The following is a 56,434-nucleotide window of genomic DNA, read 5'->3' on the forward strand; positions in this document are numbered from 1 at the left end:
ATCCCCGGCCCACAACGTCCACAGCGCCGGCCAAAGCCTGCGCCCGGCGGCCGCGGCCAGGAACAGCGCGGCCAGCAGGCCGGTCACGCCGGCGGCGTCACGCCAGCCGGTGCCGCGCGCCCCCTGCAGGCCGCGGCTGATCCGGGCCAGGAAGCCGGACCACAGCAGGTCGGCGGCCTCCCCCGGCGACGGGCGTTGCTGACCGAGACGAGCGCCCTCCATCAGCACCGCGAGCATTTCTTCCTCGTAGGCCCGCCGATGGTCGCGCGGGTACACGGCGAGCAGGCGCCGGTAGCGCAGTTCCAAGGTCACGGCGAACACCATATACCGATGATAGGTATATACGCGAGACGGTTCGTGCCGTCGGCCACGGGTACCGGAAGAGCATGAGTCTGCCGTACGTCCTCGCCGCGGAGACCGATCTCGGCAACCTCGGCGGCCTGACCGGCTGGGTCGCCTCCGTGATCGAGTCCCTCGGCGCCACGGGCGTGGGCCTGCTCGTCGCCCTGGAGAATCTGATCCCGCCGATCCCGAGCGAGATCGTGCTGTCCATGGCCGGCTATCTCGCGAGCGAGGGCCGGGTCGATCTCGTCCTGGTCACGGTCGCGGCGACCGCCGGCTCGGTGGTGGGCGCCCTGGTGCTCTACTGGCTGGGGTACGCGCTCGGCGAGGCTCGCCTGCGGCGCTGGCTCGACCGCATCCCGCTGGTGGACGCCGACGATCTGGACACCGCGGACCGGTGGTTCGAGCGGCACGAGCGGGCCGCGGTCCTCTTCGGCCGCATGGCGCCGGTGGTCCGCAGCCTGATCTCCGTCCCGGCCGGGGCCAACCACATGCCGCTCGGGCAGTTCACCCTCTTCACCGCCCTGGGCAGCGGCGTCTGGAACTGCATCTTCGTCGGCGCCGGGTACGCGCTCGGCTCCCGCTGGCAGAACGTCGAGCAGTACAGCAACTGGATCAACTACGGGGTCTGGGCGCTGATCGTCCTGGCCGTCGCGAACTGGGTTTTCAAGAAGGTCCGCAAACGCCGCCGCGCGGCCGCGGATCGCTGAGATCCACGGCCGCGCGCGTCCCTGAGGAGGGGTCAGAAGCCGGCGCTGATCCGGGTGAACTCCCAGTCGGACTGGGCGATGCCGGAGCAGTTGGAGACCACGCCGCCGCCCGGGCACGGCCGGTCACGGTTGACCGCCCAGAAGGTGAAGCGGGCGAAGCCCTTGCTCTTCGCGTAGTCGCGGATCTGCGTCCACGTCTGCGGGCTGGTCAGCTCCTGCTGGTCGGACAGGCCGTTCATGCCGGAGATGCCCATGTGCGAGTACGCCTGCGCGTCGTTGTAGCCGAAGGTGGTCTTGAGCAGGTTCTTCAGGCCCTCGGACGCGTTCACCGTGCTCTGGTACATGTCCGAGCCGCCGCCGAAGTCGAACGGCATCTGGGTGAAGATGTCGATGTTCGCGCCGAGCGCCTTGGCCTGCTGGACGAGCCGGGTGCCGTAGTAGTTCGGGCCGGACGTCGTCGTACCGAAGGTGAGGATCGTCTTCACGGACGAGTTCCGCTGCTTGACGATCTTCAGCGCGTTCAGGATGCGGTCCTGCACGACGGTGTTCTCGAACTCGTCGGTGTTCTCGATGTCGATGTCGATCGCCTTGAGCCCGAAGGTGTCGATGACCTTCTGGTACGCGCCGGCGAGCGCCTCCGGCGTCGAGCAGTTCGGGCCCAGCTTGTTGCCCTGCCATCCACCGACCGAGGGGACGACGCTGCCGCCGGCCGACTTGATCGCGTTGATGGTGCTCTCGTGCGAGCCGCCGGTCAGGCCGCCCTCGCCGTCCCAGACCGGGTTGCAGCCGTTGGCGAGCACGAAGGCGATCGTGAAGGCCTTGATGCCGGTGGCGTTCATGACCGTCGACGGTGCGGGCGGGTTACCCCAGCCGGGGTAGATGTAGGGCGCCGACGCCATCTTGGTGCCGGTGGAGGGCGGCGGGTCGGTCGGGTCGGTGGGCGGCGGGGTGGTGCCGCCACAGGTCCCGTTGTCGGCCCACACGTCCCACTGACCGCTGTGGGTGGCCGGGCTCTCGTTCTGCGTCCACCACTTCGCGGTGTAGTTGTGGCCGGACTGCGAGGCGGTCATGCCGTTGGTGTAGACCGCGGTCGGACTCCAGGCGGCGGCGCAGGCCGCGGCGGCGTTGGACGCGGTCATGGGGATGATCGCGGCCGCGGTTCCGGTCAGGGCCACGGCGAGGGCGGCCAGGTATCTCATCTTCAGTCGCATGGGGATTCTCCGGTCAGGGCAGGGCGTGGACGTGGGGGGAGACGGCGTTGGCCCATCCGTTGCCGGCGGTGACGTCCCAGTTGATGGACCAGGTCATCGCGCCACGGAGGCCGGGATAGGTGTGCGGCGGCCGGAAGGAGCCGCAGTTGGTGCCACGGGCCAGGCAGTCGAGCGCCTGGTTGACGACGGACGGTGAGACGTAGCCCCCACCGGCCGCGCTGCTGGTCGCCGGCAGGCCGATCGCCACCTGGTCGGGGCGCAGGCCGGCCTCGAGCTGGATGCAGGCCAGGGCGACGATGAAGTTGACCGAGCCCTGCCCGTACGCGGCGTTGTTGTCGCAGCCGAGCATCGCGCCCGAGTTGTAGAACTGGGTGTGGACGACCGTCAGGATGTCCTTGATGTCGAGCGCGAGCTTGAAGTACGAGCCCGCCGGGTTCTGCATGTCGATGGTCTGCGGCGCCATCGTGATGATCAGGCTCGCGCCCACCTTGGCGCGCAGGCCGCGCAGGGCCTGAGCCATGTAGGTCGGGTTGAGCCCGTTCTCGAGGTCGATGTCGACGCCGTCGAAGCCGTACGCCTGGATCAGCGACTGGACCGAGTTGGCGAAGTTGGTCGCGGCCGCCGAGTCACCGACGGACACCGAGCCCTTCTCGCCGCCGACCGAGATGACGACCTTCTTGCCGCGGGAGTGCAGCGTCGCGATGTCGGCCTTGAACTGGGCGTCGGTGTAGCCGCCGACGCTGGTGGAGAGGCCCGGGTCGACCTTGAAGGACACGGCGCCGGGGGTGCTGGTCGCGTCGGCGAACGCCACCGCGATCAGGTCGTACGTGTCGGGGACGGCGGCGAGCTTGATCTCGTTGGCCGGGTTGTCGAAGTTCTGCCAGTAGCCGGTGACGAAGTGCCCGGGCAGCGGGCCGGTGGGCGGCGGGCTGGTCGGCGGCGTGGTGGGCGGTGTGGTCGGGGGCGTGGTGGGAGGGGTCGTCGGGGGCGTCGTGGGCGGAGTGGTCGGGGGCGTGGTGCCTCCGCACGTGCCGTTGTCGGCCCAGACGTCCCACTGACCGCTGTGGGTCGCCGGGCTCTCATTCTGGGTCCACCACTTCGCGGTGTAGTTGTGACCGGACTGCGAAGCGGCCATTCCGTTCGTGTAAACCGCCGTTGAACTCCAGGCGGGGGCGCAGGCGGCCGCGGCACTGGCCGACGAGCCTATGTAGACGGCGGAGCCGGCGGCGACCAGGACGGCTGCCGTGGCGAGGAGGAAGGTACGGCGCATGGGGGTGGGCCTTCCACGTGTACCGAGGTGGGTGCGCCAATTATTAGGAGTGTTAACAGAGGAAGTAAAGGCATCCGTGAACTTAACTTTCCATTAAGAGCTAGGGCCGGAAGTGCTGGTAGCGCTCCCGGCCCTTATGCCTACGTATTGAAGAAAGTCGCTACCTGCGGAACTGGAACCAGTTGACGTTCACAAAGTCCGCCGGCTGCCCGCTGGCGAAAGTCAGGAACACGGTGTGCCGCCCGGAGACGTTGGCCGCGCTGCCCGGCACCGAGCGCCAGGACTGCCAGCCTCCGGTGTTGGCGAGTGCGAAGGATCCGATCGGCGCGTTGCCCCGGCTGTCGATCCGCACCTCGACCAGGCCACTGACTCCCCCGGCCGCGCCGGACGCCACGCGGGCCTGGAAGTCTCGGACTCCGCCCGTACCGAAATCGACGTCGTTGTATTGCAGCCAGTCGCCGTTGCTCAGCCAGCCGACGTCCTCGCCACCCTCGGAGCAGGCCTCCTTGCCCACGGCGGACGCGGCGTCGTAGGACTCTGCCTGGATCGTGCCGTAGGCGTCCCGCGAACCACCGGTCGGCGGCGGGTCGGTGGGCGGCGGCGTGGTGCCACCTCCGCGGCTGTAGACGGCGACGTAGTCCACGAGCATCGGACGGCCCGAGGCGGTCGAGCCGGTCGGAGTGGCGGAGCCGGCGACGCCGTTCGGGAAGGCGCCGCCCATCGCGACGTTGAGCAGGATGAAGTAGCCGGCGTGCCCGGTCATGTTCGTCCAGTGCGGCTCGCCGACCTGGCTCTGGCTGACCGAGTGGTACTGCTGGCCGTCGACGTACCAGCGCATCTGATTGGGGCTGACGCTGCGGTCCCACTCGAAGGCGTACGTGTGGAACGCGGACTGGCAGCTGGAGCCGGGACAGGCCCGGTTGGCGCCGATGCCGAGCGTCTCGTTGCAGGGCCCGCCGGGGTTGACGCCACAGTGCAGCACGCCCCAGACGGCGTTGATCCCGTTGACGTTCTCCATGATGTCGAACTCGCCGACCGACGGCCAGTTCTGGTAGTTGCCCCGGTACGGCGCACCGAGCGCCCAGAACGCGGGCCAGTAGCCGGCGGCCTCGGCACCGGTCACGTTGGGCATCTGGATCCGGCCCTCGATGCGCAGCACCCCACCGTCCGGCGGCTTGAAGTTGCTGCGCTGGGTCTCGATCCGCGCCGACGTCCACTGACCGGAGCCGTTGCGCAGTGGCGTGATGCGCAGGTTGCCGGCGCCGTCCTGCGCGAGGTTGCTGGTGCTGTTCGTGTACGTCTGGATCTCTCCGGTGCCCCACTGCGCGGGGCCGCCGGGATAGCTGGTGCCGGTGTCGATGATCCAGTTGGCGGAGCTGGGCAGGGTGTTGGCGGGTCCGGTGAAGTCGTCCGCCCAGACCTGGGTCCATCCGGAGGGGACCGGTGGCAGGGCGGCCTGGGCGGAGACGGCGACGGCGGCGGATGCGGTCAGGGCGGCGGCGACGGCCGCGGCGGCGGCGAAACGGCGACGAATTCTCATGACGACGGCTCCCAGGGCAGTCGTGACAGGCGAGAGAGCGCTCTCAGAAAGTTTCCTTCTTGTTTCGCCAAGTTGTCAACATTAAGAACTTTCAATCTCTGGGCGGCGCATGACCAGCTGTTCCAGCGCCGCCCAAGCGGCGAATGTTACGAGACGAGGGCGTTCATGCTTCCGCGCAGCGGGTGTCCACGGGCGGGGCCCCGCGGCCTCCACCACGCCGTTCAGGCCGGTGAGCCGCGCAGCGTCGCGAAGACGGGCAGGCCGGGCGAGATGAGCGGCCGGCGGCACGCCGAGCGGCCGACCCGCTCCCAAGCATCGGGGCCGGAAGCGCTGGTGACGCTTCCGGCCCCGAATGCGTACCGGTGGGAATGCCGCTAGGTGAGGAACTGGAACCAGTCGACGTTCACGAAGTCGGCCGGCTGGCCGCTGATGAAGGTCAAGAAGACGGTGTGCCGCCCGACCACGTCGGCCGCATCAGCCGGTACCGTACGCCAGGACTGCCAGCCGCCGGTGCCGGCGAGCGCGAACGAGCCGATCGGCGCGTTGCTCCGGCTGTCGATGCGTACCTCGACCAGGCCGCTCACGTCCCCGCCGGCGCCGGACGCCACCCGCGCCGCGAAGGCGTGGACTCCGCCCGTACCGAAGTCGACGTTGTCGTACCGCAGCCAGTCGCCGTCGCTCAGCCAGCCGACGTCCTCTCCACCCTCGGAGCAGGCCTCTTTGCCCACGGTGGACGCGGCGTCGTACGACTCGGCCTGGATCGTGCCGTACGCGTCCCGCGGGCCACCCAGCGGCGCGCCGGCTCCTCCGGAGGTGTACACGGCCACGTAGTCCACGAGCATCGGACTACCCGGGGCGGTCAGGCCCGTCGGGGTCGCCGAGCCGGCCACACCATCCGGGAAGGCGCCCCCGATCGCGACGTTGAGCAGGATGAAGTAGCCGGGGTGCTCGGTCATGTCCGTCCAGTACGAGTCGCCCACCTCGCTCTGGCTGACCGAGTGGTACCGCTCGCCGTCGACGTACCAGCGCAACTGGTTGGGGCTGACGCTGCGGTCCCACTCGAAGGCGTACATGTGGAAGGCGGACTGGCAACTGGATCCGGGGCAGGGCCGGTTGGCGCCGTTGCCGAGCGTCTCGTCGCACGGACCACCCGGATTAACGCCGCAGTGCAGCGAGCCCCACACGGCGTCGGCGCCGTTGACGTTCTCCATGACGTCGAACTCGCCGGCCGACGGCCAGCTCTGGTAGTTGCCCCGGTAGGGCTCGCCGAGCGCCCAGAACGCGGGCCAGTAACCGGCCGCTTCAGCACCGGTCACGTTCGGCATCTGGATCCGGCCCTCGATCCGTAACACCCCGCCGTCCGGCGGTTTGAAATCGGTGCGCCGGGTCTCGATCCGCGCGGACGTCCACCGGCCGGAGTCATCACGCAGCGGCGTGATGCGCAGATTGCCGGCACCGTCCTGCGCGAGATTGCTGGTGCTGTCGGTGTACGCCTGAACCTCGCCGGTGCCCCACCGCGCCGGCCCACCGGGATAGCTCGTCCCGGTGTCGATGATCCAGTCGGCGGAGCTGGGCAGGGTGCCGGCAGGTCCGGTGAAGTCCTCCGCCCAGACCTGCGTCCACCCGGAGGGGGCCGGCGCCAGGGCGGCCCGGGCGGGGACTGCGGCGGACAGGGGGAGAGTGGTGGATACGGCGACGGCCGCTATGAACGCAATATGGCATCGAATTCTCATGACAGCGCTTTCCGGGCAGGCGTAATAGGTGAGAGAGCGCTCTCACGGAAGCCTCCTAGCGCTTTCCGCCCATTGTCAACGGTGAGCCGTAAATCCGTCAGCGGCGCAGGACAAGCTGCTCCAAAGCGGTCCAGGCGGCAGATGTTACGAGATAAAGCCCGCCCGCGAGCGGTAGGCAGGCCACCGCCGCGACCGTGAGGTACGGCAGCCGGGTCAGGATCCCGCCGAGCGGGTTGTCCGCCGGCATCGACCGCCGCGCCCGTCGCGACGACCACCACGCCAGCAGCCCGGCGAGGCCGAGCAGCACCGAGAAGACGGGCAGGCCCGTCGCGAGGTGCGCGGTCAGCGGCACCCCGAGCAGGTGTCCCGCGAGGACTCCCGTCGGTGCACCGGCGCCCGGCCGGACCACGTGGTACATGAGCATGAAGAACGGCGCCTGCGCGAGAGCGGGCAGGACAGCGGCGAACGGACTCGCGCCGTTCGCGCGCTGCAGGGCGAGCGTCTCGCCGGCGAGGCGGACGGGATCGTCTCGGTGTCTCTCGCGCAGGATCGCGATCTGCGGCGCCAGGGCGGCGCCCCGTTTCGCGGAACGTGCCTGCAGCCAGGCGAGCGGGCTGATCAGCAGGCGGACGGCGACGGTGAACACGACGATGGCCAGGGCGGCGGCGAGCGTACCGGTGGCCGGGGTGAGGAGGGTGGCGAGACCCTCGAGGGCGGACTGCGCGACACCGATGACGGCGTCCAGCGCGGCGGAAACGGACATGGGCGTACCCCTGCGATCCTCAAGGCGGACGGGACGCGGAGGTGGCCGGGCCTAGGAAAGCGCGACCACCGACGGGGTCGCGGGCGCTCGGGGGCGCGGACGTCCGGCCGCATCGGGATCGAGAAGGCGAGGCAGGCGCCGGATCCGGGACCGCCGGCCGGCGGCGGAGACCCGGCCCGGGGCCGGCGGCGGAAGTGCCGGCAGGCCGGCCGCCGCGACCACCACGAGGAGGGCCGCCGCGACCACGGCGAGCCCGAGCAGGAGATGCGGGGACGAAGTCGCGGGGCCCGGCAGGGCGACAAACGCCCAGAACCCCAGCAGCAGCACGGATATCACGCTACGCCTGAGAGGCAACATCCGTTTTCCGGCACGGACTGGAGGGTACGTTGCGGCGCATGGCGATACCGGAGACTGCGGCGGAGGCGACCACGATCTCCGAGGAGCTGGCCGAGGCGGCGCAAGCCCAAGGGCTGCTGACCCTCGGCGTGGAAGAGGAATACCTGCTCGTCGACGCGGTGGAACCCCGCGCGGTCGAGGCCGTCGAGGAGGTCTTCGACCGGCTCGGCGACGACATCCGCGACTCGGTGCAGCACGAGTACATGCGCAGCCAGATCGAGACCGCCAGCCCGCCGCAACTGGAGCTGGGCAGCCTGTTCGACGCGATGAAGCGGCTGCGCGCCGGCATCGCCACGGCGGCGGAGGCGGCCGGCGTGCGGGTGGTGGCGGTCGGCGCGGCTCCGGGCTCCGGCCCGAACACCCGGGTGGTGGACAAGCCGCGCTACCACCGGATGCGGGAACGCTTCGGCGACCTGTCCCCCGGCGCCGGCCTCAACGGCATGCACGTGCACGTCAGCGTCCCCGACCCGGAGACCGGCGTGCAGGTCCTCAACCATCTGCGCCCCTGGCTGCCGATCTTCCAGGCCGCGACGGCCAACTCGCCGTACTTCGCGGGCCACGACACCGGGTATGCCAGCTGGCGCTCGATGCTCTGGGAACGCTGGCCGACCGTGGGCCCGACGCCGTACCTGGAGTCGCACGAGCACTACCTGACGCTCATCTCCGATCTGCAGGCGAGCGGCGCGATGCTCGACGAGGGGATGCTCTACTGGTACGCCCGGCTGTCGGCGAACTACCCCACGGTCGAGATCCGGATGGGCGACGTCTGCCCGTCGCTGGACGACACCGTGCTCCTGGCCGCGCTGGCCCGGGCGCTCGTCGGGACGGTCCTGGGCGAGATCCACGACGGCAAGCGGGCCCCCGACGTCGCGCACCCGCTGCTGCGGGCCGCGCACTGGCGGGCCGCGCACGACGGCCTCGAGGGTCTCAACATCGACATGGCCACCCGGGAGCCGCGCCCGGCGTGGCGGCTCATGCGTCAGCTCTTCGACTACGTACGCCCGGAGCTCGAGCGCCACGGCGACCTGGAGCTGGCCACCGTGCTGATGGGCCGGCTGCGCGCGCACGGCACCGGGGCGGCCAGGCAGCGCGCGCTCATGGCGCAGAACGCCACGATCTCCGACGTGGTGGACTGGCTCGCCGGCGCCACCGCGGGCGCGCGGTGAAACTGGTCGTCATCGGCGGGGATGCGGCGGGGATGTCCGCGGCCTCCCAAGCGCGCAAGCGCAAGGGCCCGGACGAGCTCGAGATCGTCGCGTTCGAACGGGGCCATTTCACGTCGTACTCGGCCTGTGGGATCCCGTACTGGATCGGCGGCGCGGTGACCGACCGGGACGCCCTGATCGCCCGCGAACCCGCCGCCTTCGCGGAGGCGGGCATCGCCGTACGGCTGCGGCACGAGGTCGTGGCGATCGACCTGGACCGGCGTGAGGTGATCGCCAAGGACCTGGACGGCGGCGGCGAGTGCCGCGAGGGCTTCGACGAGCTGGTGTACGCGGCCGGCGCCGTCCCGGTCACCCCGCAATGGGCGCGCATCGACGCGGGCGGCGTCTTCGGCGTGCAGACCCTCGACGACGGCGAGGCCATCCACGCCTGGCTCGACCGGGAGCCACAGCCCCGCCGGGCCGTGGTGATCGGCGGCGGCTACGTGGGCGTCGAGATGGCCGAGGCGATGGTCCGGCGGGGGCTGGAGGTGACCCTGCTGGAGAAGTCGCCGCAGCCGATGTCCACCGTGGATCCGGACATGGGCGAGCGAGTTCGGCGCGCCATCTGCGGGCTCGGCATCGAGGTGCGCACCAACGCCCACGTCCAGGGCCTGGAAAGCGAGAACGGCCGGGTCTCGGCGGTGGTCACCCCTGATGAAACGCTGCCGGCCGACATCGTGGTGCTCGGTCTGGGCGTACGCCCGAACACGGCGCTGGCCCAGGAGTCCGGCATCCCGGTCGGCGTCACCGGCGGCCTGCGGACCGACCTGCAGATGCGGGTGGTGGGCCCGGACGGGCGCGTCGACGGGCTCTGGGCGGCCGGGGACTGCGTGCAGACCGTGCACCGGATCAGCGGCCAGCCGGTGCACGTCCCGCTGGGCACCCACGCCAACAAGCAGGGCCGGGTGGCGGGCATCAACATCGGCGGCGGCTACGCGACGTTCCCGGGAGTCATCGGTACGGCGGTGACGAAGGTCTGCGAGCTCGAGGTGGCGCGCACCGGCCTGGCGGAGAAGGAGGCGACCGCGGCCGGCTTCGACTACGTCACCGCCTCGGTGGAGTCGACGAGCCGCGCGGGGTACTACCCGGGTGCCAGCCCGATGGTCGTCAAGCTCATCGCGGAACGGCGTACGGGCATGCTTCTCGGCGCCCAGATCGTCGGCCGGGAGGAGGCCGCCAAGCGCATCGACTCCCTGGCGATAGCGGTCTGGAACCGGATGACCGTGGAGGAGATGACGGCGCTGGACCTCAGCTACGCCCCGCCGTTCTCCCCCGTCTGGGACCCGGTGCTCATCGCCGCCCGCAAGGCGACGGACGAGGTCCACGCCTCGCGCTGACCCGTTCGGGACGCACCGTCCGAACTGTCTTCACCATTCGCCGTCGACCACACGGCATTGACCTGCGGTGATTACTTTCAGCCACGCGATGATCACGAATGCGGTATCGTCTTTGATCTTGCGGCAGGGTAGGCATGACGAATGCCGCCGCAACCCCCCGAACGTACGGCGCCGGAGAAGGGCCCCCGACACGCGGCCGGACCGGCGAGGTCCCTGCGTTTCGGCGCGCTGACCGGCGGCACCGGCGGCTTCCCGCACGTCTCCGTCCTGGAGGGCGAGACGTCCCTGGGCCGGCACCGTCGCCCGGAGTCGCTCGCCGACCCGACAGTCCTGCGTCCACCCGGGACGGACCGCGTCGCGGGCGGCCGCCGCCCGGCGCTGGACCTCGCGCCTCGCTCATCCGCTCCTGCTGGCCGCACCCTTCCCGCCCGCTCTCCTGCCGCCCGCTCTCCTGCCGCCCGCCCTCTTTCCGCCCGGCGGGCCCGGGGCCGGCACGCCAAGGCCGCGGATCAGCTGGCGATCACCGTGCGGCCCCTCCCGGTGGTGCGCGAGGCGGCGGGCGCGGTGCGCGACTGGGCGCTGGCCGACAACGGCAAGCGACCGGCCACCGGCGCCCACCGGGCCCCCGGCACCCTGCCCATCGAGTCGTGGCTGCTCATCGGCCGGCACCGCCAGCAGGCGCTGCTCGCCGGGCTCGTCGCCGTCGGCCTCATGCTCGTCGTCCTGCCGATGCGGCAGAACGACACCACCGGCGTGAACCCGGTCAACGCCGCCGACCACTCGATCGCCACCGCGGCCAAGGCGCCGGCCAAGAAGCCCGCCAAGAACCCGCCCGCCGTCCCGGCCAAGCAGGGAACGGCGCCGCAGGCCACCCCGGCGTCCGCGCCGCCGTCCGGCCGACCGGCCGAGCCCGAGCCACCGGCGGCCGCCGCCACGCCGCCCACCTCGGCCACCGAGCCGGCGCCGGCCGTCGCGGTCCCGGAGGGCAACGGACCGGCCAAGTCGCTGCGCACGACGGGTTCCGACACGGTGGCCCTGACCTTCGACGACGGTCCCGACCCGGTGCAGACGCCGAAGATCCTCGAACTCCTGCGCGAGAACCACGTCAAGGCGACGTTCTGCCTGGTCGGCACCCAGGTCCGCCGGCACCCGGACATGGTCCGCCAGATCGTCGCCGAGGGCCACACGCTCTGCAACCACACCTGGAACCACAGCCTGACGATCGGCAAGGACAAGCCGGAGAAGATCGCGGCGGATCTGGCCCGCACCAACGAGGCCATCCGTGCGGCCGTGCCGGACGCGAAGATCCCCTTCTTCCGCGCCCCGGGCGGCAACTTCACCGACCGCCTGGTCCAGACGGCGTACGCCGACGGCATGACCTCCCTCTACTGGGAGGTCGACCCGCGCGACTGGGAGCACACCGAGGGCGAGGACGACGCCGCGCACGTGGAGAAGGTCGTCAAGGGCGTGCAGGACCACGTACGGCCCGGGTCGATCGTGCTGTCCCACGACTTCAACCAGCCGGACACGGTGGAGGCGTACGAGACGCTGCTGCCCTGGCTGCAGGAGAACTTCCAGCTCGGCCTGCCGTCGGAACCGGAGCCGCCCGTCGCACCGCCTCCCGCCTCGGCCCCCGCCTCCGCCGGTCAGTGACGGCTCAGGGCTGGCAGGCCGGGCACCAGTAGAGGTTGCGCCCGGCCATCGGCCCGCGCTGCACCGCCGTCCCGCACACCAGGCAGGGCTGACCCGGACGGCGGTAGACGTACACCTCGCCGCCGTGCCGGTCCACCCGCGGCGCGCGTTGCATGGCCTCCGGCGTGTGCGCGGTGTGCACCGTGTCGATACGGCCGCGCGCCACACCCTCCTTCATCAGCGCCCGCAGGTCGTCCCAGATCTCCTGCCAGCACGCCGCCGAGATCCTGCTGCCCTCGGTCGTCGGGGCGAGCCCGGCCCGGAACAGCACCTCGTTCGCGTAGATCAACCCACACCCGGCCACCACCGTCTGGTCCAGCAGGAGGGCGAACACCGGCTTCGTGCTGGCACGAACCCGGGCGTACGCAACGAGCGGGTCGGCGTCGTCGCGCAGCGGATCCTGCCCCAGCCGCGCGCGCAGCACCGCCACCTGGCCGGGATCGAGCACCTCGCAAGCGGTGGGGCCACGCAGCTCCAGCCAGTGCCCGCCACCCACCATCCGCATCCGCAGCTGGCCGACCGGCTCGGGCACGGGCGGCACCCCGTCGGCGAACTTGCCGTACAGACCGAGGTGGACGTGCAGGCTCCGCTCGCCGTCGAAGTGGTGGAACAGGTGCTTCCCGTACGCCTCGGTGTCGGCCAGCCGGCGCCCGGTGATCAGGGCCGCACCGGCGGCGAAGCGCCCCTGCGGGCTGTCGACGGTGACGACGTGGCCGGCGAAAAGCTCGCGATGGCGGGCGGCGAGCCGGTGAATGGTGTGTCCCTCTGGCACGGTCCGCAACGGTAGCCGATGCATCGATCGCCCGGCTTACCCCATGCCCGGCCGCCGCATGGCCTGCGGCACGGCGAAGGCCCCCGCCGGGGAGAGCGGGGGCCCGGAGAGCCGGAGCGGTCGTGCCGCGGATCAACCGCCCAGGCTGGTGTAAAGGCTGTCCGGCGCCTCGGTGAGCTGCGAGGCCGGCGGACGCTGCGCGTCGACCGTGGTGCCGTAGTCCGTGTACAGCACCTCGAGCGGCTGGGGCTGCTGCCCCTTCACGGCCGGGAGCTGGATGGTGAGGGCGGAGAGCCGGCCCTGCTCGTCGAGGCCCGCGGTGAACGGCACGTCCTGCGCCTGCGCTCCCCACGTACTGATCATCTTCTGGTCGACTCCCGCGACGCCGGCGGCCTTGGTGAGGTCGAGCGTGCCGCGGTAGCTGCGGGGGTCGACCTGCTGGACGTCGGTGGTGGAGTTGAGCAGCTGGGCGGTGTTGGCCGGGTCGATCTGGCCGGGCCGCAGGCCGACGTTCGCGCCCTCGGGCAGGCGGGACACGTCCACGTGGGTCCAGGTGCCGGGCTTGGTGACGCCCGGGACCTGCAGGTAGAGGTCCTTGTCCACCAGCAGCGTCTTGACCTGGATCTCGGTGTTCGGGCCGCTGGCCGTCAACGTCGCGGTGCCGACGCCGTGCGGCGCGTCCATGAGCCCGTTGAGCTTGAGGCCGGGTCCGGACGTCATGGTCACCTTGAAGCTGTTCTCGCCGAGCTTGGCCGCCGCATCGGCGAGCGCGGCGGCAGCGGCGGGATCGGCCGCCCCCACGCTGGCGGAAGCGCTGGGTACGCCGCTCGCTGGGGTGCCGGCACCGGGGGTGGCGTCCCCGTTGTCGGAGCAGCCCGCGACGGCGAGCGCCACCGCAGCCAAAGAAGCCAGGCCCAGCCCACGAACTCGAGCCGTCCGCATGTCGTTCCTCCCTGCATCGCCGCCATGACGAAGGCTCACCCAATGCCCGATCGCCCGGAGAACGAAACAGCGATGGCCGGGCGGACGAGTCCACCCGGCCACCATCGACAGCCGCGGATCAGGCGTTGAGGATGCCCGAGAGCTGGCTCGGCGCCTCCTGCACCTGCGACGCCGGCGGCGCCTGCACCGAGACCGGCGTACCGAAGTCGTAGTACTTGGTCTCCACCTTGCCGGCGCCCGCACCGAGGCTGCTCATGTCGAGCGTCAGCTCGGTGAGACGGCCCTCGCCGTCCTTCTTCGCGGTGAAGGGCACCTTCGTGGCCTTGGCACCCAGCGCCTCGATGCTCTTGTTCTTGTTGTAGCGGGGCGACTTGGTCAGGTCCAGCGTGCCCTTGTAGCCCTTGTCGCCGACCCGCTCGACCTGCGTCATGGCCGAGATCATGGCCTTGGTGCCGGCCGGGTCGTCCTTCGGCATCACGTTGAAGCTGCTGCCCTCGCTCAGCTTGGACGCGTCGACGTGCATCCAGGCCTTGGTCTTGTCGGCGCCGCCGAGCATCGCGCCGATCGAGCCGCCGAACTTCATGTAGAGGTCGTCGCCGATCTTGCGCATCTCGATCGCGGTGCCGTCGCCGAGGGCGCCCATCTCCATCGACATCTTCACGTTGCCCGACTTGGGGTCGGCCACGCCGCTCATGCTCATGGCACCGGCCATGTTCATGTCGATCTTCATGCTCTGCTCGCCGAGCTTCTGCGCCGCGGCGGCCAGATCGGCGGCCGGGTCCTGCTTGTCGGCCGCCTGCTGAGCCGCGACGCCGGAACCCTTGCCGCCGGTCGGCGCCGCCTTGTCCTCGTCCGGCCCGCAGCCGGTCAGGCCGAGCGCCGCGACGAGTGCCAGTCCGGCGATCGCCAGCCGTCGATTGCTCATGTGGGTTTCCTCCCCGTGTTGCCGCATGTCGGCGCCCACCGTAGCGGAACCGTGCGACATTCCGGCCGCGGCCGCCGACGGGAGGGCACCGGCGGCGACTAAGCTCAGGTCATGGCTGACCTGCTCGACGCCGATTCGGTACGCAACGCCGTCGCCGTCCTGGACGGCTGGGAGGGCGGCCCGGACGCGATCGTGCGCACGGTGGGCCTACGCAGCTTCCCCGCGGCGATCGCGGTGGTCGACCGGGTGGCGAAGGTGGCCGAGGAGATGGACCACCACCCCGACATCGACATCCGCTGGCGCACCCTGACGTTCCGCTGCAGCACCCATTCCGCGGGCGGCGTGACGACCCGGGACATCGCCCTGGCGAACCGCATCGACCGCATTCTGGCCGACGACGCCTGACCCGCGACGCCTTTCCGACCGGAAGATCACGTCACCCTGATTGGCCGCAGCCCGCCTCCGGACGGCATGATGGCCGGGGCAGCCGCACGCGTATCCACCGGGAGGCCATGTGAGATTCGAGGTCAGCAAGGTCCTCGACGCCATCGAGGCGCGTCTCACCACCGACCCCGCGCTCGCCCGGGCGGTGGTCGATCTTTCCGAGATCGTCCGGTACGCGGACCTCGACGGCGGCCGGCCCGCCAGCATGCTGCGGCTGGGCCTGGTCATCGACGCGCTCGGCCGGCATGTCGCCGAGGAGAACGTCCCGGTGTACGCGGTGGTTCCCCGCGGCCTGCTCTCCGACGCCGACCTCACCTCGAACGAGCGCATGGTGGTCCGCCGCTGGGCCGACGACGGCGTGGTCGAGGTCGTGCCCCAGCTGGACGACCGGGTGTACGAGGTCGCCGAGCTCCTGGGCCTGCCCGTGCTCACGCGCGGCCGGGCGGAGCAGTTCCGCGATCGCCGCCCCTGGATCGAGGAGCCCGGCCGGTTGCTCGCGGCTGTGCCCGGCGCCGGCGGTCCGGTGCTGGTAGCCAGGGTCGGGCGCGGCGAGGTGCCGCCGGTGGCCGAGCCCTCCCCGACGGGTCAGAAGCTGCTGTCGCGCGTCTGGGGCTGTCCCGAGTCCAACTGCAGCGCGTACGGCTCTGGCGGCGACCCGGACAGCCCGTTCGCCGACATGCGCAAGACCACCAGCCCGGTCTCCCAGCCGCCGCCGTCGTTGCGGGGCGGTGTGCCCACCTGTCCCCGGCACGGCACCCGGTTGCGCGATGCGGGTCCGCGCCCGGCCGTCGAGGTTCTTTCGGTACGCATCGACGGCGTCGTCCGTCAGCGTTTCGTGGTCTCGACCGAGAAGCCGGTCGTGGTGGGCCGGGCGCCGGAGGGTGGCGGCGTCATGCTGGGCCAGTGGCTGAGCGACGACGCCCGGAAGTGGATCAGCCGCGGGCATGTCCGGCTGGCCCTGCGCAGCGGCGAGCTGAGCGCCCAGGACGTGAGCACCAACGGCACGGGCATCCGGCCGAACGGCTCCTTCGACGACGACCAGCGGATCACCCTCAACCGCGACGAGACGCGGGCGCTCGCGCCGAACGACGTGGTCGAGCTCTACGCGAACGTGCACGTGGGCCGGGCGAAGCTGTGGCACTCCGGCGGGGTGGCTCAGCCGCACTCGGTGATGGCCGAGGCCCCGACCATGGCGATCCGCAAGTTCGAACGGTAAGAGCGGCGGCCGTTGCCGGCCGCCGCCCCACCGCCCCCTCTCACAGGATTGCGGCCAGCTGAGCCAGCGCGTGATCGATGTCGGCGGGCGTGACCACCAGCGGCGGCGCGAGCCGGATCGTCGATCCGTGGGTGTCCTTGGCGAGCACGCCGCGGGCGGCGAGCCGCTCGACGGCCTGGCGGCCGGTCATCAGCGCCGGGTCGATGTCGACGCCGGCCCAGAGCCCGCGTCCCCGCACGGCGAGCACGCCGCGGCCGATGAGCGCGTTCAGGCCCTCGTGCAGCCGGGCGCCGAGCTCGGCCGAACGCTGCTGGAACTCGCCGGTCTCGAGAAGCTTGACGACCTCGGTGCCGACCGCGCAGGCGAGCGGGTTGCCACCGAACGTGGAGCCGTGCTCGCCGGGCTTGAGCACCCCGAGCACGTCCCGGTTCGCCGCGACGGCCGAGACGGGGATGATGCCGCCGCCCAGGGCCTTGCCGAGCAGGTACATGTCCGGGACGACACCCTCGTGCTCGATCGCGAAGGTCTTGCCCGTACGCCCGAGCCCGGACTGGATCTCGTCCGCGATGAACAGCACGTTGTTGTCGGTGCACACCCGCCGCACGCCGGCCAGGTAGCCCGCCGGCGGGACCAGCACACCGGCCTCGCCCTGGATGGGCTCGAGCAGCACGGCCACGGTGTTCGGCGTGATCGCCGCGGCGAGGGCCTCGCTGTCGCCGTACGGAACGACCTTGAAGCCCGGGGTGTACGGGCCGAAATCGTTCCGCGCGTCCGGGTCCGTCGAGAAGCTGATGATCGTCGTGGTCCGGCCGTGGAAGTTGTCCGCGGCGACGATGATCTCCGCCTGCCCGTCCGGCACGCCCTTGACCTGGTAGCCCCACTTGCGGGCGACCTTGATGCCGGTCTCGACGGCCTCGGCCCCGGTGTTCATCGGGAGCACGAGCTCCTTGCCGCACAGGTCGGCGAGGCGGCGGCAGAACTCGGCGAACTGGTCGTGCACGAACGCGCGGCTGGTCAGCGTGAGCCGGTCGAGCTGCGCGTGGGCGGCGGCGATCAGGCCGGGGTGCCGGTGCCCGAAGTTCAGCGCCGAGTAGCCGGCGAGGAAGTCCAGGTAGCGGCGGCCGTCGACGTCGGTGACCCAGGCGCCCTCGGCGTCGGAGATCACGACGGGCAGCGGGTGGTAGTTGTGCGCGGTCCAGCGCTCGGCGTCCGCGAGCGCCGCGGGCGTACGCATGTCCAAGTCCGTCACGATCGAACCTCCAGGGTGCAGCACTTCGGGCCGCCGCCGGCCTTGCGCAGCTCGCTCACGTCGACCCCGACGGTCTGGTATCCGGCGGCCTGCAGGGCCGCCGTCAGCGCGGTGGCCTGGACCGGCAGCACCACAGTACGGCCATCGCTGACCGCGTTGAGGCCCAGCACCTCGGCGTCGGCCGCGGTGGCGATGACGGCGTTGGGGAACATGCGGCGCAGCACGGCCTGCGAGCCCGGCGAGAACGCGGACGGCAGGTAGGCGATGTTCTTCTCGTCCAGCACGCACAGCGCGGTGTCGAGGTGGTAGTACGCCGGGTCGACCAGCTGCAGGGTGATGACCGGGCGGCCGAAGACCTCCTGGGTCTGGGCGTGCGCGGCGTGGGCGGTGCGGAAGCCCGTACCGGCGAGCAGCACGTCACCGGCGAGCAGGATGTCGCCCTCGCCCTCGTTGGTGTGCTTCGAGTCGAAGGTCTGGAACCCGGCGTTGTCGAACCACGCCTTGTACGCCGGAGCCTCGTCGGCCCGCTCGGCGTCGCGGAACTGCACGGCGAGCACCTTGCCGTCGACGACGGTGGCGCCGTTCGCGGCGAAGACCATGTCGGGCAGGCCGGGCAGCGGGTCGATCAGGTCGACGGTGTGGCCCAGGTCGAGGAACGTCTGCCGCAGGTTCTCCCACTGGCTGACGGCCAAGGCGTTGTCGTACGGCGCCGTCGGGTCCATCCAGGGATTGATCCGGTACGTGACGGCGAAGTAGGTAGGCCGGCACATCAAGTAGCGGCGGGGGGCAGCAGTCGTCATGAAAGAAACGCTAAGGGCGAAGTGCCTGCGTACGCCCCTGATCACCGTTGCGCACGGCGGTGAATCGTTGCGTCATCCGCGGCCGCCGCGACGATTCGTTGCACATGCGTCGGGGGCGGCGAACCGCCGCCCCCGCACAACGTTGCGGTCCCGTCCCGAGTCGGTCGACGGTGATCGCCGATCGGCCCGTTCCCGCTCTTTCCGGCGCACCGCCGGATGATTCGGGGCGGGACGGTTGATGACCGCCCCGGTTCCGAGGAGTTCCCGGAGGCTCATCGCCGCCGGTGAATGTCAGATACCCGTCAGAAGCGGTTCGCAAACTGTGTGTCAAGCCACTCTCGCAGGCTGGTGACCGGATGCATGTCGGTGCCGAGCCAGGAGAGCGAGCCGGTGAGCGCCAGCACGCCCACGACGATGGCCGCCAGAGCCAGCACCAACCCGATCAAAGCGTCGGTCTTCCCGGCGACGTGCCGCTTCCCCGTGGCACGGATGCCGGCGATCGACAGGATCAGGGCGAGCCCGGCGACGCCGATGCCGTAGCCGAGCAGCGGGCCGGAGAGCACGAGCAGGGCGCCGGCCACGCCGGTGATCAGGGCAAGGGTGGCGAGCAGGCTGGCGCGCGGCTTGGGACCGGCGAGCGGCTCGGGGGTGCGGTCGGTCCGGGCGTCCTCGATCCGGTCGCGGTCGGCGTGCCGGGTTTTGTCGCGGTCGACGACCGCCATGGGGACGGTGCTGTCCCGGTCGTCGGCGGCGGCGCGTTCCGCGCGGCGCTCGTCGGTCCGGGCATCGTGCCGATAGGTGCCGGCGGCGGCGGCGGTCCGGTCGGTGGCCGCGCGGTCCGCGGCATGGTCGGCGCCGGCGCGGCCGGTGGTCGCGCGCTCCGCGGCCCGGTCGGCGGCGGCACGGTCGGTCGTTGCGCGCTCCGCGGCCCGGTCGGCGGCGACGCGCTCGGTGGCCGCCCGATCGGCGGCGCGTTCGGTGGCCGCGCGGTCGGCGGCCGCCAGGTCCTCGGGGCGGCCGGCCTGGACCGCTCCGGACTGCGTGGGGGCATCGGTACGCGCGGAGACAGGCGCTCGGTCTTCGGTCTCAGTAGTGGCGTCGGAGTGGCGGGAGAACGTCGGGAGTCTCACGTCAGCACCTCCTTCAAACCTTCGGGGATGCCCTCGCTATACCCCTGCGGCCCGTGAGGCACACAAACGGGCGCACGGTCACCCCGTACGCCCGTTCGAGTAGACGCGTCAGACCAGCGCGGACGTCGCCGAGACGTCGGCCGCCTTGGAGATCACGTGGTCGACGATGCCGTAGTCCTTGGCCTCTTGCGCCGTGAACCAGCGGTCGCGGTCGGAGTCGATCTCGATCTCCTCCGGGGTGTGCCCGGTGTGGAAGGCGATCCGCTCGTTCATCACCTTCTTGATGTGCAGCATGCTCTCGGCCTGGATGGCGATGTCGGCCGCGGTGCCACCGATGCCGCCGGAGAGCTGGTGCATCATCACCCTCGCGTGGGGCAGCGCGTACCGCTTGCCGGGGGTGCCGGCGCAGAGCAGGAACTGGCCCATCGAGGCGGCCATGCCCATGGCGATCGTGGCCACGTCGTTCTTGATGTACTGCATGGTGTCGTACACGGCCATGCCGGCGCTGATCGAGCCGCCCGGCGAGTTGATGTACAGGGCGATGTCCTTCTCGCTGTCGGCGGAGGCGAGCAGCAGCATCTGGGCGCAGATGCGGTTCGTCACCTCGTCGTTGACCTCGCTGCCGAGGAAGATGATGCGCTCCCGGAGCAGTCGCTCGAAGACCTGGTCGTCAAAGGATGCGCCACCAGACCGCATCACGAAGTCGTCAACACTCATGGACCCACCCTCTCGCACCAGCCGGAGGGGTGCGGCACCCACCCGGCATCAGACTCTCCTACCTTCCCCGGTAACGACCGCCACGCCCAGCGATTCCCCTGAGGGCGAAAGGCGAACGCTCAGCGGGACGGCACTGCGGCGCGACGGGCCGTCCAGTCCGTACCCAGCGGGCGGGGCTCCGGGCGGTGCTCGTCGATCCACTTGTCGATGCGGGCCCACCAGTCGTAGAGCCAGGCCACCCGCTCCTCCTCGCCCGCCGGGATCTCCTCCGGGGGCACGCTCCAGAACCGCATGATGAGCCGCTTGTCCATCGGCAACTCCCGCCAGACGTCCCCGACGGTGATCATCTTGTCGAGGCCGGTGTGGGCCACGAAGATCACGCCGGCGTCCGGGGCCGCGTCGATGGCCGCCAGCAACCCGCCCGGCTTCGGCGGGAGAAGGTTACGCAGGCGCTCCGCGCGTTCGGCCATGTCTTCCAAACCGCGAGCGCGCAGCCCCGCGATCGCCCGGACCCGGCGGTGCGGGGTGAAGTTGCCACCCTCCGGGAAGATGACGAACGCGTCGTTGTGGTCGAGGCCGCTCGCCAGCGCCCCGACGTGCTGCTCGAGGTCGGTGACGCCGGGACGGCCCGGGCTGATGAACCGGTTGGGCAGGCGGTTGAGCAGGACGTCGACCGCCGGGTCCCACTGCAGGGTGGCCTTGAGCACGATGCGTGGTTCCCGCTCGAACCAGTTGACCAGCGCGTGGATCAGCACGAACGAGTCACCCGGCCCGGCGTGCCGGCTGACCACGATCTCGGGGCGCCCCGGCATGCCCGTGTCGGGGTCGGTGCCGACGACGTCGATGCTCAGGTGCAGCGACCACCTCGCCACCCAGAACAGCGCGCGCAGGAACAAGCCGGTCAGTACGTAGTGAGCGCGCTGGAACGCCGGCGTCCTGATCTTCCACCCGAAGCCGGACGCCACCCAGAGGCCGGCCAGGCTGACGAGGGCGGCCGCGTCCCAGACGACGTACACGATGCCCAGGAACACCAGGCGCGGCAACCGCAGATGGCCGGGGGCGAACGGCGACGCGGCGAGCGTGAGCAGCAACCACACCGGCAGCGTCGTCAGCAGCACGACCGCCAGGATCACCACCAGCGGGGCGATGACCAGGCGGCGGGCCCAGGGCGGCGCGAGCATCAGGCGCCGTCGAGGTTCGCGGCCAGGTAGCGGCGGGACGCCGTGTAGGCCCGGCTGATGCGGCGTCCGGCGGCGGCCATGTCGCGGTAGGCCCACGGCGAATCGTCGCGGCTCTCGCCGCCACCGGTCGGTAAGACGTGCACCTGCACATCGTCGGGCAGCGATGCAAGCTCCCGCGCGAACCGGTGCCGCCGCGCGATCTCGAACGCCACCTGCGCGACCTCCCACGGCCGCTTCGGCACGGAGAGGGGCCGCTCGACGCGTCCTACCTGGAGCACGAAGATCAGTTTCGCGCCGACCCGGACCGCCTCCCCGATCGGGATCGAGTTGACGATGCCGCCGTCGACGAAGTGCTCGCCGCCGACCTCCATCGGGGGCAGCAGCCCCGGCACCGAGGACGAGGCGAGCACCGCGTCGACCAGCGGACCGCTGTCGAACCAGTGCTCGGCGGCGCGCTCGATGCTGGCGGCGCAGCACCGGAACGGCACCTTGAGATCGGCGAAATCGGCGTGCTCGCCCAGCTCGGCGCCGAGCAGGCGGCGCAGCGGCAACGGCGAGTGCAGGTGGGTGCGCGCGGCGAACCGGCGGAGCTGCCGGGCGAGCGAGTCCCCGTAGACCTCCGCGGCCTCGGGCGACGACCAGAGCCGCACCAGCCGGTCGGTGACGGCCTCGGTCGGGTCCGCGGCGACGAGCGCCCCGTTGACCGCACCGATCGAGGTGCCCACGACCACGTCGGGCCGATAGCCGGCCCGGAACAGCGCCCGGAGCATGCCGACCTGCACGGCCCCGAGGACGCCACCCCCGCCCAGCACGAACGCGACCGGCTTCTCGACCATGCAGCCATCGTTTCACGTCGTGGCGCCGCGGAACCCGTTGTCCACAGGCGCCGGCTACGAGCGGCAGGTTCCGTCGGAGTAGGTGTTGCCGCCCAGGTCAACGATCTGCGCCCACACGGCCCGGCAGTTCTCGGCACCGTGGCTGGTCGTGTTGCCGCTGACCTCGGTGCGCTGCAGGGTGACCCGCCCGGGGCCGTACGGGTTCTCCGGCCCCGGTACGTACCCGAGCGTGATGTTGATGCCCCCACCGCCGTCCTCGGCGTAGTTGCCGGTCACCGCCGAGTCCACGACGGCCACGGTCTCCGTGCCCCGTACGTCGATGCCGCCGCCCAGCCCCGCGAGTTCCCCGGGTCGGGTGGGGTCGTACGGGTTGGTCACCCGGTTACCGGTGATCGTCGACCGCTCGATCCGGCCACGCCAGTCGAAGCGCAGGCCCCCGGCCTCCCCCGCCTCGTTGCCGTCCACGAGGCTGTCGCGCAGCGTCATCGAGGTGAACGGGATGTTCTGCACCGCGCCGCCGAAGCGAGCCGTGTTGCCGGTCAGCCGCACGCGCTCCATGGTCAGGTCGGAGGAGTTCAGCACGCCCCCGCCGCCGTAGTAGTTGTACAGCGAGGCGACCGGCGCGGAGACACCACCGGTGATCGTCATGTCGGTGATCGTGGCGGGGCCGAGGGTCGTGAACACCCGGTCGAGGTGGGCGCCGTCGATGACCGTACGGTCGCGCCCCGCGCCGACCACGGTGGTGGGCTTGAAGATCTTCAGGTTGCCGTGCGCGGCGTCGGCCAGGGTGTAGTCGGTGAAGGCCCTGCCGAGCAGCGGCGGGATGGAGAGCGCGAACCGCCCCTCCGGGACGACGATGGTCGACCCGGGTGCGGCGTTCGCCTCCATGACCGCGGCGCGAAGTGTGCACGCGCCGCCGTCGGTGGCACAGCGACCGTCGCCGGGGTGGCTGTCGGGTGCGTCCGCGGTGCTGTCCACGTGCAGCTGCAGCGCACCGTCCCGGGTCGCGGCGGCGGCCGGCGACGCCACCGCGACGGTGAGGATGGTGGCAAGGAGTATCGATGTCCTCATGACCCGGCAAGTTACTGGGGAGTAAGGAGGTAATCCCGAACAATGCCGGATTTGCTCAGATGGTGCCAGCTCGATGATCAAAGCTTGCGACGTTCAATATCGACGACGCCGGCGCCGGCCCGCACGGGCAGGCCGGCGCCGGAGATCCACAGTCGTCAGAGAGCGTTCAGGAACGGCTCGTGGCTGTTCTTGAACTCCCACCCGTAGAACTTGTCCCAGTTGATCGACCAGGTCATCAGCCCGCGGAAGTTGGGGTTCGTGCCGCTGCGCGGCGTGTACCCACCACAGTCGGTGTTCTTGACCAGGCAATTGACCGCCTGCTGCACGCCCGCCGGGGCGACGTACCCGTTCCCGGCGCTCACCGAGGACGGCGCCCCGAACGCCACCTGGTCCTCGCGCAGGGCCGGGAACATGGTGGCCGTGTTACCCGCGACCGGGAAGCCGGCGAGCAGCATGTCCGTCATGGCGATGTGGAAATCCGCCCCGCCCATGCTGTGGTACTGATTGTCCAGACCCATGATCGACCCGCTGTTGTAGTCCTGGACGTGCAGCACCGTCAGGTCGTTACGCATCGCATAGATCACCGGCAGGTACGAGCCCGCCCGCGGGTCCTGGCCGCCCCACGGGCCGGAGCCGTAGTACTGGTAGCCGAGCTGGACGAAGAACGTCTCCGGCGCCATGGTCAGCACGAAGCCCGCGCCGTACCGGCTCTTGAGCGACTTCAGGGCCGCGATCAGGTTGACGATCACCGGGGTGGTGGGGTTCTTGAAATCGGTGTCGCCGGTGTTCAGCGACAGCGAGTGCCCCTCGAAGTCGACGTCCACGCCGTCGAGGCCGTACTTGTCGATGATGGCGCTGACCGAGCTGACGAACTTGTCGCGGGCCGCGGTCGTGGTGAGCTGAACCTGGCCGTTGGCTCCGCCGATCGAGAGCAGGACCTTCTTGCCGGCCGCGCGCTTGGCCTTGATGGCGCTGATGAACTCGGCCTCGCTCTCGACGCCCGGGCATTCGGTCGCCGGGCACAGCGTGAAGCGGATGTCGCCGGACGTGGCCGAGGTGGGCTCGCCGAAGGCCAGGTTGATGATGTCCCAGTCGCCGGGTACGTCGGCCATCCGCAGATAGCCGGAGCCGTTGGCGAAGCTGGCGTGGAGATAGCCGATGAGCGCGTGCTTCGGCAGACCCGTCGCCGGCGGCTGGGTCGGCGGTGTCGTGGGCGGGGTGGTCGGCGGCGTGGTGGGCGGAGTTGTCGGCGGTGTGGTGGGCGAGGTCGTCGGCGGGGTCGTGGGTGGAGTCGTCGGCGGCGTGGTGCCACCACAGGCGCCGTTGTCGGCCCAGACGTCCCACTGGCCGCTGTGCGTCGCCGGGCTCTCGTTCTGGGTCCACCACTTGGCGGTGAAGTTGTGACCGGATTGCGAAGCGGTCATGTCCTTGGTGTAGACGGCGGTGGCGCTCCAGGCCGGCGCGCAGGCCGTGGCGGCTTCGGCGGACGAGGCTATGTAGACGGCGGAGCCGGACGCCGTGAGCAGGGCGGTGGCGGCGAGGAGCAGGGATCGGCGCATGGGGGATGGCCTCCACGTCGGTATATCGACAGTTGGCCAATTATTAGGACTGTTAACTGATTCTGTCCAGAGCCGGCGCCGGGAATCTGATCCGCCGGCCCGAGCGGTCGAACAGCAGCAGGTCCTCCACGCGTACGCCGACGGTCAGCGCCGAGCCCGGCTCGATCCGTCCCGGCGCCGGGACACGCACCATCACCTCGCCCAGCGGCGGCGGCTCCGTGAGGTCGTGTGCCGGCTGCAGGCCGTACGGCGACCGGTCCTGCGGCGCCCCCGTCCGCGGCCGGGGCACGACCGGCGTCTCCAGGTGCGACGTCGCCGCCGGCGTCGGTACGCCGCCCACGTCGAGGTGCACGAGCAGTTCATGCCCCACGTTCTCGACCGCACGCACCGTGCCGCTCAGCGTCATCGGGCCCGGCCCGTCCGCCCGCAACGCCCGGATGGCGACCGTGACCCGCGCGGTGTCGTGCCGGGCCAGCGCCGCCGTCCTCGGATCGTCGGCCGGGAACTCGAGCACCTGCGAGCCGAGGTCGAGCAGCACCCGCCCCTCCGTGGCGTACACGGCGGCCTCGAGGAGGCTGGTACGGGGCTTGCCCAGGAACGCCGCGACGAAGACGGTGTCCGGGTCGGCGTACACCTGGGCCGGGGGCCCGATCTGCTGGAGCACGCCGCGGCGCAGCACGGCGAGGCGGTCGGCCATGCTCATCGCCTCGACCTGGTCGTGCGTCACGTAGATCGTGGTGACCCCCAGTTTGCGGGACAGCGCGACGATCTCGCCGCGCAGCGCGGCCCGTGCGCCGGCGTCCACCTGCGACAGCGGCTCGTCCAGCAGGAACACCGACGGCCGCCGGACCAGCGCCCGGGCCATCGCCACCCGCTGCCGCTGGCCGCCCGACAGATGCTCGGGATAGCGGCTGAGCAGGTCGTCCACCCCGGCGTGCCGGGCGACCTCGGCGACCCGCGTGGCGATGTCCGCCGACGGCAACGGCACGGCCCGCAGCGGGAAGCCGATGTTCTGCGCCACCGTCAGGTGCGGATAGAGCGCGTACGACTGGAAGATCACGGCGATACCCCGGTCGCGCGGGGCGATCTCCGTCACCGCCACGCCGTCGTAGCGCACCTCGCCGGCGGTGGGCTGCTCGACGCCCGCCAGCAGCCGCAACAGGGTCGACTTGCCGCAGCCGGTGGGGCCCAGCAGCACCAGGAACTCGCCCGGAGCCACATCGAGATCCACGCCGTCCACGGCCACCGCGCCGTCGTCGAAGACCTTCGTGAGTGCCCGGGCCGCGATAGCGACCATGCCTCCCATAGTGGGGGCCGCGGGGTCCTAGTGCCAGACGGAGCGGTCCAGGAAGCCGTCGCCGTCGTCGTCGAACATGCGCTTCTCGAACGTACCGTCGTGATCCTTGTCGTAATCGGCGAAGTCCACGCGGTTGTCGAGGTCCTTGTCGACCCCGATGAAGTCTGTCCGGCCGTCGTGGTTCAGGTCGACGAGGATCTCCGCGCCGCCGCCGTGGTGCCCGCGGTAGGTGGAGGCGTCGAGCCTGCCGTCCCCGTCCGCGTCGACCCGGTTGTGGTAGCCCTTCGGCGCCGGCAGCTCCGCATGACCGTGGCCGGCGTGCGCCTCGCCCAACCCGCTTCGCGGAGCGTTGCCGAAGCCGGACACCGCCGGCAGACCGTCCAGATCCGGGCCCTCCGAGAGACCGGGTGCGGACCCCAGACCCGAATGCGCCGGTACGCCCCCGCCGCCGGCCCCCCAGGCTCCGGGCGCGTCGCCGAGGCCCTGCGCCGCGGGGTGCTCGACGGCTGCGTTGGCGGCGAGGCCGGCCGCCGTACCGAATTCGGACCACTCCCCGAGCCCGGACCGGCCCGCGGTGCCCGGGCCGATCCCCGCCGCGCCGTCCGCGGGCACCAGCGAGCCGGCAGTCGGCGCACCGGACTGCGCACCGATGCCGTCGGTGAGCGCGCCCATGCCGCCGCTGAAGGAGCTGAACAGCCCGAAGGTGCTCGACTTGCTGACCCGGTCCTCGACGGTGGCCAGCGTGGCTCCCGCGTCGGAGGCGACCTGCTGGTGCAGGATGTCGACCTCGGCGGCGTCGAGGGCATAGCCGGCCAGCGCCGTGCTCGGGTCGCGCGCCAGCTGCGCCTGGAAGGCGGGGTCGGTGAGCAACCGCTCGAGGACGGCGTCGAAATCGCTCATGCCATCACCGTAGGCGGCGGCGTCCAGCCCCCGGTATCCCTCGGTCAGGCCGGATCAGTCCAGCTCGGGCATGGCCACCGGCTGCGGCCGGGGCCGGCAGGTGCCGCACTGGACCGCATCCTCGACCACCAGCGCCTCGGCCCGGTCCCGGCTCGCCGACCGGCTGACCTGCAACAGGTACGGTCCGAAGCGGGCGTGGTCCTCGCACACGCCGCGACCGCAGAACCGGCAGCTGCCACGCGCCGCCTTGGCGCAGAAGAAACAGAGCACGGCTCATCCAATCACGGGCGGCGTCGAGGTCGACGTCGAAGGTTCAGGGTCGTCGGACGGCGGGTCGCTCGGCGTGGACGGGTCGTCCGTCGGCGGGGTGGACGTCGAGGCCGAGGCCGAGGGCGAAGGCGGCCGGGTGGAGGGCCGGATCGTGGTGGGCGGCGCCGTGGGCCTCGTCGTCGGCCGGACGGTGGTCGGGTCCGGCCGGTCTGGCGTCGCCGGGCGGGCCGGGCCGGTGGTCGGGTCCGGCACCGTGGTCGCCTCGGTGGGCGCCGGGGAGCCCAGCGACGGCGGCACCGTGCTCGGCAGGTCGGAGGGTTCCTCGCTGGGCGAGTCGCTGGGCGAACCGGCGGGCGGGGCCACGGGTACGCCGTCACCGCAGTTGAGCGTGGTCGCGTCGGCCATGGCGGGGGTTCCGGCCACGTACACGCGCCCGGTGGCGACGCCGACCGCGACGGGATCCACCGCGAACCAGGCCGCGCCGTTGTTGGTCACCTCGCCGCCGGCCGTCCGGGCAACGGCCAGGTTGAGCGGCTGGTACGCCCCGCTCGTGCTGCCCGTGTCGGCCAGGACGCGACCGAGGCGCAGGGTGAGCGCCCCGTGCGGCACCCGCCGGCGTCCCGCGTCGGTGTAGAGCGGGCCGACCTCGGCTTCGGCGCCGGCGCAGAGCAGCGTCGCCGAACCGCCCTGGAAGGTGAGCCGGCCGGTGGCCTTGGCGCCCACCCGGATGACGGCGCCGCGGTCGACGTACCGGCGGTCGCCCTCGGCGAGGCGCACGGTCCGGCCGTCGATGGTGGCGGTCACCGTGCCCCGGTCGGAGGTCAGCAGGGCCCGGTCGGTGGGCATCTCGGCCCAGGCGGGGCCGGGCGTGAAGTTCATGCCGGTCAGCAGCAGTGCCAGCAGGAGCAGGAGCAGCACCAGCCACCACATGCGCCGCTCGAAACGACGGTCCACCTCGGGGTCCTCGGTGCCGTCCGGCGGCCCGGGCGGCACCGCGAGCGGCGGGTAGACCCCGGCCGAGTGCACGCCCGTGGCGGCCGGGCCCCGCCCCGCCTCGGCGGGACCGGTGAGCCGGCCGGTCGGGCCGACCAGCGGCGGCAGGTCGGCGGCGTCGGGGATGATCCAGAGCCGGGTGGGCGTACGCGTCTGCGCCACCTCGCCCGGGACGCCGTCACCGACCGGCCCGATGAGCGTGCCGCGGCGCAGCTCCACCCCGTCGGGCATGGCGATCACGCCGGACTCGACGACGACCGCGTGGGTCGGCCCCGCCAGCTCGACCGGCGCTCCGGGCTCGAGGTCGACGGGATGCGCCGAGGCGATCAGGGCCAGCCGCTCGTCCCCGGCGAGACCGGCGAGGGCGGGGGTGTCGGCGAACAGCGCCTCTGCCTCGGCCCGGTCCACCGGGGGCGGGCCCGGCAGCGGGCCGACGACGGTCGCCACGGTCGCGGTCGGCACGGCCAGCAGGGTCGTGCCCGCGGTGTGCCAGTCCAGCGACGTGGCGCGGCCGGTGAGCGCGTTGGCGAGGCCGACGACCCCGCCGGCGCCGACGTGGTGACGGATCGTGCCGCCCGGGTCGTCGGGCCGGCGGGCCTGCATGGCGCCGTCGACGACGACGTACACGGCCTGCTGCGTGCTGCCGGCCAGCACCATCTGGGTGCCGGACGGCGGCCGGACCCACTGCGCTCGCGCCGCCAGGCCGGCCAGCGCCGCCTCGGGCAGGCCGCCCAGGTCGGAGTTGCGCAGGGCGGCGAGCCGCCGGGGCGCGTCGGCCTCGCGGCGCTTCTCGGTCGCGCGCACCCGCAACCGCTGCCACGTGCGGAACGCCCACGCCGCGGCCAGGTAGATCAGCGGGGCGCAGAGCCCACCCACGACCAGGACGAGCAGCAGCTTGCCGGCGGCGCCGCTGTGCCAGAGCCCGGTCGCCAGCCCTTCGATCCGATCCGCCCAGACCCGGTACGCGAGGTTGGCCGCGATCGCCAGCCAGAGCACCGCCAGCACGCCGTAGAGCGCGACGATGCGCCCCTCCCGGTCGAGGCGGCCCCACGCGGGCGGGCGCCCCCGCAACCGGGAGGCCACCCAGGCGAGGCCACGGCCACGCAGATTGGGGATCTCGAGCCAGTCCATCAGCAGGTAGTAGCCGTCCAGCGCCAGCAACGGGTTCAGGTTGAACAGCACGTTGAGGTACCAGACGAAGGCCAGCTTGAAGGCGAGCGGGCCGAGCGCGGGCACCACCAGCCCGAGCAGCTGCATGGAGCCCGCGAGCACCAGGCCCGTCGCGGGACCGGCAGCGGTGACGAGCATGCGCGCGCGCCGCCCGGCCATCCACACGTCCGTGGTGTCGACGAAGACCGACGGGATGCCGAAGTAGACCAGCAGCCCGGCGGCCGGCACCTCCCGGCCGGCGTGCTTCGTGGCCAGGGCGTGACCGAGTTCGTGGCTGGCCAGGGCGAGCAGGTTGAGCAGCAGCAGGATCACGGCGCCGAGCAGGTAGGACCCACCGCTGAGGAACACAGCCTGGCTTCCGCGCCACCACGTGGCGACGAAGATCCCGATGCCGGCCAGCGCGAGGACCGACAGGACGATCCCGGCGGCCTTGGTGAACAGCAGCCGCCCGCCACCCCGGTAGAGCGCGGTGACGACCCGGTCGATGTCGAAGACCAGCATGCGCCGTCCGCGCGCGGCGGCGAGCACTCCCCTGCCCACCCGCTGCGGCAGCGGCTTGCGGTCGAGTTCCTGCAGCGGGCGGAAGGCGTCGACCGGCAGCTCCTCGAGCATGCGGTTGCCGGCCAGGTCGGCGACGACGCGGCGGACCTGGTCGGGCGCCAGCCGGCCGGCGAGGCGCGCGAACTCGGCGACCAGGCGGGCGACCGTGTGCGTGCCGTCCATCATCAGCGCGAGCTGCCACTCCTCCGGCGTCAGCCGCAGATAGCAGGCGCGGCCACCGTCGTCGGGCGATCGGAGCATCACGTACGCGGCGCCGCGGACGCTGGTGAGCTCGGCGGCCTCGATCCCCGCCCGCAGCACCGGCTTGGCCCGGGCCGGGTTGAGCCGGTCGACGACAGCGCCCCAGAGCCCGGGGTCGGCGGGTCCGAGAGGCTCACCCGGCGCGCGCCCGGCCAGGGCTTCCCAGACATTCGTCCGGGTATCGACGTAAGTCACTCGGGTCGGCCTTCCACTCCGCTACGGCGAATGGAGACTAGGCGGTCGGCCGGGCCGAACGCGAGCCCCCGATATGCCACCGAACATCAGATACAGCGCGGAGTGGACACAAAAGGTGCGGTGGGCGGTCGTGACCAACCCCCTTGGTCACGACCACCCACCGCTTGGGGAGGTGGTGCCGCCCGATGGCCCGGACGGCACCGGGTGAATGCCTCAGGACGCCTCGGCGAGCGTGGCGCTGACGGTCTGCTCCTGGCCGTTGCGGGTGAACGTGATCGAGACCCGGTCACCGACCTTGCCGTTCTGGATGATCCCCACCAGGTCGTCGGAGTCGTTGACCGCCCGGCCGTTCACCGACTTGATGACGTCGCCCTGCTCGATGCCGGCCTTCGCGGCCGCGCTGTTCGGGCTCACCAGGCTTACCTGGGCGCCGCCGCCCTCGGCCTCGGTGACGCTGACGCCGAGCGCAGGGTGACTCACCTTCTCGCCGTTCATCAGGGACTTCGCGACGAGCTGCACCCGGTCGCTCGGGATGGCGAAGCCCAGGCCGATGTTGCCCGAGCTCGACCCCGAGGTGGCGATCGCCGAGTTGATGCCGATGACCTGCCCGTTGGTGTTGACCAGCGCGCCGCCCGAGTTGCCGGGGTTGATCGGGGCGTCGGTCTGCAGCAGGCCGGACATCGAGGTGGTGCCCTGCGGCTGCTCCTGCTGCTGCCCGCCGAACGGGTTCTGCGGCGTCTGCTGCTCCTCGCCACCCGACTGGATGGTCCGGTCCTTGGCGCTGATGATGCCCTCGGTCACCGAGCCCTCCAGGCCCAGCGGGCTGCCGAGCGCGAGCACCGTGTCACCCACCTGCATGTCCGCGCTGCGGCCCAGGGTGGCGGGCTTGAGGTCGTCGACGCCGCTCACCTTGACCACCGCCAGGTCCGTACGCGGGTCGGTGCCGGTGATGGTGCCCTCGGCCTTCTTGCCGTTCGCGAAGATGACCGTGACGGTCTTGCCCTGAGCGGTGGCGACCACGTGGTTGTTCGTGACGATGTAACCCTCGTCGTTGAGGACGACGCCGGAACCCTCCCCGGTGCCGGTGGTGATCGACACGACGCTGTCCTTGACCGCCGCCACGATCTGGGCCAGCGACGAGCGGTCGACGACCCGGGTGACCGACGAGTTGGCGGTCTGCACGGTGGCCGTGCCGTGGTCGTCGTCGAAGGCGAGCGCGGTGGCCGCGCCGACACCGCCGGCGCCGAGGGCGAGCAGCAGCGCGGCCGCCCCGGTCACCAGGATGCGACGGCTCCGGCCGGCCCGGGCGGGATCGTGCTGCGGTTCGGTGCCCACGGAGGTCGCCCAGATCGGGGCGTCGGCCCGCGAGGCGCCGTTCCACGGTTCCTGACCGCCCTGGTAACCCCCGGCGTAGGCGGGCTGGGGTGCGGTCTGCGGGTACTGCTGGCCCGGGTACGCCTGGCCGGGGTACGGCGGCTGAGCGGACGGGGAGCCCTGCTGCCACGGCGAAGCGGGCCACTGGCCGGGCTGGTGCTGCCCCGGCTGGTGCTGCGCGGCCGGCACGGGCTGAGGCTGACCGGGCTGCTGAGGCTGACCGGGGTGTGCGCCCGGCGCGGACTGCGGCTGACCGGGCTGTGCGCCCGGCGCGGGCTGGGGCTGACCGGGCTGCGGTGCCGGGTGGGGCTGCCAGGACGCCGGCTGGCCCAGCGCGGGCTGCTGAGCCGTCGTGTCGGACTGTCCCCGCTCCGGGCTGCTGCCTGCGGGAGAGGCGTCCGCGGGCCGGTGCGACGGCTCCTCGGGCGAGGAGTTCTCGTGCCGCTGCGGGTTGGTCTCGTGCTCGTTCATGAGGACAACATTGCCCTCGACCGCTCCGACGGACCTGTGCTGACCCTGAAGGTTTTCTGTGAATGGCGAAGCGCCCGGAACCTCAGGATTCGTCGGGAATGAGAGCGGGCAGAGACACCCGGAAAACAGCTCCCTGACCGGGTTCGCCGAGGACCTCCACGGTGCCGTGGTGGGCCCGTACGATCGCCGCCACGATGGCCAGCCCGAGCCCCGTACCGGTGGCCTCCCGGTCGGTACGCCGGGTCCGCGCCTCGTCCGCGCGATAGAACCGCTCGAAGACGTGTTCGCGCTGCTCAGCCGTCAATCCCGGGCCGGTGTCGGCGACCTCGATGACCGCCCGGTTCCCCTCCGCGGTGGACAGCGACAGGGTCACGGAGGCGTCCGGCGGGGTGTGCACGATGGCGTTGGTCATGAGGTTGCCGATCACCTGCCGCAGCCGTGCGTCGTCCCCGAACGCGACCAGCTTCTCCGGCGCGTCCCGGATCTCCAGCTCGATCCTCCGGTCGGGCGCGGTCGCCTGCGCCGCCTGCACCGCGTCCAGCGCGAGCACAGGAAGCTCCACCGGCGCCAGCGTCACCGGCCGTTCCCGATCCAGGCGGGCCAGGAGCAGCAGATCCTCGACCAGCAGCCCCATCCGGGCGGCCTCGTCCTCGATCCGGCGCAGGATCTTCGCCGTGTCCGCGGGTGCGGCCACCGCGCCCTGCCGGTACAGCTCGGCGAAACCGCGGATGGAGGTCAGCGGCGTACGCAACTCGTGGGAAGCGTCCGCGACGAACTGCCGCATCTTCTCCTCGGAACGCACGGCCCGCGCCTCGGAGGCCCGGGCCGCCTCGGCCGCGTCGCGCGCCTGGGATTCCGCCGCCCGGGCGGCCGTCTCGGACAGCGCCCGGGCGGTGAAGGCCGCCTCGATCTGCGCGAGCATGGCGTTCAGCGCACGCGACAGCCGGCCGAGTTCGGTCTGCGGCTCCCCCTCGTCGGGCTCCGGATCGGGTACGCGCTGAGTCAGGTCACCGGCCGCGATGGCGGCAGCGGTGCGCTCGATCTGCACCAGCGGGATGAGGCTCTGGCGCACGATGGCCGCCCCGACCGCCGCCAAGGCGAAGAGCACCCCGGCCCCGACCAGGGTGTCGACCCAGACGAGCTGCCGGACGGCGTCGTCGATACCCACGAGCCGCTGCCCCACGTGCAGCACCGAGCCGTTGGCATAGGTCACCAACATGCGCCAGTGGACCTGGCCGTCCGCGGAGTTCACCGTGAACGGCTTGTCCACGGTCTTGTTGACCTCGTCGAGGCCCTTCACGAGCGGGGGGAGCTGCGAGGGCTTGAGCGACTGGTCGTACTTCTCGTTGCGCGGGTTGCCGACCCCGTCGACTGTGGTCAGGTTGACGTAGTAGTCCGCCGGCAGGATGACGCGCTCGTTGTAGTCGAGCACGTCGAGCAGCTGGGTGAACTGGATGAGCTGCTTGTCCATGCGGCTGACCAGGTAGCTGTGCAGCGCGTACGTGCTCGCCGCGCTGATCAGGGTCAGCGCCGCGAAAACCAGGGCGAGCACGGATGCGACGAGCTTGGTGCGCAGCGGCACCCGGCGCAGCCCGGTCTGCAGCGGGACGTGGCTGCGGACCCGGTCGGTGAGGGTCACCGGTGGCTCAGGCGGCGGGTTTGCGCAGGACGTACCCGACGCCGCGGAGCGTGTGGATCAACCGTGGCTGCACGTTGTCCACCTTGCGCCGCAGATAGGAGATGTACGACTCCACGATGTTGTCGTCGCCCCGGAAGTCGTACTTCCACACGTGGTCGAGTATCTGCGCCTTGGAGAGCACCCGGTTGGCGTTCAGCATGAGGTAGCGCAGCAGCTTGAACTCCGTCGGCGACAGCTGCACGCGCTGGCCGGCGCGGTACACCTCGTGGGTCTCCTCGTCGAGCTCGAGGTCGGCGAACACGAGGCGCGACGGCTCCTCCTCACCGGCGCTGGTGCGGCGCAGCACGGCCCGGATGCGGGCGGTGAGCTCCTCCAGGCTGAACGGCTTGGTCACGTAGTCGTCGCCGCCGAGGGTCAGCCCCCGGATCTTGTCGTCGGTGCCGTCGCGGGCGGTCAGGAAGACCACCGGCGTGCGCTGGCCGCCCTCGCGCATCAGCCGGATGACCTCGAAGCCGTCGAGGTCGGGCAGCATGACGTCGAGGACGACGAGGTCGGGAGTGGCGTTCTTGGCCGCGCTCACGGCGGCGCTGCCGCTGGTCGCGGTGCTGACGTCGAACCCGGCGAAGCGGAGGCTGGCGGAGAGCAGCTCGAGGATGTTGGCGTCGTCCTCGACCACGAGGAGCTTGGCCTCGCTCTGCTTGCCCTGGGTCTGTGTGGCGGCCATGGCCTCCATCTTCACGCAGGCCCCTGCACCCGCGCTGCACGGCGCCTGAAAGTTTTCTGTGAGCGCGCTACGCGGCGAGTCCGAAGGTGGCGGCGCGCACTCCTGCGGACGCCTGCGCCGCCCGTGCCAGCGACCGGCGGTCCGCGCCCGGCTCCGGGCGCAGTGCCGCCGACCCGACGAGCGTCACGGTCAGCCCGCGCAGTGCTGCCACGCGGCGTACCGATGCCCACAGCGTGTCGTCACCGATGAACGACGCCGACGGGGAGTCGTACCGGATGGCGATCGGCATGACCGGGACCCGGGCGTCCACCGCCGCCTGGAACACCGCGGGCCGGAACGGGCCGCCCTCCGCGCCGCAGAAGGTCGTACCTTCCGGGAAGACCGCGACCGAGCGACCGGCCCGCAGCGCCGCCGTGATCTCCGCGACCGTCGCCGGCAGGCGCTTCGGCCGCGTGCGGTCGACGAAGATCACTCCCACCGCCCGGGCCATCGCGCCGACCGCCGGCCACGCGCGGACCTCGCGCTTGGCGACCAGCGTCATCGGCGCCACCGCGAGCAGCGCGAGCACGTCCAGCCACGACACGTGATTGGCGACGAGCAGGCTGCCCGGTCTCGGCGCCGGGCCGCGCCACACCAGCTTCACCCCGAGGGCCGCGAGCAGGGCGCGGGCGACGGTCCGCGGCGCGCGGCCACGCAGCAGCGGCATCAGCATCAAACCGTTGACAAGTACGGCGGCAGCAGTCACCAACCGCAACACCGTGGCGGCCCCGCTCACGGCGTCGTCTCCCCCGGGCCGGCACTGCGGACCGCACGCCGACACGGGCTGCCAGATCATCGCGTCGCTCCGAGGAAGTGCCGGCGGTACCGGGGGTCCATCCGGTCCATGGAGAACAGCACGTAGAAGTCCGCGCACTCGAAGTCGGGGTCGTACGCGGGTTCGCCGCAGATCCAGCTGCCGAGCCGCAGGTAGCCCTTGAGCAGCGGCGGCGGCTGCACCTTGGGGTCGCCGACGAGCGTGGTGCCGGCCAGCCAGTTGCGGCGCGGCTGGACGCGCAGGGCCGGCGGTGACATGTGCCGGCTCTGCACCCGGGCCCAGACGCCTGCCGCCGTACGGCCGCCGTCGTCCAGCGGGACCGAGGCGCAGCCGCCCAGCCAGCGCAGGTTGTTGAGGTGCAGGTAGCGGGCGATTCCGGCCCACATCAGGTTGACCACGGCGCCGGAGCGGTGGTCGGGGTGCACGCAGGAGCGGCCGGTCTCCACGAGCTGGTCGCGCAGCGGGCGCAGGCCGCTCATGTTGAACTCGCCGTCGCCGTAGCGGCGGCCGGCGCGCTCGGCGCCCTTCGGGGTCATCATCCGGTAGGTGCCGACCACCGCGCCGGTCGCGTCGTCGCGGACGATCAGGTGGTCGCAGAAGTCGTCGAACTCGTCCACGTCCCGCCCGTCCGCGGTCGCGCCGCGCAGGGTGGCGCCGAGTTCGGTGGCGAAGACGTCGTGGCGCAGGCGCTGCGCGGCCGCGACCTGGTCGGCGTCGTCGGCGATGAGGAGCGAGTAGCCGCTGGTCCCGGTGGGTGCGGCGGCGGTCATCAGTACCGTCATGAGAACTGTGTAAGGCTCGCGATTGCCGGTGGCGTGGCGCACCGGGTGGCGGCGGATGACCGGTAAGTGAACGACTTTGTGTCGCACGCCCATGAGAGGGTCTGCACCATGCTGATCCCCGCGCGTTTCCACGGGCCACCCACCTCCGGCAACGGCGGCTGGTCCGCCGGTGCCTTCGCCGTCGCCTCGGGCGCGGGCACCGACGGGCGGCCGTTCCAGGTGACCCTGCGGGTGCCGCCTCCGCTGGAGACGCCGCTGACCGTGGCGGACGGCAAGGTGGTGGATCCGACCGGCACGCTCGTGGCCGAGGTCGAGCCGGACGCCGACGCCGGTCCGGGAGTGCCGCCCGCCGACCCGGCCGGCGCCGGCCCCTATCCCGGGCACACCGAGCACCCCTTCCCCACCTGCTACGTCTGCGGCCCCGACAATCCCGACGGCCTGCGGATCTTCCCCGGCCCCCTGCCCGACGGCCGGCTGGCCGCGACCTGGGAGGTTCCCGGCGACGTCACGGTGGAGACCATGTGGGCCGCGCTCGACTGCCCGGGCGGCTGGTCCGCCCTCCAGACCGGCCGCGTCTACCTGCTCGGCCGGATCGCGGTGGCGGTCGACGCGCTCGCGACTCCGGGCGACCGCTGCGTGGTCGTCGGCGCGCCGGTCAGCTCCGAGGGACGCAAGGCCGTGGTGGATTCCACGGTGTACGCGCCGAACGGCACGCCGCTCGCACGCGCACGGGCCACCTGGGTGGCGCTGAACCGGTAGGTTGATCCATCAGCCGACGGGGAGGAGCGAGCGTTGACCGCCGGGACCGGGGAGATCGCCGTCTCCCACCTCACGAAGCACTACAAGAAGCTGCGTGCTGTCGACGACCTTTCCTTCACCGTGCGCCCCGGCCGGGTGACCGGATTCCTCGGGCCCAACGGTGCCGGCAAGACGACCACGCTGCGCATGCTGCTCGGCCTGGTCACCCCCACCGCCGGCACGGCGACGATCGCCGGCCACAAGTACACGGAGCTGACCGACCCGATCCGCACGGTCGGTGCCGTGCTGGAGGCGTCGAGCGCGCACCGCGGCCGCACCGGGCGCAACCACCTGCGGATGATCTGCCGCGCCGCCGGGCTGCCCGACGGCCGGGCCGACGAGGCGCTCGCGCTCGTGGGGCTGACGCCGGCGGCATCGCGCAAGTTCAAGGGCTACTCGCTGGGCATGAAGCAGCGGCTGGGTATCGCCGCCGCCATGCTCGGCGATCCCCGGGTGCTGGTCCTCGACGAGCCGGCCAACGGCCTCGACCCGGAGGGCATCCGCTGGATGCGCGACCTGCTCAAGGGGCTCGCCGCCGAGGGACGCACGGTGCTGGTCTCCAGCCACCTGCTCGGCGAGATGCAGCAGCTGGCCGACGACGTGGTGATCGTGGCGGCGGGCCGACTGGTCCGGCAGGGCCCGGTCGACGACGTGCTCGGCGCGATGGGCGCGGCGTCCGTGCGGGTGCGCACCCCGCAGCCGGAGCAGCTGATCGCCGCGCTGGCCGCGCTGAACGCCACTGCGACCCCGCAAGCGGACGGATCGCTGCTGGTCAGCGGGGCTGAACCGGCGGCGATCGGGCACGCCGCCTTCACCGCTTCGGTGGAGCTGCACGAGCTGGCCGGCGAACGCGGCGATCTCGAACAGGTCTTCCTGCAGCTGACGGCCGGAAAGGCGGGCATCCGATGAACCTCGTCCGGGCCGAACTCTTCAAGATCCGCACCACCTCGCTGTGGTGGATCATGGGTCTGATCCTCGTGCCGCTGTACGCGGCCAGCGTGCTGCTCAACTGGGCGACCGCCAGTGCGGGGGCGCCGGCGGCCGACTCCGGGACGCCCGACACCCAGCAGGCGCAGATCGAGGCCGCCCTCAAACCGATCAACGTGGCGACCAACCTCTACACGAGCGGCCAGTTCATGGGCGTGCTGATCGTTCTGCTGCTCTGCGCCATCATTGTGACCAGCGAGTTCTTCCATCTGACCGCGACCACCACGTTCCTGGTGACGCCGCGGCGGGAGGCGGTCATCCTGGCCAAGTTCGGCGCCGCGGTCATCGTCGGCCTGGCGGTCTGGGCGGTGACCACGCTGCTGAATCTGGTCTTCGTCCCGCTCATCCTCAGCTCCCTCGACTTCGGCAGTCAGCTGGGTGAGCCGGCGGTGTGGCGGGCGATCGCGCTCAACGGGCTGGCGTTCGTGCTCTGGGCCGTCCTCGGTGTCGGCGCGGGCGTGCTGATCCGCAGCCAGATCGCGGCGACGCTGACGCTCGCCATCCTCTACACGGTCGGCACGTCGGCGGTCGGACTGATCTTCTTCCTGCTCACCGAGAACGTCGCCCGATGGTTCGAGAACCTTCAGGTCCTGATCCCGACGACCGCCTCGCAGCTGATGATCTCCGGCACCGAACTGCCCGGTAACCCGCCGCGCTGGGTGGGTGCGCTGGTGCTCATCGGCTACGCATTGGTGGCGGGCACCCTCGGGACCTTGATCACCAAGAAAAGGGACATCACCTGACGTTTCCCCCGGTGACACAGGTCTCTTGAGCCTCACCCGTTAGGCACAGTCCGGACGTGCGCATGGCTACGCCGATCCCACGGCGTAGCCTGGACGCCGAAATCCTTCGTCCTCGGTGACGAACGTCGCGTGCTGACAACATGGTGAAAGAGGCGAACACGGAAGTGTCGACCCAGCAGACTTCGCATGAGAATCCACTCGCGGACTTCGGTCCCAACGAGTGGATCGTCGACGAGATGTACCAGCGCTACCTGGCCGACCCCACCAGCGTCGACCCCGCCTGGCACGACTTCTTCGCCGACTACAAGCCGGCCACGGCCACGGGCTCGATCGTCACGCCCGACGAGGCAACGGCCGCCAACGCGAAGGCCACGGCCGAGAAGGCCGGCACCGATGCTCCCGCCGCCTCGACCGTCGCCCCGGTCAAGCCCACCGTCCCGGCCACCGCTCCGGCTGCCAAGCCGGCCGCCGCACCGGCGCCCGCCGCGCAGAAGGCCGCCCCGGCGCCCGCGAAGGCCGCCGCCAACGGCAGCGCCCCGGCCGGCGCGAAGGTCACCACGCTGCGCGGCGTGGCCGCCCGCATCGTGCAGAACATGGACGCCTCCTTGGAGGTGCCGACCGCCACCTCGGTGCGCGCCGTCCCGGCCAAGCTGCTGGTCGACAACCGCATCGTGATCAACAACCACCTGGCCCGGGGCCGCGGCGGCAAGGTCAGCTTCACCCACCTCATCGGCTGGGCGCTGGTCCGCTCCGTCATGGCGAACCCGGAGATGAACAACTCCTTCGCCGAGATCGACGGCAAGCCCGCCATGGTGCAGCCCGAGCACATCAACCTCGGCATCGCCATCGACCTCGCCAAGAAGGACGGCTCCCGCTCGCTCGTGGTGCCCTCCATCAAGAACTGCGAGCAGATGGACTTCCGGCAGTTCTGGCAGGCGTACGAGGACGTGGTCCGGCGCGCCCGGCGCAACGAGCTGACCATGGACGACTACGCCGGCACCACCATCTCGCTCACCAACCCGGGCGGCATCGGCACGGTGCACTCGATCCCGCGCCTGATGAGCGGCCAGAGCGCCATCATCGGCGTCGGCGCGATGGAGTACCCCGCGCCGTATTCCGGCATGTCCGACGAGATGCTCACCGACCACGGCGTCAGCAAGGTCACCACGCTGACCAGCACCTACGACCACCGGGTCATCCAGGGTGCGCAGTCCGGCGAGTTCCTCAAGGCGATGCACGAGTTCCTGCTCGGCGAGCACTCGTTCTACGACGACATCTTCACCTCGCTGCGGATCCCGTACGAGCCCGTGCGGTGGGTGCGCGACGTCGCCCGTACCTCCGAGGGCCAGATCGACAAGGCCGCGCGGGTCGTCGAGCTCATCCACGCGTACCGGGTCCGCGGTCACCTGATGGCCGACACCGACCCGCTGGAGTTCAAGATCCGCCGGCACCCGGACCTGGACGTGCTGCAGCACGGCCTGACCCTGTGGGACCTGGACCGGACCTTCCCGGTCGGCGGCTTCGCCGGCAAGCAGAAGATGAAGCTGCGCGACGTGCTGGGCGTGCTGCGCGACACCTACTGCCGCCGGGTCGGCATCGAGTACATGCACATCCAGGGCCCCGAGGAGCGGCGCTGGATCCAGGACCGGATCGAGATCAAGTACACCAAGCCGGACCCGGACGAGCAGAAGCACGTGCTCAACCGGCTCAACGCCGCCGAGGCGTTCGAGACCTTCCTGCAGACCAAGTACGTCGGCCAGAAGCGTTTCTCCCTCGAGGGCGGCGAGTCGCTGATCCCGCTGCTCGACGCCGTCCTGCAGTCCTCGGCCGAGGCCGGGCTCGACGAGATGGTCATCGGCATGGCCCACCGCGGCCGCCTCAACGTGCTCGCGAACATCGTCGGCAAGCCGTACGAGAAGATCTTCAACGAGTTCGAGGGCCAGATGGACCCGAAGTCGGCGCACGGCTCGGGCGACGTGAAGTACCACCTCGGCCAGACGGGCAAGTACACGACGCCCGACGGCGAGAATTCCACGACCGTCAGCGTGGTGGCCAACCCGTCCCACCTGGAGGCCGTCGACCCGGTGCTCGAGGGCATCGTGCGCGCCAAGCAGGACCGCCTCGACCTGGGCCTGCACGGCTATACGGTGCTTCCGGTGCTGGTCCACGGCGACGCCGCGTTCGCCGGCCAGGGTGTGGTCGCCGAGACGCTCAACCTGTCGCAGCTGCGCGGCTACCGCACCGGCGGCACCGTCCACGTGGTGGTCAACAACCAGGTCGGCTTCACCACCGCCCCGGAGTACAGCCGCTCGTCGCTCTACTCCACCGACGTGGCGCGCATGATCCAGGCGCCGATCTTCCACGTGAACGGCGACGACCCCGAGGCCGTCGTACGGGTGGCCAAGCTCGCCTTCGAATACCGCCAGACGTTCAACAAGGACGTCGTCATCGACCTCGTCTGCTACCGCCGCCGCGGCCACAACGAGGGCGACGACCCGTCGATGACCAACCCGCGGATGTACCAGATCATCGACACCAAGCGCTCGGTCCGCAAGCTGTACACCGAGGAGCTGATCGGCCGCGGCGACATCACCGTGGACGACGCCCAGGAGCAGCTGCGCGACTACCAGACGCAGCTCGAGCAGGTCTTCAAGGCCACCCGGGACACCGCCGGCTCGCCCCCGCGAGTGCGCCCCGCGCTCGCCGAGGAGCCGGAGCCCACGACCGAGACCGCGGTCGACGCGGCGGTGGTCAAGTCGGTCGGGCAGGCGCACGTCGACCTGCCGGAGGGCTTCACGCCGCACAAGCGCGTCCAGCAGCTGCTCGAGCGGCGCGCCAAGATGTCCACCGAGGGTGGCATCGACTGGGGCTTCGGCGAGCTGATCGCGTTCGGCTCGCTGCTCTCCCAGGGCGTGACCGTCCGCCTCGCCGGCCAGGACTCGCGCCGCGGCACCTTCACCTCGCGGCACGCCTCCATCGTCGACGCCAAGACCGGCGACGACTTCCTGCCGCTGTCCACGCTGGCCACCGGCAACGCCCGCTTCTTCGTGCACGACTCGCTGCTCAGCGAGTACGCGGCGATGGGCTTCGAGTACGGCTACTCGGTGGAGAACCCGGACGCGCTGGTCCTGTGGGAGGCCCAGTTCGGCGACTTCGTCAACGGCGCGCAGTCGATCGTCGACGAGTTCATCTCCTCCGGCGAGGTGAAGTGGGGCCAGCAGTCGTCGCTGGTGCTGCTGCTCCCGCACGGCCAGGAGGGCCAGGGCCCGGACCACTCGTCCGGCCGGCCGGAACGGTTCCTGCAGCTCTGCGCCCAGGACAACATGCGGGTCGCCAACCCGACCACCCCGGCCAACTACTTCCACCTGCTGCGCCGCCAGGCCCTGTCCAGCAAGCGCAAGCCGCTGGTCGTCTTCTCGCCCAAGTCCCTGCTGCGCCACAAGCTCGCGGTGTCGTCGGTCGCCGACTTCACCAACGGCACGTTCCAGCCGGTCCTGGGCGACGCGGGCATCAACGGCAAGCCGTTGGAGGCCTCGGCCGTCAAGCGGGTGCTGCTCTGCTCGGGCAAGGTCTACTACGACCTCTTCCAGGCCCGCGCCGAGCGCGGCAGCACGGACACGGCGATCATCCGGATGGAGCAGATCTACCCGCTGCCCGTCGAGGAGCTCAAGGCCGTGCTCAACCAGTTCCCGAACGCGGAGGACTTCGCGTGGGTCCAGGAGGAGCCGGCCAACCAGGGCGCCTGGTCGTTCGTCGCGCTGAACCTGCTGGAGCACCTGGAAGGCGTACGGCTGCGGCGCATCTCCCGCCCGGCCGCGGCCGCACCGGCGGTCGGCTCGGCGAAGATGCACGAGGCCGAGCAGTCGGCCCTGATCGAGGCGGCGCTCCCGCGCCCCTGATCCAGCCCTGATGAGCAGCGCCCCGTCGTCCGCGGCGGGGCGCTGCTGCATAGGATTCGCAGCATGTACTTCACCGATCGAGGCATCGAAGAGCTGGTCGAGCGGCGCGGCGAGGAGACCGTGACGCTGGAGTGGGTGGCCGAGCAGCTGCGCACGTTCGTGGACGTCAACCCGGAGTTCGAGACCCCGATCGAGCGCTTCGCGACCTGGCTGGCCCGCGACGACGAGGACGATGAGGAGTAGCGCGCGTCCCATCAGGCGCGTGGAACTCGCTCCGGGCGTCGTCATCGACCGGAGCGCGTGGTGGGCCCGGATCCCGGCCGTGGCGGCACTGCTCGACCACGGCCTGAACATCCCGGCCGGGGTGACGTTCCTCGTCGGCGAGAACGGGTCCGGCAAGTCGACGATCATCGAGGCCCTCGCCACCACCCACGGCCTCAACCCGGAGGGCGGCTCGCGCGACGCCCGGCACAGCAGCCGGGTCACCGAGTCACCGCTGGGTGAGGCGCTGAAGGTGATCCGGACACCGGGGCGGCGTGCGAACGCGTATTTCCTGCGCGCCGAGACGATGCACGGGCTTTACACGTACCTGGAGAACCTGCCGGGATCCCCGGACGGCGACCTGCACGACCGCAGCCACGGCGAGGGCTTCCTGGAACTGCTCGCGCGCAAGTTCCGCGGCTACGGCTTCTACCTGATGGACGAGCCCGAGGCACCCCTGTCCTTCACCTCGACGCTCGGGCTGCTCGCCCGGCTCGACGCGCTGCGCGCGGACGGCGCCCAGGTCGTCGTCGCGACCCACTCTCCGGTGCTCACCGCCCTGCCGGGCGCGACGATCCTCGAGCTGGACGCGCACGGCATCCGGCGTACGAGCTGGTCCGACCTCGAGATCGTCGCGCACTGGCGGCGGTTCCTGGACGGCCCGGAGGCCTATCTGCGGTTGTCCACAGGGTCGGGCGACGCCCCGGCACGATGATGGCCGGGCCGGTAGGTTGAGACTGTGGCAAGCAGCGTCTACGTCGCCGGTCTGGGTCCCGGTGTCGGCAAGGGAACCGTCGCCCTCGGGCTGGTCGAGCTCCTGTCCCGGCAGGTCGCCCGCATCGGCGTCTTCCGGCCGCTGGTGCCCGGCCCCGGCAAGGATCCGCTGCTGACCCTGCTGGCCAGCCGTTACCCTCTCGCAGCCGGACATGACGACTCCTACGGCGTCACGATGGCCGAGGCCGCCACGCTGGTGGCCGACGGCCGGCGCGAGGAGCTCATCTCCCGCATCGTCGAGCGCTACCGAGCCGTCGAGCGGCGATGCGGATCGGTCGTCGTGGTGGGCAGCGACTTCTCCGACGGGCTGGACGACAGCCACGACGAGCTCCCCCGCGAGCTGGCCTTCAACGCCCGCCTCGCCACCGAGTTCGGCAGCGTGGTGGTGCCGGTCGTCAGCGGGCAGGGGCGGCGGACCGATCTGGGGGCCGCGGTGCGCTCGGCGTACCACTCGCTCGTCGATCTCCAAGCGACCGTGCTGGCCGTGATCGCCAACCGGGTGCCCGACGGTGTTCCCACGCCCGACGGCCTGCCCGTGCCGGTGTGGACGATCCCCGAGGTGCCGGCCGTCGCCGCGCCGACCGTCGCGGAGGTGGCCGCCGCGCTCGACGCGACCGTGGTGACCGGCGGCGACGCCGCGCTGGACCGCGACGTGCTCGACTACGTCGTCGGGGCCGCGCACGTGCCGGCGGTGCTCGACCACCTCACCGACGGGGCGCTGGTCATCACCCCCGGCGACCGCGCCGACCTGCTCGTCGCCGCGAGCGCCGCACACGCCGCCGGCAACGTCACCCTGGCCGGCCTGGTCCTGACCATCGGCGAGTTCCCCGACCCGCGCGCCGTGCGGGTGATCGAGCGGCTCAACACCGGGCTCGCGATGCTGGTCGTGCAGACCGACAGCTACACCACGGTCAGCGCGGCGGGCCGCATCCAGGCGCGCCTCAGCGCCGGCACGCCGCGCAAGGTCGAGGCGGCGCTCGGCGCGTTCGAGGAGCACGTCGACACCGCGGAGCTCACCCGGCTGCTCGACGTCACGCGTTCCAGCCGCGTCACCCCGCTGATGTTCGAGAACGACCTCATCGAACGGGCCCGCGGCGACCGGCGCCACCTCGTGCTCCCCGAGGGCACCGACGAACGCATCCTGCGCGCCACCGAGACCCTGCTGCGGCGCGGCGTCGCCGACCTCACCCTGCTGGGCGACCCGGCCGAGATCACCCGGCGGGCCCGCGAGGTGGGCGTGGACGTCGGTGCCGCCCGGCTGGTCGACCCGGCGACGAGCGGCTGGCGCGACGGCTTCGCCGAACGCTACGCGGAGCTGCGCAAACACAAGGCCGTCACGCTCGACCTGGCATACGACGTGGTCCGCGACGTCAACTACTTCGGCACGATGATGGTCGCCTCCGGCCTTGCCGACGGCATGGTCTCCGGCGCCAACCACACCACGGCCGCCACCATCCGGCCCGCCTTCGAAATCATCAAGACCGTCCCCGAGGTCTCGGTCGCGTCCAGCGTCTTCTTCATGCTGCTGGCCGACCGCGTCCTCGTGTACGGCGACTGCGCCGTCAACCCGGACCCCGACGCCGCCCAGCTCGCGGACATCGCCCTCTCGTCCGCCCAGACGGCCGCGGCCTTCGGCATCGAGCCCCGGGTGGCGATGCTGTCCTATTCGACGGGCAGCTCGGGCGCGGGCGCCGACGTCGAAAAGGTCGCGGCGGCCACCGCCCTCGTCCGGGAACGCCGCCCCGACCTGCCCGTGGAAGGCCCCATCCAGTACGACGCGGCGATCGACCCCGCCGTGGCGGCCACGAAGCTCCCGGACAGCGAGGTGGCGGGCAAGGCCACGGTCTTCGTCTTCCCCGACCTGAACACGGGCAACAACACGTACAAGGCGGTCCAGCGCTCGGCCAACGCGGTCGCGGTGGGCCCGGTCATGCAAGGCCTCCGCCGCCCGGTCAACGACCTCTCCCGCGGCGCGACGGTGAAGGACATCGTGAACACAGTGGCCATCACGGCGATCCAGGCAGGGTCATGAAGATCCTGGTGCTGAACTGCGGATCGTCCTCGGTCAAATACCGCCTGTTCGCTTCACCGGGTCGCGCGGCGGGCTCCCCGCCGGAGACGTCGGCCAAGGGGCTCATCGAGCGGATCGGCGAGCCCGGCGGCGAGGCGGCCGACCACGCCGCCGCGCTCCAGCAGGTGATGGAGACGGTCGATCTGTCCGGCCTCGGCGCGGTCGGCCACCGGGTGGTGCACGGCGGCAGCCTCTTCAGCGCCGCCACCGTCATCGACGACAAGGTCGTCACGGCGATCGAGGGCCTGGTGCCGCTCGCGCCCCTGCACAACCCCCCGGCGCTGAGCGGCATCGCCGTCGCACGCAAGCTGCTGCCCGAGGTTCCGCAGGTCGCCGTCTTCGACACGGCGTTCCACCAGAGCATCGCGCCGGACGGCGTCACCTATGCCATCGATGCGGACCTGGCGGCCCGGTGGCAGGTCCGGCGCTACGGATTCCACGGTACGTCCCACGCGTACGTCGCACGCCGCACGGCGGAGCTACTAGGTCTGCCGCTGGACGACGCCAAGGTGATCACGCTGCACCTCGGCAACGGCGCCAGCGCCTGCGCGGTCCACGGCGGCCGCAGCGTCGCGACGTCGATGGGCCTGTCGCCCCTGTCCGGCCTCGTGATGGGCACCCGCAGCGGCGACATCGACCCCACGGTGATCTTCCACCTGCACCGGGTCGCCGGCCTGCCCATCGAAGAGATCGAACGCTCCCTCACCCGCGGCGGCGGTCTCCAAGGCCTGGCCGGCGCCAACGACATGCGAGAAATCCAACGCCGCCGCACCGACGGCGAGCCCGCGGCGACCCTGGCGTTCGACGTCTACTGCCGACGCCTCCGCGAATACGTGGGCTCGTACCTGGCCCTCCTGGGCGGCGCCGACGCGATCACCTTCACGGCCGGCGTGGGCGAGAATTCCGCCGAGGTCCGCGCCGCGTCCCTGAGCGGCTTGTCCGCCCTGGGCATCGAGGTCGACCCGGCGCGCAACGAGCACGGCGACCGCATCATCTCCCCGGACGGAGCCCGGGTGAAGGTCTGCGTGGTGCCCACGGACGAGGAAGCCGAGATCGCCGAGCAGGCTCGGAAGGCTGTGGAAACCTGACCCGCCGACCCGTTCGCCCGGCGCACGAGCCGCGCAGACCTCCGCGTGCCCGCCCGGTGGCGGCTCGGGCGGCACTGGTCGGTCGCCGGCGGATAAAAGTGATCGACCTGGTGGCGGTCATGGCCGCAGCGCATGCATGCGACCGCGAACCGACGCCAGGTCAGCCGACGGCAAGCCAGGCGATGATCGCGATGAGGACGACCGCGACCACCACCCCGCCGATGATCAGCGGAGTCTTGGAAGCCGCAGCGGGCTCCTCCGGCGTTTTCTGGGTGAAGGCACGAAACGCCTCGGTGTTGCCGCTCGGGTCGACGCTGTTGTCAGACATGCGGACGACCATAGCGAAGCCCTCCACCTCGTATCCAGGCCCACTCGGCCGCTACCAGGGCATTCGCGGTGCCGTCAGGAGATTCACCCGTCCGTGGGAGTGTCCGGATGGGTAAAATCGCCTGTTTGCCACCATCCCCGACGACCTAGCCTGACGCAGTGAACCCAGACGATCAGCTACGCGTGATCGCCGAAATCGTCGGCGTCTGCGACCAAGCCGGGATGGCGGTCTGGCTCCGAGGCGGCTGGGCGATGGACTTCTTCCTCGGCGAGGTGACCCGACCGCATCGCGACGTCGACTTGTTCTGCGCGGCCCGGGACGCCGATCGGCTGGTCACCTTGCTGCATGCCCGGGGCTACCGTGATGATCCCGGGCCGTACGCCGACCCGCCTCGACCCGAGCTGCACGAGACCGCGATATCGACGCACGTACCCGATCCGCACCAGCCCGCTGGCTCTCCGCTCGCGCCGCAACCACCTGGGGGCGCGCCGTCGGTGGCCGTACCTGTGGACGGAGCCGGCGGTCGACGGCCCGCACCCGAGCAGCAGCGAGATCTCGTCAGCCCGGACGGGGTGGACGTCGGCATCGCGCTGTTCGCCCGCGACCGAGACGGCTGCCCGACGGTCGCCGGCGGCCCGTACGCGGGAGAGCGCTGGCCGCCCGATCTCCTGGACGGACCGCTCGCCTGCATCGAGGGCGTGCGTTGCCGGATCGTCAGCCCCCGCGCACAGATCGAGATCAAGCGCATGATGCCGGTGTGGGTGCCCGGATTGCCCCGCCGCACCAAGGACGCCGCAGACATCGCCCGCCTGCAAGCGGCTCTGGACAAGGGCGCCCCGCACGCCTGACACCGCCCGGCCGCGCTTCGTCCGACGATCACCGGACGATGGTTACCGGGCGCGGGCACAATGGGCGGGTGGGACGCCGGGCCGCCGCGCTGTTGATCGCTGCCGTGACGGTTTCCGGCATGCTCACCTCGTGCTCGTCCTCGCCCTCGACGTCCTCGTCCGGGCCGGCGGGCGTCCGCAGTACGCCCGCTACGCCGGCTGCTTCCCCGCCGCCGTCCGTAGCCGCGCGGCCGAGTGCGACCGGTGATGCCGGTACCAGCAGCGGCGGCCCGGTCGGCAAGGCGCCGGGTCGGACGTTCGCGGTCGCCGTACGCAAGATGAAGCTCAGCCGGGGCCCGGACCGGCCGCTGCCGACCACGATCTGGTACCCCGCGAGCGGCGACGGCCCGTTCCCGGTCATCGTCTTCAGTCACGGGCTGACCAGCCAGCCCAGCGACTACGCCACGCTCCTCACCTACTGGGTCCGCGCCGGTTTCGTGGTCGCCGGCGCCGCCTACCCGCATACGTCCTACGGGATCTCCGACTTCAACGTGCTGGACCTCGTCAACCAGCCCGCCGATGCCTCGTACGTCCTCACCAAGGTCCTCGCACTCGACCGCAAGAAAGGCGATCCCCTGGAGAACCGGCTGGATGAGCACCACGTGGCCGCAGCCGGGCATTCGGGCGGCGGTATCACGACACTCGGCATGCTCTCCGGCAACCGCGACAACCGCCTCGCGGCCGCGGTGGTGCTCGCCGGGCGGCAGCTGCTGCCTTCGCCGTTCTCCGGGCCGAAGACTTCGGTTCTGTTCGTGCACGGCAAGCTCGACCGGACCGTGAGGTACGCCGACGGGCTCGCCGCCTTCGAGGCCGTGCCATGGCCCAAGGCGATGCTGACGTTGCCGCAGGGCGGACACGTGACACCGCGAAGCGGCAAAGAGTTCTCACTGGTGGCCGCGGCGACGACGGACTTCTGGCGGTGGGCTCTGTACGACGACGCGGCCGCCCGGAAGCGGCTAGCCGGCACCAAGAACCTGATCGACCGCCTCTGAAGCCGCTGATGCCGGTCGTGCGATTGCTCGGCTAGATCGGCTAGACCGGAGCGGCGGAGCGGCAAGCCCATCCAGGGCGGCCCGGCCGGCCGGTGTGGAGCTCCCCGCCGGCCGCCATGCACCTCGACGCCAGCCGCCGCGAAGCTCCTCACCAGCCGCCGTGAAGCTCTACGCCGGGCGCGGCGCCACGCGTCGGCGCCTCCACCCCCGATGCCCGCTCTCCGTCAGTGCAGGTGGTCGATAGCGACCTTCCCGAACACCTCCCCCGAGTTCAGCCTCGCAAAAGCATCCGCCACCGCCGAGAAGCCGTACGTCGAGTCGATGACCGGCCGGATGTCCTTGGTCACGCACAGCTCGAGCAGCGCGGCGAGTTCCGGACCCGTGCCCATCGTGCTGCCCAGGATCTCCAGCTGCATGGCGAAGACGCGGCGGAGGTCGACCTTCGGGAACGGGCCTCCGGTCGCCCCGCACACGACGATGCGGGCGCCCGGGGCTGCGCATTTCAGGGAGTGCTCGAACGTGGGGGCGCCGACCGACTCGATGACCACTTCCACACGTTCCGGGAGGCGAGCACCCGGTTCCACCGCCGTAGCGCCCAGTTCGGCGATCTTCTCCCGCTTGGCGGCGTCTCTGCTGGTCGCGTACACCCGTTTGCCCAGGGCTGCGGCCAGCATGACCGCGGCGGTCGCGACGCCGCCGCCGGCTCCCTGGACCAGCACCGCTTCGGCCTCGGCGACGCGGCCGCGCGCGGTGAGCATGTGGTACGCCGTCAGCCAGGCCGTCGGCAGGCACGCCGCGTCGAGGAAGGAGATCCCGGCCGGCTTGGGCACCAGGTTCTCGGCCGGTACGGCCACGCGCTCGGCCAGCGTGCCCGGCCACCGCTCGGAGAGCAGCGAGTAGCCGCGCGGATCCTGCGGGTCTTCGACGACCGGATAGACGACGACCTCGTTGCCCTGCGCATCGACTCCGGACGCGTCGCAGCCGAGGATCATCGGGAGCCGGTCGGCCGGCAGGCCCACTCCCCGCAGGGACCAGATCTCGTGGTGGTTGAGGGAGCTGGCTCGGATGTCGACCGTGACCCAGCCCTCGGGCGGCGAGGGCTCGGGCAGGTCGCCGACGGTGAGGGCGGCGAGGGGTTCGTCAGGCTTCGTGGCACTGGCGTAGGCGGCGCGCATGCCAGGAACGCTAGTCACCGGTACGGGAGCTCGCCACCCACCACGCTCCCCGCTGTGGATAACCGGCTGGGGCGCCGGTTGTGGACGTGCGGACGCAGGCCACAGCGCGGATATCCCGGGCGAGCTGACCCGATGTGGATAACGGCAGCCACCCAGCCCAGACGCGCAAGAATCGGTCGGCAAGCCGAAGCCCAGGCACGCAGCGAACCGGCGGCCGGCCCCGAAGGACCGGCCGCCGCGCGAAGGACGAGCGCGGAGGCCTCAAGAACGAGCCGGAACAGTAGGCCCGGCGCCCGCGCAAAAAGGACGAGCGCGGAGGCCTCAGGAACGAGCCGGAACCGTAGGCCCGGCCCCGCGCGAAAGACGAACGAGGAGGCGTCAGGAATGAGCCGGAACAGTAGGCCCCGTGAGGGTCGCCGCGGGCGACGGCCGGACCGGGGCCGACGACGCCGGGACGGGCGACGGCTCAGCAGATCTCAACCGCGCGACCCCGTCACGTTCCGCGGCTCGGGCGACCGCCGCCGCCACGGCAGGAGCGACCCGGGGGTCCAGCGCCGACGGCACGATCTGGTCGGGGCGGAGGTCGTCGGCGATGACCTCGGCGATCGCCTCGGCCGCGGCCACCTTCATCCGTTCCGTGATGCGGGTCGCCCGGGCGTCGAGGGCTCCGCGGAAGATGCCCGGGAACGCCAGCACGTTGTTGATCTGGTTGGGGAAGTCGCTGCGGCCGGTCGCCACGATCGAGGCGTACTTGTGGGCGATCGTCGGCGGGACCTCGGGCGTCGGGTTGGCCAGCGCGAAGATGATTCCTCCGGGCGCCATCCCGGCCACCGCGGCCTCGGGGATGTGCCCGCCGGACACGCCGATGAGGACGTCAGCGCCGATCAGCGCCTCCTTGATGCCTCCCGTGCGCCCGGAGTAGTTGGTTCCGTGCGCCAGGGCCTCCTTCACGCCGCTGAGGCCGGGCCGGTCGGCGTGGATGATGCCCTTCGAGTCGCAGACGATCATGTTGGCGCCCTCGATGCCCGCGGCGATCAGCGTGTCCGTGATGGCCACGCCGGCCGCTCCCGCGCCGCTGACGACGACGCGCAGGTCGGCGAAGCGGCGGCCGAGCAGGGTGACCGCGTTGCGCAGCGCGGCGAGCACGACGATGGCGGTGCCGTGCTGGTCGTCGTGGAAGACGGGGATGTCGAGGGCGTCGTCCAGACGCCGTTCGATCTCGAAGCAGCGGGGTGCGCTGATGTCCTCGAGGTTGATGCCGCCGAAGGACGGGCCCAGGGCCTTGACCACGGCGATGATGCCCTCGATGTCCTGCGTGTCGAGGCAGATCGGCACGGCGTCGACGCCCCCGAACTGCTTGAACAGGATCGCCTTGCCCTCCATGACCGGCATGGCGGCCTTCGGGCCGATGTTGCCCAGGCCGAGGACCGCGGAGCCGTCGGTGACCACCGCGACGGTGTTGCCGGTCCACGTGTAGTCGTGGTGCAGGTCCTCGTCGGCCGCGATCGCCTCGCAGACGCGCGCCACGCCGGGGGTGTAGGCGAGCGACAGGTCGTCACGGCTGGACAGCGGAACAGTGGCGGAGACGGCCATCTTGCCCCGCTTGTGCAGGTCGAAGACGGGGTCGGCGGCCAAGGCGGGATCGATCTCAAAGCTGAAGAAAGACACGAGGACTCCAGACAACGCATCGGAACGTCGGTGTGCCAGCCGGTCCTGATGCGCGAGTCTGCGCGAACCGACGTGCGATGCGGGGGTCACCCGGTAAAGCAACCGCAAGACTTCGGTGTGCTGCGGTTACTGGACATTAACTTAGCCCACCCGGTCGAGGCCAGTAGCGAAACATCACACGTCCGATGACATCCGCCACCCCGTACGCTCGCGAGTCGTCCGTGACGAAGTCGTTGTCCCCGCGTAGCCACCAGCCCTGGTCCTGGGCACGGACGGCGCGTTTCACGACCAGCAGGTCGGGCCGGGAACGGAAGCGGGCGACCACGACGTCACCCTCGCGGATCCGCCGCGTCCGCCGCACGATCAGGGCGTCTCCCGAGCGCAGGGTGGGTGCCATGGAAGGCCCCTGCACCAGTACGGCGAAGAGCGGCAGTTGCAACCTCATGGCATCAATCCCGCGTCGAGTATGCGTTGACGTGTAAGGGGTAGTGTCAGACCGGATCATCGCAAAACTCATGGAGGGGTCCCGATGCGACTTCCGCGTATCTTCACGCCGCGCACTGTCGTCAGCGCGCACTGCGACCTGCCCTGTGGGGTGTACGACCCCGCTCAGGCTCGCATCGAGGCGGAGTCGGTGAAGGCCATCGCCGAGAAGTACCAGGCGAACACCGACCCCGAGTTCCGCACGCGCGCCATCATGATCAAGGAGCAGCGGGCCGACCTGGTCAAGCACCACCTGTGGGTGCTGTGGACCGACTACTTCAAGGCTCCGCACTTCGAGAAGTACCCGAACCTGAACCAGCTGTTCAACGAGGCCACCAAGCTCGCCGGCGCCTCCGGGGCCAAGGGCTCCATGGACCCCGCGGTGGGCGAGCAGCTGCTGGCGAAGATCGAGGAGATCTCGAAGATCTTCTGGGAGACCAAGCAGGCGTGAGCGACACCAGGGGGCGGCTCGTCCGCGAGCCGGCTCCACGGATACGGCCGGCGCGTCCCTCGGACGTGCCGGCCGTCGTCGCCATGGTGCATGAGCTGGCCGAGTTCGAACGTGAGCCGCAGTCGTGCGTGCTCACCGAGGACCGGCTGACGGAGGCGCTCTTCGGGGACCGGCCCGCTCTGTTCGGGCATGTGGCCGTCGACGAGAACGACGCTCCTTACGGCATGGCCCTGTGGTTCCTCAACTTCTCCACCTGGGAGGGGGTCCACGGGATCTACCTCGAGGACCTGTACGTCCGCCCGGGGCACCGTGGCACCGGAGCGGGCGCCGCGTTGCTGGCCGAGCTCGCCCGGATCTGCGTCGAACGGGGGTACCGGCGCCTCGAGTGGGTGATGCTGGACTGGAATCCCGCGGCCGACTTCTACGCCGCGATCGGGGCCACCGTCACCGAAAACTGGCTCCCCTACCGGCTGACCGGTGCCGCCCTGGGCCGACTCGCCGAGCGGGCCTCCCCCGTCAAGCGCTAGAGTCTCGACCATCGGGAGGATGGGGTCGGTGACTCAGCTTCAGACAACGCATTCGGAGCCGGCGTTCGGTGACGACGTCGTGCTGCTCACCGTGCCCGCCGACGGCGGCTATCTCGGAGTGCTGCGCACGGCGACAGCCGGCCTCGCGGCCCGCCTGCATTTCGCGCTCGATGAGATCGAGGACCTGCGCATCGCGGTCGACGAGGCCTGCGCCATGCTGCTCGCGATCGCGACCCGCGGCGCCGACCTCGAATGCCGCTTCGCGGTGACCGATGACGCGCTGACCGTCGAGGTGACGGTCGCGACGGTGCGAGGGGCCCGGCTCCCGTCCGAGTCGTCGTTCGCGTGGAAGGTGCTGACCGCGCTGACCACGTCCGCCTCCGCGGAAGCGACCGGCCGGCACGCGACAATCCGGCTGCTCACCCGCCGCACCGAGAACTAAACCGCGAACCAGACCGACGAAAACCGCCGGCCCGAAGCCAACCACCGGCCCGAAGCCAACCACCGGCCCGAAGCCAACCACCGGCCCGAAGCCAACCACCGGCCCGAAGCCAACCACCGGCCCGAAGCCAACCGCCGGCCCGAAGCCAACCGCCGGCCCGAAGCCAACCGCCGGCCCGAAGCCAACCGCCGGCCCGAAGCCAACCGCCGGCCCGAAGCGAATCACCAGGCCGAAGCGAACCCCCAGGACGAAGCCAACCGCCGGCCCGCAACGAAGCGCCGCCAGGACAGCGCAGCCCCTCAGCGCGCCATCGCCTCGGTGATGTAATCCAGATGACGCCGGCCGACCTCCATAGCCGCCGCCGCATCCCGGTCCCGCACGCAGGCCAGCAGATCCCGATGATCCGCATCGATCCGCGTCCAGTACCCGTCCGGCAGCGCCTCCACGACCTCTTCCCCGTACGTCACGTGATACAGCGGCCGGGTCACCAGCTCGAACAGCGGATTGCACGTCGCCGACACCACCGCCGCGTGGAACGCGGCGTGCGCGGCCAGCATCGTGTCGAGTTCGTCGAAGTCCGGGTCGAACATCGCGCCGCGCATCTCGACCAGGTGGGCGTCGGTGCGGCGCTGGGCGGCCAGGCCCGCGGCCGGGATCTCCACCGCTCGGCGCAGCTCCAGCAGGTCGACCAGGCCGACCTCGGCCGAGTTGGTGAGCAGGGTGAGGCCGGTGGAGAGCGCCTCGGAGAGTTGCTCGGCGTCCGGGTGGGCGACGAAGCTGCCGCCCGTCACGCCACGGGTGGTGACGATCAGGTGCTGGCTGGCGAGCAGGCGCAGGGCTTCGCGTACGGTGCTGCGGCTCACGCCGGACCGTACGCAGAGCTCGGGCTCCGGTGGCAGGCGCTCGCCGGGCTGCAGCCGCCCGGACGTGATCTCCTCGCGCAGTTCGTCCGCCAGTAGCTGGTATGCCGGCGGGCGCACCGTCGATCCGGTCACTCGCTCACCCCCTTGTGATCCGCCCCACTCAGCGTAGGCCTTTCGGCGCTGGTGGGAAGGGCTATGACATCAGTCGAGCCCCAGCGCGGCCGTCGTGGCTGGGAGCAGGCAGAGCACCGCGACGCCGACCCCCAGCAGCATCAACGCCGCGCCCGCCCACACCGGGCCGGTCTGCAGCAGGAATCCCCCGGTAGCGATGACGAAGAGCTGGACGACGATCGCCGGACCGCGGGCCCGGGCCGAGCGTCGCGCCAGCCCGCGGGCGACGAGGAAGACCGCGCCGGCGCCCAGGGCGGGCGGCACGGTGAGCGAGACGGCCACCGCGATGCTGCCGGGTTCTGCCGTCAGATCGAGGACGATCAGGTACGCCGTGAGCACGGCCAGCCCCGCGAACTCGGCGAAGAGCAGGCGTACCGCCCATACCAGCGTTTCGGGAGATCGCACATCCGGAGGGGTCACCGCTGTACGATACCGGCCTGCCCGGCGCGGGTCCGGGAGGTACAGTGCCGCCCATGCGAGCGCTACTGGTGGTTAACCCCAAGGCCACCACGACGAGTGAACGCAGCCGGGACGTGCTGGTCCGGGCGCTGCGGAGCCAGGTCGAGCTGTCGGTGGAGTACACCCTCAAGCGCGGCCACGCGACCGCGCTGGCCCGCAAGGCGGCCGAGAACGGCGTCGACGTGGTGGTGACCCTCGGCGGTGACGGCACGATCAACGAGGCCGTCAACGGGCTGATGACCGCCGATCCCGGCCTGACGTCCTCCGGTACGTCCCCGGCCTACCGGCTGCCGGCGCTCGCGGTGGTGCCGGGTGGGTCCACGAACGTCTTCGCCCGGGCGCTGGGTCTGCCGCGCGACTGGGTCGAGGGCACCGGTGTGATCCTGGACGGCCTCCGCTCGGGACGGCACCGGGTCATCGGCCTCGGGCGCGCCGACGACCGCTACTTCACCTTCACCGCCGGACTCGGTCTGGACGCGGCGGTGACCCGGCGGGTGGAACAGGCGCGACTGCGCGGCCGTACGTCCACTCCGGCCCTTTATGTGCGCTCGCTCATCAGTCAGGTGCTGTCCGGTGAGGATCGCAAGGCGCCGCCGTTGTCGATCGAGCGCCCGGGCGAGGAACCGGAAACCGGACTGGGGACCGTCATCATTCAGAACACCGCCCCGTGGACCTATGTCGGGGACCGTGCGATCAACCCCAACCCGCAGGCATCGTTCGACCGGGGACTTGACGTCCTGGCCCTTCGTAGCCTAGGAGTGGCGAGCACAACACGCACAGTTACCCAAATTACGGCACGGCGTGGCGATCCCCACGGTCGCAACGTGCTCCGCATGCACGATCAGGCCGAGTTCACCGTCATCGCGGCCCGGCCTCAAGCCTTCCAACTGGACGGG

Annotated in this window: 53 protein-coding genes (2 of these 53 running past the window's edge); 20 read left to right on the top strand and 33 right to left on the bottom strand. The window is 71.3% G+C overall.

Going from position 1 to position 56,434, the window contains the following annotated elements:
* Positions 1 to 324: the start of a hypothetical protein gene (locus ACIBO8_RS24725; protein WP_396117634.1), read on the bottom strand. It extends 645 nt beyond the left edge of the window; only the first 324 of its 969 coding nucleotides appear in the window; it begins with the start codon at positions 322 to 324; the stop codon falls past the left edge of the window.
* Between the two features lie 62 nt (positions 325 to 386).
* Between ACIBO8_RS24725 and ACIBO8_RS24730 the strand changes: the two genes are divergently transcribed.
* Positions 387 to 1,052 (top strand): DedA family protein, encoded by a 666-nt coding sequence (locus tag ACIBO8_RS24730; RefSeq protein WP_396117635.1) that lies wholly within the window; start codon positions 387 to 389, stop codon positions 1,050 to 1,052.
* Positions 1,053 to 1,084: 32 nt separating this feature from the next.
* On the opposite strand, the gene ACIBO8_RS24735 is transcribed toward ACIBO8_RS24730, so the two are convergent.
* From ACIBO8_RS24735 to ACIBO8_RS24760, 6 genes are all read right to left on the bottom strand, one after another.
* A complete protein-coding gene (locus ACIBO8_RS24735) occupies positions 1,085 to 2,263 on the bottom strand; it encodes a chitinase (RefSeq protein WP_396117636.1) in 1,179 nt (392 codons plus the stop codon).
* 13 nt (positions 2,264 to 2,276) lie between these two features.
* Positions 2,277 to 3,533: a glycosyl hydrolase family 18 protein gene (locus ACIBO8_RS24740; RefSeq protein WP_396117637.1), complete on the bottom strand. Its 1,257-nt coding sequence runs from the start codon at positions 3,531 to 3,533 to the stop codon at positions 2,277 to 2,279.
* Between the two features lie 160 nt (positions 3,534 to 3,693).
* The gene (locus ACIBO8_RS24745) at positions 3,694 to 5,073 is read right to left on the bottom strand and encodes a carbohydrate-binding protein (RefSeq protein WP_396117638.1); all 1,380 of its coding nucleotides are present in this window, start codon (positions 5,071 to 5,073) and stop codon (positions 3,694 to 3,696) included.
* A gap of 374 nt (positions 5,074 to 5,447) precedes the next feature.
* Positions 5,448 to 6,806 carry a carbohydrate-binding protein gene (locus ACIBO8_RS24750; RefSeq protein WP_396117639.1) on the bottom strand — a complete coding sequence of 453 codons (1,359 nt, stop codon included), beginning with the start codon at positions 6,804 to 6,806 and terminating at the stop codon, positions 5,448 to 5,450.
* A 97-nt stretch (positions 6,807 to 6,903) separates the two neighbouring features.
* The gene (locus ACIBO8_RS24755) at positions 6,904 to 7,569 is read right to left on the bottom strand and encodes a YidC/Oxa1 family membrane protein insertase (protein ID WP_396117640.1); all 666 of its coding nucleotides are present in this window, start codon (positions 7,567 to 7,569) and stop codon (positions 6,904 to 6,906) included.
* Positions 7,570 to 7,620: 51 nt separating this feature from the next.
* Positions 7,621 to 7,896: a DUF6412 domain-containing protein gene (locus ACIBO8_RS24760; RefSeq protein WP_396117641.1), complete on the bottom strand. Its 276-nt coding sequence runs from the start codon at positions 7,894 to 7,896 to the stop codon at positions 7,621 to 7,623.
* 68 nt (positions 7,897 to 7,964) lie between these two features.
* Between ACIBO8_RS24760 and ACIBO8_RS24765 the strand changes: the two genes are divergently transcribed.
* From ACIBO8_RS24765 to ACIBO8_RS24775, 3 genes are all read left to right on the top strand, one after another.
* Positions 7,965 to 9,131, top strand: coding sequence for a glutamate--cysteine ligase (locus tag ACIBO8_RS24765; protein WP_396117642.1), 1,167 nt, complete (start codon positions 7,965 to 7,967; stop codon positions 9,129 to 9,131).
* Positions 9,128 to 10,507, top strand: coding sequence for an FAD-dependent oxidoreductase (locus ACIBO8_RS24770; protein ID WP_396117643.1), 1,380 nt, complete (start codon positions 9,128 to 9,130; stop codon positions 10,505 to 10,507). The genes ACIBO8_RS24765 and ACIBO8_RS24770 overlap by 4 nt, the downstream gene beginning before the upstream one ends.
* A 141-nt stretch (positions 10,508 to 10,648) precedes the next feature.
* Positions 10,649 to 12,160 (top strand): polysaccharide deacetylase family protein, encoded by a 1,512-nt coding sequence (locus tag ACIBO8_RS24775; protein ID WP_396117644.1) that lies wholly within the window; start codon positions 10,649 to 10,651, stop codon positions 12,158 to 12,160.
* A 4-nt stretch (positions 12,161 to 12,164) separates the two neighbouring features.
* Here the strand turns inward: ACIBO8_RS24775 and ACIBO8_RS24780 are convergent, their stop codons facing one another.
* The 3 genes from ACIBO8_RS24780 to ACIBO8_RS24790 form a co-directional block, all read right to left on the bottom strand.
* Complete coding sequence (locus ACIBO8_RS24780; protein WP_396117645.1) at positions 12,165 to 12,971, bottom strand: Fpg/Nei family DNA glycosylase; 807 nt, start codon at positions 12,969 to 12,971, stop codon at positions 12,165 to 12,167.
* A gap of 132 nt (positions 12,972 to 13,103) precedes the next feature.
* Positions 13,104 to 13,913 carry a hypothetical protein gene (locus ACIBO8_RS24785; RefSeq protein ID WP_396117646.1) on the bottom strand — a complete coding sequence of 270 codons (810 nt, stop codon included), beginning with the start codon at positions 13,911 to 13,913 and terminating at the stop codon, positions 13,104 to 13,106.
* 118 nt (positions 13,914 to 14,031) lie between these two features.
* On the bottom strand, positions 14,032 to 14,838 hold the full coding sequence (locus tag ACIBO8_RS24790) for a hypothetical protein (RefSeq protein WP_396117647.1): 807 nt from the start codon (positions 14,836 to 14,838) through the stop codon (positions 14,032 to 14,034).
* A 111-nt stretch (positions 14,839 to 14,949) separates the two neighbouring features.
* Here ACIBO8_RS24790 and ACIBO8_RS24795 point away from each other — a divergent pair, with 111 nt between their 5' ends.
* Together ACIBO8_RS24795 and ACIBO8_RS24800 are read left to right on the top strand one after the other, a co-directional pair.
* Entirely contained in the window at positions 14,950 to 15,243 is a 294-nt protein-coding gene (locus ACIBO8_RS24795; RefSeq protein WP_396117648.1) for a 4a-hydroxytetrahydrobiopterin dehydratase, read from the top strand.
* A 109-nt stretch (positions 15,244 to 15,352) separates the two neighbouring features.
* Entirely contained in the window at positions 15,353 to 16,498 is a 1,146-nt protein-coding gene (locus ACIBO8_RS24800; RefSeq protein WP_396117649.1) for an FHA domain-containing protein, read from the top strand.
* A gap of 40 nt (positions 16,499 to 16,538) precedes the next feature.
* Here ACIBO8_RS24800 and rocD read toward each other — a convergent pair whose 3' ends face one another.
* The 17 genes from rocD to ACIBO8_RS24885 all read right to left on the bottom strand — a co-directional run bounded on the left by rocD (position 16,539) and on the right by ACIBO8_RS24885 (position 36,471).
* The gene (gene rocD / locus ACIBO8_RS24805) at positions 16,539 to 17,732 is read right to left on the bottom strand and encodes an ornithine--oxo-acid transaminase (RefSeq protein WP_396117758.1); all 1,194 of its coding nucleotides are present in this window, start codon (positions 17,730 to 17,732) and stop codon (positions 16,539 to 16,541) included.
* An 11-nt stretch (positions 17,733 to 17,743) separates the two neighbouring features.
* Positions 17,744 to 18,547 (bottom strand): dimethylargininase, encoded by an 804-nt coding sequence (gene ddaH / locus ACIBO8_RS24810; protein ID WP_396117650.1) that lies wholly within the window; start codon positions 18,545 to 18,547, stop codon positions 17,744 to 17,746.
* 302 nt (positions 18,548 to 18,849) lie between these two features.
* Positions 18,850 to 19,677, bottom strand: a complete 828-nt coding sequence (locus ACIBO8_RS24815) for a UbiA family prenyltransferase (protein WP_396117651.1) — start codon at positions 19,675 to 19,677, stop codon at positions 18,850 to 18,852.
* Positions 19,678 to 19,785: 108 nt separating this feature from the next.
* Positions 19,786 to 20,394: an ATP-dependent Clp protease proteolytic subunit gene (locus tag ACIBO8_RS24820; RefSeq protein WP_396117652.1), complete on the bottom strand. Its 609-nt coding sequence runs from the start codon at positions 20,392 to 20,394 to the stop codon at positions 19,786 to 19,788.
* A 119-nt stretch (positions 20,395 to 20,513) separates the two neighbouring features.
* Positions 20,514 to 21,575 carry a 1-acyl-sn-glycerol-3-phosphate acyltransferase gene (locus tag ACIBO8_RS24825; protein ID WP_396117653.1) on the bottom strand — a complete coding sequence of 354 codons (1,062 nt, stop codon included), beginning with the start codon at positions 21,573 to 21,575 and terminating at the stop codon, positions 20,514 to 20,516.
* The gene (locus ACIBO8_RS24830) at positions 21,575 to 22,411 is read right to left on the bottom strand and encodes a patatin-like phospholipase family protein (RefSeq protein ID WP_396117654.1); all 837 of its coding nucleotides are present in this window, start codon (positions 22,409 to 22,411) and stop codon (positions 21,575 to 21,577) included. Before ACIBO8_RS24830 ends, ACIBO8_RS24825 begins: the two co-directional genes overlap by 1 nt.
* 54 nt (positions 22,412 to 22,465) lie before the next feature.
* Positions 22,466 to 23,482, bottom strand: coding sequence for a hypothetical protein (locus ACIBO8_RS24835; protein ID WP_396117655.1), 1,017 nt, complete (start codon positions 23,480 to 23,482; stop codon positions 22,466 to 22,468).
* Positions 23,483 to 23,637: 155 nt separating this feature from the next.
* Positions 23,638 to 25,041, bottom strand: coding sequence for a glycosyl hydrolase family 18 protein (locus ACIBO8_RS24840; RefSeq protein ID WP_396117656.1), 1,404 nt, complete (start codon positions 25,039 to 25,041; stop codon positions 23,638 to 23,640).
* A gap of 52 nt (positions 25,042 to 25,093) precedes the next feature.
* Positions 25,094 to 26,338 (bottom strand): ABC transporter ATP-binding protein, encoded by a 1,245-nt coding sequence (locus tag ACIBO8_RS24845; RefSeq protein WP_396117657.1) that lies wholly within the window; start codon positions 26,336 to 26,338, stop codon positions 25,094 to 25,096.
* A 27-nt stretch (positions 26,339 to 26,365) separates the two neighbouring features.
* Positions 26,366 to 27,238, bottom strand: coding sequence for a hypothetical protein (locus ACIBO8_RS24850; RefSeq protein ID WP_396117658.1), 873 nt, complete (start codon positions 27,236 to 27,238; stop codon positions 26,366 to 26,368).
* Positions 27,239 to 27,292: 54 nt separating this feature from the next.
* Positions 27,293 to 27,508: a hypothetical protein gene (locus ACIBO8_RS24855; protein WP_364711480.1), complete on the bottom strand. Its 216-nt coding sequence runs from the start codon at positions 27,506 to 27,508 to the stop codon at positions 27,293 to 27,295.
* A gap of 3 nt (positions 27,509 to 27,511) precedes the next feature.
* Complete coding sequence (locus ACIBO8_RS24860; RefSeq protein ID WP_396117659.1) at positions 27,512 to 30,667, bottom strand: cyclic nucleotide-binding protein; 3,156 nt, start codon at positions 30,665 to 30,667, stop codon at positions 27,512 to 27,514.
* 213 nt (positions 30,668 to 30,880) lie between these two features.
* Positions 30,881 to 32,512, bottom strand: coding sequence for a trypsin-like peptidase domain-containing protein (locus tag ACIBO8_RS24865; protein WP_396117660.1), 1,632 nt, complete (start codon positions 32,510 to 32,512; stop codon positions 30,881 to 30,883).
* A gap of 82 nt (positions 32,513 to 32,594) precedes the next feature.
* Positions 32,595 to 34,151 carry a sensor histidine kinase gene (locus ACIBO8_RS24870; protein WP_396117661.1) on the bottom strand — a complete coding sequence of 519 codons (1,557 nt, stop codon included), beginning with the start codon at positions 34,149 to 34,151 and terminating at the stop codon, positions 32,595 to 32,597.
* A 7-nt stretch (positions 34,152 to 34,158) separates the two neighbouring features.
* On the bottom strand, positions 34,159 to 34,875 hold the full coding sequence (locus ACIBO8_RS24875; RefSeq protein WP_396117662.1) for a response regulator transcription factor: 717 nt from the start codon (positions 34,873 to 34,875) through the stop codon (positions 34,159 to 34,161).
* Between the two features lie 67 nt (positions 34,876 to 34,942).
* On the bottom strand, positions 34,943 to 35,650 hold the full coding sequence (locus tag ACIBO8_RS24880) for a lysophospholipid acyltransferase family protein (protein WP_396117663.1): 708 nt from the start codon (positions 35,648 to 35,650) through the stop codon (positions 34,943 to 34,945).
* A 56-nt stretch (positions 35,651 to 35,706) separates the two neighbouring features.
* Positions 35,707 to 36,471, bottom strand: a complete 765-nt coding sequence (locus ACIBO8_RS24885; RefSeq protein WP_396117665.1) for a GNAT family N-acetyltransferase — start codon at positions 36,469 to 36,471, stop codon at positions 35,707 to 35,709.
* 108 nt (positions 36,472 to 36,579) lie between these two features.
* Between ACIBO8_RS24885 and ACIBO8_RS24890 the strand changes: the two genes are divergently transcribed.
* The 8 genes from ACIBO8_RS24890 to ACIBO8_RS24925 all read left to right on the top strand — a co-directional run bounded on the left by ACIBO8_RS24890 (position 36,580) and on the right by ACIBO8_RS24925 (position 47,092).
* Positions 36,580 to 37,230 carry a PaaI family thioesterase gene (locus tag ACIBO8_RS24890; RefSeq protein ID WP_396117666.1) on the top strand — a complete coding sequence of 217 codons (651 nt, stop codon included), beginning with the start codon at positions 36,580 to 36,582 and terminating at the stop codon, positions 37,228 to 37,230.
* Positions 37,231 to 37,263: 33 nt separating this feature from the next.
* A complete protein-coding gene (locus tag ACIBO8_RS24895) occupies positions 37,264 to 38,178 on the top strand; it encodes an ABC transporter ATP-binding protein (RefSeq protein WP_396117667.1) in 915 nt (304 codons plus the stop codon).
* Entirely contained in the window at positions 38,175 to 38,999 is an 825-nt protein-coding gene (locus ACIBO8_RS24900; protein ID WP_396117668.1) for an ABC transporter permease, read from the top strand. Before ACIBO8_RS24895 ends, ACIBO8_RS24900 begins: the two co-directional genes overlap by 4 nt.
* A gap of 164 nt (positions 39,000 to 39,163) precedes the next feature.
* Complete coding sequence (locus ACIBO8_RS24905; RefSeq protein WP_396117759.1) at positions 39,164 to 42,898, top strand: multifunctional oxoglutarate decarboxylase/oxoglutarate dehydrogenase thiamine pyrophosphate-binding subunit/dihydrolipoyllysine-residue succinyltransferase subunit; 3,735 nt, start codon at positions 39,164 to 39,166, stop codon at positions 42,896 to 42,898.
* Positions 42,899 to 42,961: 63 nt separating this feature from the next.
* Positions 42,962 to 43,141 carry a DUF6104 family protein gene (locus ACIBO8_RS24910; RefSeq protein WP_071808697.1) on the top strand — a complete coding sequence of 60 codons (180 nt, stop codon included), beginning with the start codon at positions 42,962 to 42,964 and terminating at the stop codon, positions 43,139 to 43,141.
* Positions 43,142 to 43,160: 19 nt separating this feature from the next.
* Complete coding sequence (locus tag ACIBO8_RS24915) at positions 43,161 to 43,874, top strand: AAA family ATPase (protein WP_396117669.1); 714 nt, start codon at positions 43,161 to 43,163, stop codon at positions 43,872 to 43,874.
* 24 nt (positions 43,875 to 43,898) lie between these two features.
* Positions 43,899 to 45,965 (top strand): phosphate acetyltransferase, encoded by a 2,067-nt coding sequence (pta, locus tag ACIBO8_RS24920; protein ID WP_396117670.1) that lies wholly within the window; start codon positions 43,899 to 43,901, stop codon positions 45,963 to 45,965.
* Positions 45,962 to 47,092, top strand: coding sequence for an acetate/propionate family kinase (locus ACIBO8_RS24925; protein ID WP_396117671.1), 1,131 nt, complete (start codon positions 45,962 to 45,964; stop codon positions 47,090 to 47,092). Before pta ends, ACIBO8_RS24925 begins: the two co-directional genes overlap by 4 nt.
* 160 nt (positions 47,093 to 47,252) lie before the next feature.
* Here ACIBO8_RS24925 and ACIBO8_RS24930 read toward each other — a convergent pair whose 3' ends face one another.
* Positions 47,253 to 47,420, bottom strand: coding sequence for a hypothetical protein (locus ACIBO8_RS24930; protein WP_396117672.1), 168 nt, complete (start codon positions 47,418 to 47,420; stop codon positions 47,253 to 47,255).
* A 158-nt stretch (positions 47,421 to 47,578) separates the two neighbouring features.
* On the opposite strand from ACIBO8_RS24930, the gene ACIBO8_RS24935 reads away from it, so the two are divergent.
* Together ACIBO8_RS24935 and ACIBO8_RS24940 are read left to right on the top strand one after the other, a co-directional pair.
* Entirely contained in the window at positions 47,579 to 48,268 is a 690-nt protein-coding gene (locus ACIBO8_RS24935; RefSeq protein WP_396117673.1) for a nucleotidyltransferase domain-containing protein, read from the top strand.
* Between the two features lie 317 nt (positions 48,269 to 48,585).
* Positions 48,586 to 49,299: an alpha/beta hydrolase family protein gene (locus tag ACIBO8_RS24940; protein WP_396117674.1), complete on the top strand. Its 714-nt coding sequence runs from the start codon at positions 48,586 to 48,588 to the stop codon at positions 49,297 to 49,299.
* A 224-nt stretch (positions 49,300 to 49,523) separates the two neighbouring features.
* On the opposite strand, the gene ACIBO8_RS24945 is transcribed toward ACIBO8_RS24940, so the two are convergent.
* The 3 genes from ACIBO8_RS24945 to ACIBO8_RS24955 all read right to left on the bottom strand — a co-directional run bounded on the left by ACIBO8_RS24945 (position 49,524) and on the right by ACIBO8_RS24955 (position 52,587).
* Entirely contained in the window at positions 49,524 to 50,474 is a 951-nt protein-coding gene (locus tag ACIBO8_RS24945; RefSeq protein ID WP_396117675.1) for a zinc-binding dehydrogenase, read from the bottom strand.
* A 378-nt stretch (positions 50,475 to 50,852) separates the two neighbouring features.
* The gene (locus ACIBO8_RS24950) at positions 50,853 to 52,142 is read right to left on the bottom strand and encodes an NADP-dependent malic enzyme (protein WP_396117676.1); all 1,290 of its coding nucleotides are present in this window, start codon (positions 52,140 to 52,142) and stop codon (positions 50,853 to 50,855) included.
* A 136-nt stretch (positions 52,143 to 52,278) separates the two neighbouring features.
* Entirely contained in the window at positions 52,279 to 52,587 is a 309-nt protein-coding gene (locus ACIBO8_RS24955) for a S26 family signal peptidase (protein WP_396117677.1), read from the bottom strand.
* A gap of 84 nt (positions 52,588 to 52,671) precedes the next feature.
* On the opposite strand from ACIBO8_RS24955, the gene sodN reads away from it, so the two are divergent.
* From sodN to ACIBO8_RS24970, 3 genes are all read left to right on the top strand, one after another.
* Entirely contained in the window at positions 52,672 to 53,076 is a 405-nt protein-coding gene (gene sodN, locus ACIBO8_RS24960) for a superoxide dismutase, Ni (RefSeq protein WP_364711438.1), read from the top strand.
* Positions 53,077 to 53,159: 83 nt separating this feature from the next.
* Complete coding sequence (locus ACIBO8_RS24965) at positions 53,160 to 53,603, top strand: GNAT family N-acetyltransferase (RefSeq protein WP_396117760.1); 444 nt, start codon at positions 53,160 to 53,162, stop codon at positions 53,601 to 53,603.
* A 28-nt stretch (positions 53,604 to 53,631) separates the two neighbouring features.
* Complete coding sequence (locus tag ACIBO8_RS24970; protein ID WP_364711433.1) at positions 53,632 to 54,045, top strand: ATP-binding protein; 414 nt, start codon at positions 53,632 to 53,634, stop codon at positions 54,043 to 54,045.
* A 299-nt stretch (positions 54,046 to 54,344) separates the two neighbouring features.
* On the opposite strand, the gene ACIBO8_RS24975 is transcribed toward ACIBO8_RS24970, so the two are convergent.
* The gene (locus ACIBO8_RS24975; RefSeq protein WP_396117678.1) at positions 54,345 to 55,040 is read right to left on the bottom strand and encodes a FadR/GntR family transcriptional regulator; all 696 of its coding nucleotides are present in this window, start codon (positions 55,038 to 55,040) and stop codon (positions 54,345 to 54,347) included.
* 69 nt (positions 55,041 to 55,109) lie between these two features.
* Entirely contained in the window at positions 55,110 to 55,499 is a 390-nt protein-coding gene (locus tag ACIBO8_RS24980) for a hypothetical protein (RefSeq protein ID WP_396117679.1), read from the bottom strand.
* 53 nt (positions 55,500 to 55,552) lie between these two features.
* On the opposite strand from ACIBO8_RS24980, the gene ACIBO8_RS24985 reads away from it, so the two are divergent.
* Positions 55,553 to 56,434, top strand: partial view of a diacylglycerol/lipid kinase family protein gene (locus ACIBO8_RS24985; protein ID WP_396117680.1) — the 5' portion only. It continues 69 nt past the right edge of the window; the window shows 882 of its 951 coding nt (coding positions 1–882); the start codon lies at positions 55,553 to 55,555; its stop codon lies beyond the right edge, outside the window.

The sequence above is a fragment of the Actinoplanes sp. NPDC049681 genome, from assembly GCF_044465265.1.
In the GTDB taxonomy this organism is placed as follows: domain Bacteria; phylum Actinomycetota; class Actinomycetes; order Mycobacteriales; family Micromonosporaceae; genus Actinoplanes.

Coding starts and splice junctions, on each gene's coding strand:
- ACIBO8_RS24730 (WP_396117635.1), top strand. CDS start 387: ATGAGTCTGCCGTACGTCCTCGCCGCGGAGACCGATCTCGGCAACCTC.
- ACIBO8_RS24735 (WP_396117636.1), bottom strand. CDS start 2,263: ATGCGACTGAAGATGAGATACCTGGCCGCCCTCGCCGTGGCCCTGACC.
- ACIBO8_RS24740 (WP_396117637.1), bottom strand. CDS start 3,533: ATGCGCCGTACCTTCCTCCTCGCCACGGCAGCCGTCCTGGTCGCCGCC.
- ACIBO8_RS24745 (WP_396117638.1), bottom strand. CDS start 5,073: ATGAGAATTCGTCGCCGTTTCGCCGCCGCCGCGGCCGTCGCCGCCGCC.
- ACIBO8_RS24750 (WP_396117639.1), bottom strand. CDS start 6,806: ATGAGAATTCGATGCCATATTGCGTTCATAGCGGCCGTCGCCGTATCC.
- ACIBO8_RS24755 (WP_396117640.1), bottom strand. CDS start 7,569: ATGTCCGTTTCCGCCGCGCTGGACGCCGTCATCGGTGTCGCGCAGTCC.
- ACIBO8_RS24765 (WP_396117642.1), top strand. CDS start 7,965: ATGGCGATACCGGAGACTGCGGCGGAGGCGACCACGATCTCCGAGGAG.
- ACIBO8_RS24775 (WP_396117644.1), top strand. CDS start 10,649: ATGCCGCCGCAACCCCCCGAACGTACGGCGCCGGAGAAGGGCCCCCGA.
- ACIBO8_RS24785 (WP_396117646.1), bottom strand. CDS start 13,913: ATGCGGACGGCTCGAGTTCGTGGGCTGGGCCTGGCTTCTTTGGCTGCG.
- ACIBO8_RS24790 (WP_396117647.1), bottom strand. CDS start 14,838: ATGAGCAATCGACGGCTGGCGATCGCCGGACTGGCACTCGTCGCGGCG.
- ACIBO8_RS24795 (WP_396117648.1), top strand. CDS start 14,950: ATGGCTGACCTGCTCGACGCCGATTCGGTACGCAACGCCGTCGCCGTC.
- rocD (WP_396117758.1), bottom strand. CDS start 17,732: ATGCGTACGCCCGCGGCGCTCGCGGACGCCGAGCGCTGGACCGCGCAC.
- ddaH (WP_396117650.1), bottom strand. CDS start 18,547: ATGACGACTGCTGCCCCCCGCCGCTACTTGATGTGCCGGCCTACCTAC.
- ACIBO8_RS24820 (WP_396117652.1), bottom strand. CDS start 20,394: ATGAGTGTTGACGACTTCGTGATGCGGTCTGGTGGCGCATCCTTTGAC.
- ACIBO8_RS24825 (WP_396117653.1), bottom strand. CDS start 21,575: ATGCTCGCGCCGCCCTGGGCCCGCCGCCTGGTCATCGCCCCGCTGGTG.
- ACIBO8_RS24830 (WP_396117654.1), bottom strand. CDS start 22,411: ATGGTCGAGAAGCCGGTCGCGTTCGTGCTGGGCGGGGGTGGCGTCCTC.
- ACIBO8_RS24835 (WP_396117655.1), bottom strand. CDS start 23,482: ATGAGGACATCGATACTCCTTGCCACCATCCTCACCGTCGCGGTGGCG.
- ACIBO8_RS24840 (WP_396117656.1), bottom strand. CDS start 25,041: ATGCGCCGATCCCTGCTCCTCGCCGCCACCGCCCTGCTCACGGCGTCC.
- ACIBO8_RS24845 (WP_396117657.1), bottom strand. CDS start 26,338: ATGGTCGCTATCGCGGCCCGGGCACTCACGAAGGTCTTCGACGACGGC.
- ACIBO8_RS24850 (WP_396117658.1), bottom strand. CDS start 27,238: ATGAGCGATTTCGACGCCGTCCTCGAGCGGTTGCTCACCGACCCCGCC.
- ACIBO8_RS24865 (WP_396117660.1), bottom strand. CDS start 32,512: ATGAACGAGCACGAGACCAACCCGCAGCGGCACGAGAACTCCTCGCCC.
- ACIBO8_RS24875 (WP_396117662.1), bottom strand. CDS start 34,875: ATGGCCGCCACACAGACCCAGGGCAAGCAGAGCGAGGCCAAGCTCCTC.
- ACIBO8_RS24885 (WP_396117665.1), bottom strand. CDS start 36,471: ATGACGGTACTGATGACCGCCGCCGCACCCACCGGGACCAGCGGCTAC.
- ACIBO8_RS24890 (WP_396117666.1), top strand. CDS start 36,580: ATGCTGATCCCCGCGCGTTTCCACGGGCCACCCACCTCCGGCAACGGC.
- ACIBO8_RS24900 (WP_396117668.1), top strand. CDS start 38,175: ATGAACCTCGTCCGGGCCGAACTCTTCAAGATCCGCACCACCTCGCTG.
- ACIBO8_RS24910 (WP_071808697.1), top strand. CDS start 42,962: ATGTACTTCACCGATCGAGGCATCGAAGAGCTGGTCGAGCGGCGCGGC.
- ACIBO8_RS24925 (WP_396117671.1), top strand. CDS start 45,962: ATGAAGATCCTGGTGCTGAACTGCGGATCGTCCTCGGTCAAATACCGC.
- ACIBO8_RS24930 (WP_396117672.1), bottom strand. CDS start 47,420: ATGTCTGACAACAGCGTCGACCCGAGCGGCAACACCGAGGCGTTTCGT.
- ACIBO8_RS24940 (WP_396117674.1), top strand. CDS start 48,586: ATGAAGCTCAGCCGGGGCCCGGACCGGCCGCTGCCGACCACGATCTGG.
- ACIBO8_RS24945 (WP_396117675.1), bottom strand. CDS start 50,474: ATGCGCGCCGCCTACGCCAGTGCCACGAAGCCTGACGAACCCCTCGCC.
- ACIBO8_RS24955 (WP_396117677.1), bottom strand. CDS start 52,587: ATGAGGTTGCAACTGCCGCTCTTCGCCGTACTGGTGCAGGGGCCTTCC.
- sodN (WP_364711438.1), top strand. CDS start 52,672: ATGCGACTTCCGCGTATCTTCACGCCGCGCACTGTCGTCAGCGCGCAC.
- ACIBO8_RS24965 (WP_396117760.1), top strand. CDS start 53,160: ATGGTGCATGAGCTGGCCGAGTTCGAACGTGAGCCGCAGTCGTGCGTG.